General features: G+C 72.5%; 49 protein-coding genes and 1 riboswitch. Of the genes, 29 read left to right on the plus strand and 20 right to left on the minus strand.

The annotated features are described in order from the left end of the window. Positions 1-92: 92 nt before the first annotated feature. Complete coding sequence (locus ACFRAV_RS14175) at positions 93-743, minus strand: peptidoglycan DD-metalloendopeptidase family protein (RefSeq protein WP_382554988.1); 651 nt, start codon at positions 741-743, stop codon at positions 93-95. A 281-nt stretch (positions 744-1,024) separates the two neighbouring features. Here ACFRAV_RS14175 and rpsB point away from each other — a divergent pair, with 281 nt between their 5' ends. The 5 genes from rpsB to ACFRAV_RS14200 all read left to right on the plus strand — a co-directional run bounded on the left by rpsB (position 1,025) and on the right by ACFRAV_RS14200 (position 5,933). Beyond that, positions 1,025-1,936 carry a 30S ribosomal protein S2 gene (gene rpsB / locus ACFRAV_RS14180; RefSeq protein ID WP_382554989.1) on the plus strand — a complete coding sequence of 304 codons (912 nt, stop codon included), beginning with the start codon at positions 1,025-1,027 and terminating at the stop codon, positions 1,934-1,936. A gap of 224 nt (positions 1,937-2,160) precedes the next feature. After that, complete coding sequence (gene tsf, locus ACFRAV_RS14185) at positions 2,161-2,997, plus strand: translation elongation factor Ts (RefSeq protein ID WP_351112143.1); 837 nt, start codon at positions 2,161-2,163, stop codon at positions 2,995-2,997. A 191-nt stretch (positions 2,998-3,188) separates the two neighbouring features. Further along, positions 3,189-3,947, plus strand: coding sequence for a UMP kinase (gene pyrH / locus ACFRAV_RS14190; RefSeq protein ID WP_351112145.1), 759 nt, complete (start codon positions 3,189-3,191; stop codon positions 3,945-3,947). 178 nt (positions 3,948-4,125) lie between these two features. Next, on the plus strand, positions 4,126-4,683 hold the full coding sequence (frr, locus tag ACFRAV_RS14195) for a ribosome recycling factor (protein WP_166020979.1): 558 nt from the start codon (positions 4,126-4,128) through the stop codon (positions 4,681-4,683). Beyond that, positions 4,683-5,933: a phosphatidate cytidylyltransferase gene (locus ACFRAV_RS14200; RefSeq protein WP_382554993.1), complete on the plus strand. Its 1,251-nt coding sequence runs from the start codon at positions 4,683-4,685 to the stop codon at positions 5,931-5,933. The genes frr and ACFRAV_RS14200 overlap by 1 nt, the downstream gene beginning before the upstream one ends. A 415-nt stretch (positions 5,934-6,348) precedes the next feature. Here the strand turns inward: ACFRAV_RS14200 and ACFRAV_RS14205 are convergent, their stop codons facing one another. Continuing rightward, positions 6,349-7,188: an SAM-dependent methyltransferase gene (locus tag ACFRAV_RS14205; RefSeq protein ID WP_382554996.1), complete on the minus strand. Its 840-nt coding sequence runs from the start codon at positions 7,186-7,188 to the stop codon at positions 6,349-6,351. A 351-nt stretch (positions 7,189-7,539) separates the two neighbouring features. Beyond that, positions 7,540-8,169: a hypothetical protein gene (locus ACFRAV_RS14210; protein WP_382554998.1), complete on the minus strand. Its 630-nt coding sequence runs from the start codon at positions 8,167-8,169 to the stop codon at positions 7,540-7,542. Positions 8,170-8,552: 383 nt separating this feature from the next. Here ACFRAV_RS14210 and rlmN point away from each other — a divergent pair, with 383 nt between their 5' ends. From rlmN to ACFRAV_RS14235, 5 genes are all read left to right on the plus strand, one after another. Then, positions 8,553-9,659, plus strand: a complete 1,107-nt coding sequence (gene rlmN / locus ACFRAV_RS14215) for a 23S rRNA (adenine(2503)-C(2))-methyltransferase RlmN (protein ID WP_351117206.1) — start codon at positions 8,553-8,555, stop codon at positions 9,657-9,659. A 28-nt stretch (positions 9,660-9,687) separates the two neighbouring features. Beyond that, a riboswitch (TPP riboswitch) is annotated at positions 9,688-9,793 on the plus strand. Between the two features lie 93 nt (positions 9,794-9,886). Further along, a complete protein-coding gene (locus tag ACFRAV_RS14220; protein WP_382555126.1) occupies positions 9,887-10,978 on the plus strand; it encodes a thiamine ABC transporter substrate binding subunit in 1,092 nt (363 codons plus the stop codon). A gap of 56 nt (positions 10,979-11,034) precedes the next feature. Beyond that, on the plus strand, positions 11,035-12,636 hold the full coding sequence (locus ACFRAV_RS14225) for an ABC transporter permease (RefSeq protein WP_382555128.1): 1,602 nt from the start codon (positions 11,035-11,037) through the stop codon (positions 12,634-12,636). A 2-nt stretch (positions 12,637-12,638) separates the two neighbouring features. Next, the gene (locus tag ACFRAV_RS14230; RefSeq protein ID WP_382555000.1) at positions 12,639-13,661 is read left to right on the plus strand and encodes an ABC transporter ATP-binding protein; all 1,023 of its coding nucleotides are present in this window, start codon (positions 12,639-12,641) and stop codon (positions 13,659-13,661) included. Positions 13,662-13,684: 23 nt separating this feature from the next. Then, a complete protein-coding gene (locus ACFRAV_RS14235; protein WP_382555003.1) occupies positions 13,685-14,482 on the plus strand; it encodes a maleylpyruvate isomerase family mycothiol-dependent enzyme in 798 nt (265 codons plus the stop codon). A 25-nt stretch (positions 14,483-14,507) separates the two neighbouring features. On the opposite strand, the gene ACFRAV_RS14240 is transcribed toward ACFRAV_RS14235, so the two are convergent. From ACFRAV_RS14240 to ACFRAV_RS14265, 6 genes are all read right to left on the minus strand, one after another. After that, the gene (locus ACFRAV_RS14240) at positions 14,508-14,915 is read right to left on the minus strand and encodes a VOC family protein (protein ID WP_382555005.1); all 408 of its coding nucleotides are present in this window, start codon (positions 14,913-14,915) and stop codon (positions 14,508-14,510) included. Between the two features lie 119 nt (positions 14,916-15,034). Next, complete coding sequence (locus ACFRAV_RS14245) at positions 15,035-16,384, minus strand: hypothetical protein (RefSeq protein ID WP_382555008.1); 1,350 nt, start codon at positions 16,382-16,384, stop codon at positions 15,035-15,037. Further along, complete coding sequence (locus ACFRAV_RS14250; RefSeq protein WP_382555010.1) at positions 16,366-17,106, minus strand: ABC transporter ATP-binding protein; 741 nt, start codon at positions 17,104-17,106, stop codon at positions 16,366-16,368. Before ACFRAV_RS14250 ends, ACFRAV_RS14245 begins: the two co-directional genes overlap by 19 nt. A gap of 222 nt (positions 17,107-17,328) precedes the next feature. Continuing rightward, on the minus strand, positions 17,329-18,012 hold the full coding sequence (locus ACFRAV_RS14255) for a hypothetical protein (RefSeq protein ID WP_382555015.1): 684 nt from the start codon (positions 18,010-18,012) through the stop codon (positions 17,329-17,331). Positions 18,013-18,103: 91 nt separating this feature from the next. Further along, entirely contained in the window at positions 18,104-19,504 is a 1,401-nt protein-coding gene (locus ACFRAV_RS14260) for an aspartate aminotransferase family protein (RefSeq protein WP_382555016.1), read from the minus strand. A gap of 2 nt (positions 19,505-19,506) precedes the next feature. Continuing rightward, a complete protein-coding gene (locus ACFRAV_RS14265) occupies positions 19,507-20,004 on the minus strand; it encodes an Lrp/AsnC family transcriptional regulator (RefSeq protein WP_351117214.1) in 498 nt (165 codons plus the stop codon). A gap of 187 nt (positions 20,005-20,191) precedes the next feature. Between ACFRAV_RS14265 and ACFRAV_RS14270 the strand changes: the two genes are divergently transcribed. After that, entirely contained in the window at positions 20,192-21,631 is a 1,440-nt protein-coding gene (locus tag ACFRAV_RS14270; protein ID WP_382555019.1) for a gamma-aminobutyraldehyde dehydrogenase, read from the plus strand. Between the two features lie 150 nt (positions 21,632-21,781). Further along, entirely contained in the window at positions 21,782-22,369 is a 588-nt protein-coding gene (locus ACFRAV_RS14275; protein WP_382555022.1) for a hypothetical protein, read from the plus strand. Here the strand turns inward: ACFRAV_RS14275 and ACFRAV_RS14280 are convergent. The 3 genes from ACFRAV_RS14280 to ACFRAV_RS14290 all read right to left on the minus strand — a co-directional run bounded on the left by ACFRAV_RS14280 (position 22,359) and on the right by ACFRAV_RS14290 (position 25,595). Beyond that, positions 22,359-23,618 carry a serine hydrolase domain-containing protein gene (locus tag ACFRAV_RS14280; RefSeq protein ID WP_382555024.1) on the minus strand — a complete coding sequence of 420 codons (1,260 nt, stop codon included), beginning with the start codon at positions 23,616-23,618 and terminating at the stop codon, positions 22,359-22,361. The genes ACFRAV_RS14275 and ACFRAV_RS14280 overlap by 11 nt on opposite strands. 151 nt (positions 23,619-23,769) lie before the next feature. Continuing rightward, positions 23,770-24,534 (minus strand): glycerophosphodiester phosphodiesterase, encoded by a 765-nt coding sequence (locus ACFRAV_RS14285; protein ID WP_382555026.1) that lies wholly within the window; start codon positions 24,532-24,534, stop codon positions 23,770-23,772. Continuing rightward, positions 24,519-25,595 (minus strand): adenosine deaminase, encoded by a 1,077-nt coding sequence (locus ACFRAV_RS14290; RefSeq protein ID WP_382555028.1) that lies wholly within the window; start codon positions 25,593-25,595, stop codon positions 24,519-24,521. The genes ACFRAV_RS14285 and ACFRAV_RS14290 overlap by 16 nt, the downstream gene beginning before the upstream one ends. A 166-nt stretch (positions 25,596-25,761) precedes the next feature. On the opposite strand from ACFRAV_RS14290, the gene ACFRAV_RS14295 reads away from it, so the two are divergent. Further along, positions 25,762-27,390 (plus strand): IS200/IS605 family accessory protein TnpB-related protein, encoded by a 1,629-nt coding sequence (locus tag ACFRAV_RS14295; RefSeq protein ID WP_382555030.1) that lies wholly within the window; start codon positions 25,762-25,764, stop codon positions 27,388-27,390. Between the two features lie 104 nt (positions 27,391-27,494). Here ACFRAV_RS14295 and ACFRAV_RS14300 read toward each other — a convergent pair whose 3' ends face one another. Further along, entirely contained in the window at positions 27,495-28,055 is a 561-nt protein-coding gene (locus tag ACFRAV_RS14300; RefSeq protein ID WP_382555130.1) for an NADAR family protein, read from the minus strand. Positions 28,056-28,362: 307 nt separating this feature from the next. Here ACFRAV_RS14300 and ACFRAV_RS14305 point away from each other — a divergent pair, with 307 nt between their 5' ends. The 6 genes from ACFRAV_RS14305 to ACFRAV_RS14330 all read left to right on the plus strand — a co-directional run bounded on the left by ACFRAV_RS14305 (position 28,363) and on the right by ACFRAV_RS14330 (position 34,598). Further along, positions 28,363-29,577 carry a spermidine/putrescine ABC transporter substrate-binding protein gene (locus ACFRAV_RS14305; RefSeq protein WP_382555031.1) on the plus strand — a complete coding sequence of 405 codons (1,215 nt, stop codon included), beginning with the start codon at positions 28,363-28,365 and terminating at the stop codon, positions 29,575-29,577. A 5-nt stretch (positions 29,578-29,582) separates the two neighbouring features. Then, the gene (locus ACFRAV_RS14310; RefSeq protein ID WP_382555034.1) at positions 29,583-30,788 is read left to right on the plus strand and encodes an ABC transporter ATP-binding protein; all 1,206 of its coding nucleotides are present in this window, start codon (positions 29,583-29,585) and stop codon (positions 30,786-30,788) included. Continuing rightward, positions 30,785-31,726: an ABC transporter permease gene (locus ACFRAV_RS14315; RefSeq protein WP_382555036.1), complete on the plus strand. Its 942-nt coding sequence runs from the start codon at positions 30,785-30,787 to the stop codon at positions 31,724-31,726. The genes ACFRAV_RS14310 and ACFRAV_RS14315 overlap by 4 nt, the downstream gene beginning before the upstream one ends. Then, on the plus strand, positions 31,726-32,547 hold the full coding sequence (locus tag ACFRAV_RS14320; protein WP_351117223.1) for an ABC transporter permease: 822 nt from the start codon (positions 31,726-31,728) through the stop codon (positions 32,545-32,547). The genes ACFRAV_RS14315 and ACFRAV_RS14320 overlap by 1 nt, the downstream gene beginning before the upstream one ends. Before the next feature lie 30 nt (positions 32,548-32,577). Continuing rightward, on the plus strand, positions 32,578-33,996 hold the full coding sequence (locus tag ACFRAV_RS14325) for an NAD(P)/FAD-dependent oxidoreductase (RefSeq protein ID WP_382555039.1): 1,419 nt from the start codon (positions 32,578-32,580) through the stop codon (positions 33,994-33,996). Between the two features lie 137 nt (positions 33,997-34,133). After that, positions 34,134-34,598 carry a hypothetical protein gene (locus ACFRAV_RS14330; protein ID WP_382555041.1) on the plus strand — a complete coding sequence of 155 codons (465 nt, stop codon included), beginning with the start codon at positions 34,134-34,136 and terminating at the stop codon, positions 34,596-34,598. 92 nt (positions 34,599-34,690) lie between these two features. Here ACFRAV_RS14330 and ACFRAV_RS14335 read toward each other — a convergent pair whose 3' ends face one another. The 3 genes from ACFRAV_RS14335 to ACFRAV_RS14345 all read right to left on the minus strand — a co-directional run bounded on the left by ACFRAV_RS14335 (position 34,691) and on the right by ACFRAV_RS14345 (position 39,014). Next, positions 34,691-35,359 (minus strand): phosphatase PAP2 family protein, encoded by a 669-nt coding sequence (locus tag ACFRAV_RS14335; protein WP_382555044.1) that lies wholly within the window; start codon positions 35,357-35,359, stop codon positions 34,691-34,693. 415 nt (positions 35,360-35,774) lie between these two features. Beyond that, a complete protein-coding gene (gene gabT, locus ACFRAV_RS14340; RefSeq protein WP_382555046.1) occupies positions 35,775-37,115 on the minus strand; it encodes a 4-aminobutyrate--2-oxoglutarate transaminase in 1,341 nt (446 codons plus the stop codon). Positions 37,116-37,292: 177 nt separating this feature from the next. Further along, positions 37,293-39,014, minus strand: a complete 1,722-nt coding sequence (locus ACFRAV_RS14345; protein WP_382555049.1) for a PucR family transcriptional regulator — start codon at positions 39,012-39,014, stop codon at positions 37,293-37,295. Between the two features lie 343 nt (positions 39,015-39,357). On the opposite strand from ACFRAV_RS14345, the gene ACFRAV_RS14350 reads away from it, so the two are divergent. Further along, positions 39,358-40,908 (plus strand): MFS transporter, encoded by a 1,551-nt coding sequence (locus ACFRAV_RS14350; protein ID WP_382555132.1) that lies wholly within the window; start codon positions 39,358-39,360, stop codon positions 40,906-40,908. Between the two features lie 84 nt (positions 40,909-40,992). Here the strand turns inward: ACFRAV_RS14350 and ACFRAV_RS14355 are convergent, their stop codons facing one another. Further along, the gene (locus ACFRAV_RS14355; protein ID WP_382555050.1) at positions 40,993-43,086 is read right to left on the minus strand and encodes an ATP-binding protein; all 2,094 of its coding nucleotides are present in this window, start codon (positions 43,084-43,086) and stop codon (positions 40,993-40,995) included. 224 nt (positions 43,087-43,310) lie between these two features. On the opposite strand from ACFRAV_RS14355, the gene ACFRAV_RS14360 reads away from it, so the two are divergent. The 7 genes from ACFRAV_RS14360 to ACFRAV_RS14390 all read left to right on the plus strand — a co-directional run bounded on the left by ACFRAV_RS14360 (position 43,311) and on the right by ACFRAV_RS14390 (position 52,192). Beyond that, a complete protein-coding gene (locus ACFRAV_RS14360) occupies positions 43,311-44,753 on the plus strand; it encodes an aldehyde dehydrogenase family protein (protein WP_382555053.1) in 1,443 nt (480 codons plus the stop codon). Between the two features lie 80 nt (positions 44,754-44,833). After that, positions 44,834-46,075: a 1-deoxy-D-xylulose-5-phosphate reductoisomerase gene (gene dxr / locus ACFRAV_RS14365; protein ID WP_382555056.1), complete on the plus strand. Its 1,242-nt coding sequence runs from the start codon at positions 44,834-44,836 to the stop codon at positions 46,073-46,075. An 11-nt stretch (positions 46,076-46,086) separates the two neighbouring features. Next, on the plus strand, positions 46,087-47,382 hold the full coding sequence (locus ACFRAV_RS14370) for a M50 family metallopeptidase (protein WP_382555135.1): 1,296 nt from the start codon (positions 46,087-46,089) through the stop codon (positions 47,380-47,382). Positions 47,383-47,580: 198 nt separating this feature from the next. After that, positions 47,581-48,738, plus strand: a complete 1,158-nt coding sequence (ispG, locus tag ACFRAV_RS14375; protein ID WP_351117232.1) for a flavodoxin-dependent (E)-4-hydroxy-3-methylbut-2-enyl-diphosphate synthase — start codon at positions 47,581-47,583, stop codon at positions 48,736-48,738. A gap of 122 nt (positions 48,739-48,860) precedes the next feature. Next, entirely contained in the window at positions 48,861-49,709 is an 849-nt protein-coding gene (locus tag ACFRAV_RS14380; protein WP_382555059.1) for a GNAT family N-acetyltransferase, read from the plus strand. Between the two features lie 79 nt (positions 49,710-49,788). Next, positions 49,789-50,340 carry a GNAT family N-acetyltransferase gene (locus ACFRAV_RS14385; protein WP_382555060.1) on the plus strand — a complete coding sequence of 184 codons (552 nt, stop codon included), beginning with the start codon at positions 49,789-49,791 and terminating at the stop codon, positions 50,338-50,340. A 157-nt stretch (positions 50,341-50,497) separates the two neighbouring features. Beyond that, the gene (locus ACFRAV_RS14390) at positions 50,498-52,192 is read left to right on the plus strand and encodes a proline--tRNA ligase (protein WP_351117235.1); all 1,695 of its coding nucleotides are present in this window, start codon (positions 50,498-50,500) and stop codon (positions 52,190-52,192) included. Between the two features lie 483 nt (positions 52,193-52,675). Here the strand turns inward: ACFRAV_RS14390 and ACFRAV_RS14395 are convergent, their stop codons facing one another. From ACFRAV_RS14395 to ACFRAV_RS14405, 3 genes are read right to left on the minus strand one after another with little or no spacing between them, the layout of a single operon-like run. Beyond that, positions 52,676-53,581 (minus strand): aminoglycoside phosphotransferase family protein, encoded by a 906-nt coding sequence (locus ACFRAV_RS14395; RefSeq protein ID WP_382555064.1) that lies wholly within the window; start codon positions 53,579-53,581, stop codon positions 52,676-52,678. A gap of 38 nt (positions 53,582-53,619) precedes the next feature. Continuing rightward, complete coding sequence (locus ACFRAV_RS14400; RefSeq protein ID WP_382555066.1) at positions 53,620-54,033, minus strand: DUF4439 domain-containing protein; 414 nt, start codon at positions 54,031-54,033, stop codon at positions 53,620-53,622. Between the two features lie 18 nt (positions 54,034-54,051). Continuing rightward, positions 54,052-54,627 (minus strand): hypothetical protein, encoded by a 576-nt coding sequence (locus ACFRAV_RS14405; protein ID WP_382555069.1) that lies wholly within the window; start codon positions 54,625-54,627, stop codon positions 54,052-54,054. Between the two features lie 320 nt (positions 54,628-54,947). On the opposite strand from ACFRAV_RS14405, the gene rimP reads away from it, so the two are divergent. Beyond that, positions 54,948-55,445, plus strand: a complete 498-nt coding sequence (gene rimP / locus ACFRAV_RS14410; protein WP_382555071.1) for a ribosome maturation factor RimP — start codon at positions 54,948-54,950, stop codon at positions 55,443-55,445. Between the two features lie 2 nt (positions 55,446-55,447). After that, positions 55,448-56,440, plus strand: a complete 993-nt coding sequence (nusA, locus tag ACFRAV_RS14415; RefSeq protein ID WP_351117240.1) for a transcription termination factor NusA — start codon at positions 55,448-55,450, stop codon at positions 56,438-56,440. The last annotated feature ends 45 nt before the right edge of the window (positions 56,441-56,485 follow it).

Genomic DNA, 56,485 nt, shown 5'->3' on the forward strand with positions numbered 1-56,485 from the left:
CCAACTCACCCCGGAGCCGTTCCACTTCCCCCAGCTTCACTCCGGAAGGCTGCCCACCACCAGCCGAGATCACTCAACGTAACGAAGCACTACTATGGCCACCGCGGCGGCAGCGGCAGACCTGGCGGTACCGGGAGGAGCCGGGGTGGCAGGGGCGCGAGGAGGTGGAGCGGGAGCAGGGTGAGGGGGTCGAGGTAGGCGGGGCCGCGGCGCAGGCCCCAGTGGAGGCAGGCCGCGCCCCCGCAGTGGTCGCCCGCGGTCAGGCCCCCCAGCACGGCACCGGCCCCCACCCCGTCGCCCCGGCGGACCCCCGGGCTCACCGGCTGGAACGTGGTCCGCAACGGCGGATCCCCCGTACCGGCGAGTTCCACGGACACCACCCCCCGCCCCGCCACCCGTCCCGCGAACGACACCCGTCCCGCTGCCACCGACCGGATCTCCGCCCCCACCCCGGCCGCCAGGTCCACGCCCCGGTGCCCGCGCCCGTACGTCGAGGCCGGCGGCTCCCACCCCCGTAGCACCGAGGGCCGCACTCCCGTCGGCCAGTTCCGGGCGATCCGCGGCACCTCCGCAGAAGGCGCCGAGGGCACAGAGGAAGCGGGCCCGGGCACGGGCGGCTCGGGCGCGGCCGCCGCCCCCAGTACCGCCCCGGCCAGCACCGCGAGGGTCCAGCCGCTCCTCCGCCGCCGGTTCCGGGCCGGGTGGTTCCGGGGATCCCGCGCTTCACGTCGCATCTCTCGCATGCCGGAACCGTCCCGGAAAACGGCCGGTGTCCGCCCCGGCCTGTGGACTACCCGCCGGTTGTGGACGGCGGCGTCACTCGGCGCCCCGGCAGTCCCGTACACTTTCTGAGGCGATCCGGGTCACCGGGTCGACTTCGCACGCCTCGATGAGGGCCCCGGCGCAAGCCGGTGGCCTGGGTCGGCGCCCCTCGGTCCTTTGTGGCAGGGCGTCGTACGCGGGCGTCAGGCGCGGATGCCGTCCGGTGTCCGCGGCACAACCGAGAATCTCAAGGAGAACGGCCATGGCCGTCGTCACGATGCGGGAGCTGCTGGAGAGCGGCGTCCACTTCGGTCACCAGACCCGTCGCTGGAACCCGAAGATGAAGCGCTTCATCTTCACCGAGCGCAACGGCATCTACATCATCGACCTGCTCCAGTCGCTGTCGTACATCGACCGCGCCTACGAGTTCGTCAAGGAGACCGTCGCCCACGGCGGCACGGTCATGTTCGTCGGCACGAAGAAGCAGGCGCAGGAGGCCATCGCCGAGCAGGCGACCCGCGTCGGCATGCCTTACGTCAACCAGCGCTGGCTGGGCGGCATGCTCACCAACTTCTCGACCGTCTACAAGCGTCTGCAGCGCCTCAAGGAGCTCGAGCAGATCGACTTCGAGGACGTCGCCGCGTCGGGTCTGACCAAGAAGGAGCTCCTGGTCCTCTCCCGCGAGAAGGCCAAGCTGGAGAAGACCCTCGGCGGTATCCGCGAGATGCAGAAGGTGCCCAGCGCCGTCTGGATCGTGGACACCAAGAAGGAGCACATCGCGGTCGGCGAGGCCCGGAAGCTCAACATCCCGGTCGTCGCCATCCTCGACACCAACTGCGACCCCGACGAGGTCGACTACAAGATCCCGGGCAACGACGACGCGATCCGCTCCGTCACCCTGCTCACCCGCGTGATCGCCGACGCCGTGGCGGAGGGCCTGATGTCCCGCTCCGGCGCCGCCGAGAACAAGGGCGAGAAGGCCGCCGGCGAGCCGCTGGCCGAGTGGGAGCGCGACCTGCTCGAGGGCGACAAGAAGACCGACGCCGAGGCCGAGAAGCCGGCTGACGCCGAGAAGCCGGCCGAGGCCACCGAGGCCCCCGTCGCCGAGGCCCCCGCGGCCGAGGAGGCGCCCGCCGCCGAGGCCGAGAAGCCCGCCGAGGGCGAGCAGGCCTGACACCCGGTCCCCGGACCGTGAGGTCCGGGGCGGCGATGCCCGTACGGCTGATCGTGTGACCACACGGCGGGCGGCGCCCTCCGCGCCGCCCGCCGTGTCGGTCGGTCCGCACCGCGTCGGAACCCCGGCCCCGCCGGATCCACGACCGTGTCGGATCCACGACCGTGCCGTCCGGACCGTAGATCTTCCATTCGCACTCGTACTCCGAGAAGAGAAGCACAGACATGGCGAACTACACCGCCGCCGACGTCAAGAAGCTGCGTGAGCTCACCGGCGCCGGCATGATGGACTGCAAGAAGGCCCTCGACGAGGCCAGCGGCGACGTGGACGCGGCCGTCGAGGCGCTCCGCATCAAGGGCCAGAAGGGCGTCGCCAAGCGCGAGGGCCGTTCCGCCGAGAACGGCGCCGTCGTCGAGATCATCGCCGACGACAACTCCGCCGGCGTCATCGTCGAGCTGAAGTGCGAGACGGACTTCGTCGCCAAGGGCGAGAAGTTCCAGGCCGTGGCCAACGCCATCGCCGAGCACATCGTGAAGACCTCCCCGGCGGACATCGACGCCCTGCTCGCCTCCGAGATCGAGGCCGGCAAGACCGTCCAGGCGTTCGTGGACGAGGCCAACGCGAACCTGGGCGAGAAGATCGTCCTGGACCGCTTCGCCCAGTTCAAGGACGGCTACGTCCTGGCGTACATGCACCGCACCATGCCGGACCTGCCCCCGCAGATCGGTGTCCTCGTCGAGCTCGACAAGGAGAACGCCGAGGTCGCGAAGGGCATCGCCCAGCACATCGCCGCGTTCGCGCCGCAGTGGCTCTCCAAGGAGGACGTCCCGGCCGACGTCGTCGACAAGGAGCGCCGCATCGCCGAGGAGACCACCCGCGCCGAGGGCAAGCCCGAGGCCGCGATCGCCAAGATCGTCGAGGGTCGTGTCAACGGCTTCTTCAAGGACGCCACCCTGCTGGGCCAGCCGTACGCGCTGGACAACAAGAAGTCCGTCCAGAAGGTCCTGGACGAGGCCGGTGTCACCCTGAAGCGCTTCGCGCGCATCAAGGTCGGCATCTGAGTCAGTACCGTGATCGGCGCATCCGACCGCTAAGGTCGGAAGCAGTCGTCCGGGTACGCCGCCACGCACTCGCGCGCGGCGGGCGACAACAGATCTGACGAGGGAGGCCATTGCCGCATGGGATGCGAACCACACCCCACCGGCAATGGCCTTCTTCGTGTGTGTGCACTGCAAACGAAGTGAGAGTCCCCATGACCACGAAGGCCGAGAAGAGCGACGACGGCAATGTACGCGGCCGGTATCTGCTGAAGCTGTCCGGCGAGGCGTTCGCCGGCGGTGGCGGACTCGGCGTCGACCCGGACGTGGTGCACGCCATCGCGCGCGAGATCGCCGCCGTGGTCCGGGACGGTGCGGAGATCGCCGTCGTCATCGGTGGCGGCAACTTCTTCCGCGGCGCGGAGCTGCAGCAGCGCGGCATGGACCGCGCCCGATCCGACTACATGGGCATGCTCGGCACGGTGATGAACTGCCTCGCCCTCCAGGACTTCCTGGAGAAGGAGGGCATCGACTCGCGTGTCCAGACGGCGATCACCATGGGCCAGGTCGCCGAGCCCTACATCCCCCTGCGCGCCGTGCGGCACCTGGAGAAGGGCCGTGTGGTCATCTTCGGCGCCGGTATGGGCATGCCCTACTTCTCCACCGACACCACCGCGGCCCAGCGTGCCCTGGAGATCGACGCCGAGGCCCTGCTGATGGGCAAGAACGGCGTCGACGGGGTCTACGACTCCGACCCCCGCACCAACCCGTCCGCGGTCAAGTACGACGCGCTGAGCTACGGCGAGGTCATCACCCGCGACCTCAAGGTCGCCGACATGACCGCCATCACGCTGTGCCGTGACAACGACCTGCCGATCCTCGTCTTCGAACTGCTGTCGGCGGGCAATATCGCCAGGGCCGTCAATGGTGAGAAGATCGGCACGCTCGTGGGCGACGCGGGCGGCCGGGACTGACCGGCGAACCTCACCCGGCCGTGCCGGGTGAGGTCCCTGGTCCGGGCGACGTCCTGGCCCGGGGATGGACAATGTCCTGCCGGTCCGGAACCGTGCAGGAAGAAGACGCGACGCAACCGTCCGCCGGCGCGCACAGGAGCGGCGGACGGGCCTACTTCAAGACACGCAGGAGCAAGTGGTGATCGAAGAGACCCTCCTCGAGGCCGAGGAGAAGATGGAGAAGGCCGTCGTGGTCGCCAAGGAGGACTTCGCCGCGATCCGCACCGGCCGTGCGCACCCGGCGATGTTCAACAAGATCGTGGCCGACTACTACGGCGCGCTGACGCCGATCAACCAGCTGGCCTCGTTCTCCGTGCCGGAGCCGCGCATGGCCGTGGTGACCCCGTTCGACAAGAGCGCGCTGCGCAACATCGAGCAGGCGATCCGGGACTCCGACCTCGGCGTGAACCCGAGCAACGACGGCAACATCATCCGCGTGACGTTCCCCGAGCTGACCGAGGAGCGCCGTCGCGACTACATCAAGGTCGCGAAGACCAAGGGTGAGGACGCCAAGGTCTCGATCCGTTCCGTGCGCCGCAAGGCCAAGGACGCCATCGACAAGCTGGTGAAGGACGGCGAGGTCGGCGAGGACGAGGGCCGTCGCGCCGAGAAGGAGCTGGACGACACCACCGCCAAGTACGTCGCCCAGGTCGACGAGCTGCTCAAGCACAAGGAAGCGGAGCTGCTCGAAGTCTGATGAACGACTCTTCCTGGGGGGCGCCGCCGCAGGCAGGACACGGGTGGCCGTCCGAGCACGAGCAGAGGTATGGACCGCCCGGCGGCCCCGTCCAGGGAGCTGTTCCGACGGGTCCGGCGTACGATGCGCATGCGGCGCCGGTTGCGCAGGACGTCCCCGTGGCGTCCGGGCCGTACGGCGCCTACGGGCAGCCGTACGGCGCGCCCGCGCAGGAGGGTGTCGTCCCCGCACAGCACGGGGCCGCGCGTCAGAGCACCGTGGGCACCGTGGGGCATGTGATCGCGGAGCACGGGGCATTCGTGCCGCAGGGCGACGCCGTCCAGCACACCCGCCCCATGCCCGTCGTCAGCGAGAAGCCGCAGGAGCCCATGTCCGACGCCTCCCAGCCGCCCCCGGCCGCCCCGCACGGGCCCGAGGAACCGCGGCAGCGGAAGAAGAAGAGCGCGGGACGCGACCTCGGTGCGGCGATAGGGGTCGGCGTCGGACTCGGCGCCGTCGTCCTGGTCGCGCTCTTCGTGGTGAAGGCCGTCTTCGTCGGGGTCGTGGTGGCCGCGGTGGCCGTCGGCCTGTGGGAGCTCACCTCGCGGCTCGCCGAGCGCAAGGGGATCAAGGCGCCGCAGGTGCCGCTGATCGCCGGCGGCGCGGCGATGGTGATCGCCGGGTACGCGGCGGGCCCCGAGGGCGCCTGGGTGGCCACGGCGTTCACCGCGCTGGCGGTGATGGTGTGGCGGATGACCTCGCCGCCGCAGGACTACCTGCGCGACGTCACGGCCGGCCTGTTCGCCACGTTCTACGTGCCGTTCCTGGCGACCTTCGTCTCCCTCATGCTGACCGCCGACGACGGTCCGCAGCGGGTGCTCACCTTCGTCCTGCTGACCATCGTCAGCGACACCGGCGCCTACGCGGTGGGCTGGAGGTTCGGCACCCACAAGCTGGCGCCGAGGATCAGCCCCGGCAAGACCCGCGAGGGCCTGCTCGGCGCGATCGGCTTCTCCATGGTCGCCGGCGTGCTCTGCATGATGCTGCTGGTGGACGGCGGCGCCTGGTGGCAGGGCATGCTGATGGGCGCGGCCGTCGCGGTCAGCGCGACGCTGGGCGACCTCGGCGAGTCGATGATCAAGCGGGACCTGGGCATCAAGGACATGGGCGCGCTGCTGCCGGGTCACGGCGGCATCATGGACCGCCTGGACTCCCTCCTCCCCACGGCCCCCGTGGTATGGCTCCTCCTGGAGATCTTCGTCGGCAGCTGACAGCCGTTGCGCCGAAGCCCCGCTTCCCCGCCCTGACCGGGCGCGGAGCGGGGCTTCGGTGTTCCTCGCGCCCCGCCGGCCCGTGCCGCGTGACCTCTAGCGGGGCGAGACCGGCGTCGCCATGCCTGGCCCCGGTGGGCCGACGGGTCACCCTTTTCGATCTGCCGGACTGGTAAGGCCGTGCCTAAGACCGTGTCCTACGTGGGCACGCATACGGAGTAGGTGCACAGCACGCACTCTTCGGCTGCTCGGCCCTGCCCTGCCCGGCTTGGAGCCGGGCAGGGCAGAGCGGTCACCGATGTTGCGAGGACCGGGTGCCGACGGTGTCCGTCGACGACGGACGGCTAGACAGCGGCATGCGAGCCGGCCTACGGCCGCTGCGCCAGCTGTTGCCCTGCCTGTGCCACGGCGTCCATCAGCGGTTGAGCGCGATGGCGGCGAACTGCGGTGCCTCGGTGCTGTAGGGGGAGCCGGTGAGATCGCCGAGGATCTCGACGTCGGTGAAGCCGGCGTCGAGCAGGTCACCGGTCAGTTCATCCGGGGTGAAATAGCGCACCCAGTTGAAGTAGGCCCTCGTCCGGTCGGCCTCGAAGATCTCGAACTTGTCCAGTGACACCCGCTCGCTCTCGTAACGGTAGGTGTTGTGGAAGCCGAAGTAGGGCCGGCCGGACCAGAATCCGTCCATGAGCGACGGAGCGTACGTTGCCTGCTCACGCACGTCGGCCAACGCGGACGTCGAGTCGACGTCGAAGACGAAGGAACCACCGCTGTCGAGATGCCCGCGGACTGTACGCAGGAGGGCGCGTCGCCCGTCCGGGGTCAGCGCGCAGTAGTCGCGCATCACCATGATGATCAGGTCGTACCGTGCGTCGTCCCGATAGGAGAGGTAGTCCTGCTGCAGGTAGCGGACGGACAGCCCGTCCACATGAGCGAGCGACTTGGCGTGGTCGAGTGAGCGCGAGGACAGATCCAGCCCGGTGACGTCCGCCCCGGTGCGGGCGAGGCGGGTGGTGTAGAGACCCGGACCGCACCCGAAATCGGCGACGCGCAGGCCCGGCCGGACGTCGAAGCGGCTGACGATCCAGGCGACGACCTTTTCGAGGTACTCGGCCCGGTAGGAGGAGAGGTCGACGTGCGGGTCCAGGTGCGCGGCGAGCATGCGCGCGGAGATGTGGGGGTCGGTCCACAGGTCCGGGGTCGTGACCCGCGAGTAGACGGCGGGACGGGCGTTGAGGGCCGAGAGCTCTTCGAACATGGGTGTACTTCCACAGTTCTCTCGAAGTGAGGGGAGACCGGCATCCCGAGTGCACGGCAGCGACGAAGCCCGTACCGGTTCGGCCGGGTCGAGAACAATCACTGAAGGGGGCTCATCACCAAGGAATAGGGAGAGCGCACCTGCCTGGCACCAGACATACCCGTTCAGGCCGTTCGGGCCCGAAGACGCCCGGTGTCGGACATCGCGAAGGGGCCGTCGAACGGCTGTGGCATGGGGGACTTCAGGTTTACTGGCGCATGGTGGTAACGGTAGACACACAACCCTGCCGCCGCGCAAACCATATTCGTCACACGCACCAAACGCTTGCATGCGTCGGCCGACGGCTCCGAGTCACCCTCTGGTGGGCAATGGCTCGTGACGGTGCCAGATCAGGTACCGGTCCTCACGGCGCAGCTCCGCAGAACCCCACTCGACACGCATGACGCCCTTCTCCATTGAGCAGGCGTAGGCGACGAGGACGAGCTGCACGTCGTCGGGGAGCAGCTCCAGGTCTGGGTGCACCTCGGAGTCGTCAAGCTCCCCCCAGTCCAGGTCGAAGGCCTGCTGCCTGGGAGGCGGGCCGTGGCGGCGGATCAGGTCTGCTCGGAAGCCTGTGGCGCGACGGAGACGTGCCGCGGTGACCGGCACGTCTTTCTTGGCGTAGCGGAGGGGGTAGATCAGGTGGCCGCGGACGAGCATCAGCGTGCGACCTTGTAGGCGCACGGCTTCCCCATATCCGGAGATGCCGGCGGCCAGTTCCTCGTATTGCACCGCATAGAGGCCGTGTCCGTAGGCTTCGAGCGTCTGAGTGTGGACGCCCTCGTGCCCTGTCCGAGCGCGATCATGAGCCCGGAGGAGACAAGCGGGGATGATGTCCGCCAGCTCACCGGCAATGTCCCCGAAGGTGTCACGTGCCCATTGACTGGCTGAACCCACCCTGACCGCCCCTCCCCGATGGTCGTGCAGCAGACCGAGCAGCATCCACCTGAACCGTGCTGTGCCCAGAGGAGTCACACAAGGTGGCAACCCAGCGCACAAGGGGGCGCACACCACCGGAGAGGGTTCAACGCACGGTTCGCTCGACTGACGGAGCAACGAACGGTCTCCCGGCGCCGTCGGTCGCAGTGACGGCAATCTCATGGCAACGACGGCGGACGGCAGCGACATCCAGCGGCCCGGCACGGTGCCGCAGTGGGCCCATCAGGTTTCTCTGTGGGGCCTGCCCGCGTCGTCGAAGCGCCGGGCCTGGGCCGTCTCTGGGCCGTGCGGGGACGACCAACAGTGACAGGCGGCACCCACGGGTGACCGCCCCCACCCCGCTGTGGCCCGGGCCACCGGAATCGATCTGCCACACTGGTAAGGCCATGCCTAAGCCCGGAGAACTCACTTTCGTCGCCCCGCGCGGAGCCAAGAAGCCGCCGCGGCACCTCGCCGACCTCACGCCCGCCGAGCGCAAGGAAGCGGTGGCCGCGATCGGCGAGAAGCCGTTTCGCGCCAAGCAGCTCTCGACGCACTACTTCGCGCGGTACGCGCACGACCCGGAGCAGTGGACGGACATTCCCGCCGGCTCGCGGGCGAAGCTCCAGGAAGCGCTGCTTCCCGAGCTGATGACCCCGCTGCGGCACCTGTCCACGGACGAGGGCACCACCCGCAAGACGCTGTGGAAGATGTTCGACGGCACGCTCGTCGAGTCGGTGCTGATGCGGTACCCGGACCGGGTGACCATGTGCATCAGCTCCCAGGCCGGCTGCGGGATGAACTGCCCGTTCTGCGCCACCGGCCAGGCCGGGCTGGACCGGAACCTGTCCACCGCGGAGATCGTCCACCAGATCGTGGACGGCATGCGGGCGCTGCGTGACGGGGAGATCCCCGGCGGCCCGGCGCGGCTGAGCAACATCGTGTTCATGGGCATGGGTGAGCCGCTCGCCAACTACAACCGGGTGACCGGGGCGATCCGCCGGCTCACCGACCCGGAGCCCGACGGTCTCGGGCTGTCGCAGCGCGGCATCACCGTGTCGACGGTCGGCCTGGTGCCCGCTATCAACCGGTTCTCCGACGAGGGCTTCAAGTGCCGCCTGGCGATCTCGCTGCACGCCCCGGACGACGACCTGCGTGACACGCTGGTCCCGGTGAACACGCGCTGGAAGGTGCGTGAGGTGCTGGACGCGGGCTGGGAGTACGCCGCGAAGTCGGGGCGCCGCCTGTCCATCGAGTACGCGCTGATCCGCGACATCAACGACCAGGCCTGGCGCGGCGACCGGCTGGGCCGGCTGCTCAAGGGCAAGCCCGCGCACGTCAACCTCATCCCGCTGAACCCGACGCCGGGCTCCAAGTGGACCGCCTCGCGGCCCGAGGACGAGAAGGCGTTCGTCGAGGCGATCGCCGCGCACGGCGTGCCGGTGACGGTCCGCGACACCCGCGGGCAGGAGATCGACGGGGCCTGTGGTCAGCTTGCGGCCACCGAGCGGTAATCTGGCCACGTCACACATCCGAATAGCGATTATCCGACAGGGGAGCGCTGCAGCGCTGAGAGTGCGGTACCGACCGCAGACCCTCTGAACCTCGCCCAGGTCATTCTGGGTAGGGAGTTCGGTCGACTCGAGCTGTTGCGCCCTGCCCGGGGACCCGCGTGGTCTCCGGGCAGGGCGGCGTCTCTTCCTGGTCAGCCAGGAGGAAATCCGTGCACGTCACGAAGTACATCAAGAGGCACGTCAAGAAGGAGTCGGCCGCCGCGACGGTGGCCGTGCTCGCGCTCGCGCTTTCCGCGTGCGGCTCCGGGGGTTCCGGGGACGGCGACGCGCAGGAGTCCGGCGGGAAGAAGACCGTCACGCTGGTCAGCCACGACTCGTGGGCCGCGTCGAAGGACGTGATCGCCGCCTTCGAGAAGGAGAGCGGCTTCAAGGTCAAGGTCCTGGAGGACGGCGACGCCGGGCAGGCCCTGAACAAGGCCGTGCTGACCAAGGACCACCCGCAGGGCGACGTCCTGTTCGGCGTGGACAACACGCTCCTCTCCCGCGCCCTCGGCAACGAGATCTTCGACCCCTACGAGGTGAAGGAGTCGGCGAAGCTCGGCGAGGAGTTCCGCGTCGAGGGGAACAAGGCCACCCCGGTCACCACCGGCGACGTCTGCGTCAACTACGACAAGGCCTACTTCGAGAAGAAGGGCCTGAAGCCGCCGAAGAGCTTCGACGACCTGGTGAAGCCGGCGTACAAGAACCTGCTGGTCACCGAGGACGCGAGCACCTCCTCGCCCGGTCTCGGCTTCCTGCTGGGCACCGCCGCCGAGTACGGCGACAAGGGCTGGCAGGACTACTGGAAGAAGCTGAAGGCCAACGGTCTGAAGGTGGTCAGCGGCTGGGAGCAGGCGTACAACGAGGAGTTCTCCGGCTCGGCCGGCGGCAAGCAGGCGGGCGGGGAACGTCCGCTGGTCGTCTCCTACGCCTCGTCCCCGCCGGTCGAGGTCGTCTACGCGGACCCGCAGCCGAAGGACGCCCCCACCGGGGTGGCCACCGGGACCTGCTTCCGGCAGGTGGAGTACGCGGGCCTGCTGAAGAACGCGGCGAACCCCGAGGGCGGCAAGGCGCTGCTGGACTTCCTGGCCTCCAAGCGGTTCCAGGAGGACCTGCCGCTGAACATGTTCGTCAACCCGGTCCGTGAGGACGTCGCGCTGCCGGAGGTCTTCACCGAGCACGGCGTGACGATCGAGGACCCGAGGACGATGGAGCCCGGCAAGATCGCCGCAAACCGTGACCAGTGGGTCGACCAGTGGTCGTCGCTCGTCCTGCGGTGACCACCCGCACCGGTGCCCCGGGAAGACTGCGGAGCGACGCGGTGCGGCTCGGCCTGATGGCCGTGCCGATCGCGTTCTTCGCGGTCTTCTTCGCCTACCCCGTCGTCGCCATCGTCCTGCGCGGACTGCGCGGCGAGGACGGGGGCTGGCAGCTCGGGGAGGCCGCGGGCGTGCTGGGGCGGCCGGAGGTCCGGGAGGTCCTCTGGTTCACGCTCTGGCAGGCCCTGGCCTCCACGGCGCTCACCCTGGTGGTGGCGCTGCCCGCCGCCTACGTGTTCGCCCGGCTGCGGTTCCCCGGGCGGGAGGTGCTGCGGGCCGTCGTCACCGTGCCGTTCGTGCTGCCGACCGTGGTGGCCGGCGCCGCGTTCCTCGCGGTCGTCGGGCGCGGCGGGCTGTTCGACACCTGGTGGGGCGTCCGGCTCGACGGCACGGTGTGGGCCATCCTGCTCGCGCACGTGTTCGTGAACTTCGCGGTGGTGGTGCGCACGGTCGGCGGGCTGTGGGCGCAGCTCGACCCGGGGCAGGAGGAGGCCGCCCGGATGCTGGGGGCCTCGCGCTTCGCGGCCTGGCGGACGGTGACCCTGCCGGCGCTGGGGCCGGCCGTCGCCGCGGCGGCACTGATGATCTTCCTGTTCACCTTCACCTCCTTCGGCATCGTGCAGGTCCTCGGCGGCCCCGGAGTCTCCACGCTGGAGACGGAGATCTACCGCAGGACCGCCGCCCTGCTCGACCTGTCCACGGCCGCGGTGCTCAGCCTGGTGCAGTTCGCCGCGGTGGGCGGGGTCCTCGCCGTGCACGCCTGGACGGTGCGGCGGCGGGAGGCCACCCTGCGGCTGGTCGACCCCTCCACGACCGCCCGCCCGCCGCGCGGCGCCGGTCAACGGCTGCTGCTGGCCGGGGTGCTGGTGGTGACCGCGGTGCTGATCGTGCTGCCGCCGGCGGTGCTGGTGCAGCGGTCCTTCGCGGCCGGGCTCGGCTACTACCGGCGGCTCACCGAGGAGGACGGCGGCGCGTTCCTCGTCCCGCCGATCGAGGCGGTGGGGAACTCGCTCGAGTACGCGGTGGCCGCCACGGCGATCGCGGTGGTCATCGGCGGACTCGCGGCCGCCGCCCTCGCCCGGCGGGACGCCGGCCGGTGGGTGCGCGGGTTCGACGCGCTGCTGATGCTGCCGCTGGGCGTCTCCGCGGTGACCGTGGGCTTCGGTTTCCTGATCGCCCTGGACGAGCCGCCGCTGGACCTGCGCGCCACCTGGATCCTGGTCCCGCTGGCGCAGGCGCTGGTCGGCGTGCCGTTCGTGGTGCGGACCATGCTGCCGGTGCTGCGCGCCGTCGACCACCGCCTGCGGGAGGCCGCGGCGGTGCTCGGCGCCTCGCCGTGGCGGGTGTGGCGCGAGGTGGACCTGCCGATGGTGCGCCGGGCGCTGCTGATCGCCGCCGGGTTCGCCTTCGCGGTCTCCCTCGGCGAGTTCGGGGCGACGGTGTTCATCGCCCGGCCCGACAACCCGACCCTGCCGGTCGCCGTCGCCAAGCTCGTCGGGCGGCCCGGCGACCTCAACTACGGCCAGGCCATGGCCCTTTCGGTGATCTTGATGGTGGTGTGCGCGGCGGCCCTGCTGGTGCTGGAGCGGCTGCGGGGCGACCGGACGGGAGAGTTCTGACGATGCTGCTCAGCCTGGAGGGCACGACGGTCCGGTTCGGCGGACACGCCGCCCTGGACGCGGTGGACCTGGCGGTCGCCGAGCACGAGATCGTCTGCGTGCTCGGCCCCAGCGGCAGCGGCAAGTCGACGCTGCTGCGGGCCGTCGCGGGCCTGCAGCAGGTGGACGCCGGACGGGTGCTGCTGGACGGCCGCGACCAGGTGCGGGTGCCCGCGCACCGGCGGGGGGTGGGCCTGATGTTCCAGGACCACCAGCTCTTCCCGCAGCGCGACGTGGCCGGCAACGTCGCCTTCGGTCTGCGCATGCGCGGTGCGGGGCGCGAGGAACAGGACCGGCGGGTACGGGAGTTGCTGGAGCTGGTCGGGCTCCCCGGGGCGGGCGCGCGCGCCGTCGGTACGCTCTCCGGCGGCGAGCAGCAGCGCGTCGCTCTCGCCCGCGCGCTGGCTCCCAGCCCCCGGCTGCTGATGCTCGACGAGCCGCTGGGCCAGCTCGACCGCTCCCTGCGCGAGCGTCTGGTGGTCGAACTCCGTGAGCTGTTCGGCCGGTTGGGCACGACCGTGCTCGCCGTCACGCACGACCAGGGCGAGGCCTTCGCGCTCGCGGACCGGGTCGTGGTGATGCGGGACGGGCGCGTCGCCCAGTCCGGCACGCCGCTGGAGGTCTGGCAGCGTCCCGCGGACGCCTTCGTGGCCCGCTTCCTCGGATTCGAGAACGTCACCGGGGCGAGCGTCTCCGGGACCGTCGCCGAGACTCCCTGGGGCCGGGTGCCCGTCCCTGCGGGCTCGGCGCAGGGCGAACGGACCGTGCTGGTGCGTCCGTTGGGCGTCCGGGTGACGCCGGTGGGCGCGGAGCCCGGGTACACGGTGACCGCCCGCACCTTCCAGGGCGCGCAGGTCGCGCTGCGGCTGCGTCCGGACGGGGACGCGCCGGAACTGGAGGCGGTGTGCCCGCTGCGGGACGCCCCCGCGCAGGGGGAGAGGGTCTCGGTCTCCTTCGACACCCGCGAAACCGTGGTGCTCGGCTGAGCCGTGGAGCCTAGGGTGCGGGGATGATCACTCTCTCGCACGAGGACCACATCGCGAACGTCCGCCGTCAGACCAGGCAGTTGCGGTCGGTGGTGACCTCGGGCGCCGACCTGGCCGCCGGGGTGCCGACCTGCCCGGACTGGACGCTGGAGGACCTGGTCCGGCACGTCGGCGGGGCGCTGCGGTGGGCCGCGCTGCTCGTCGCGCGGAGGGCCACCGCCGACCTCCCCGACGAGGAGGTCCCCGGGTTCGACGGGCCCGAGGCGCGCGGCGACGCGGCCGCCCTCGACGCGTGGCTGGAGGAGTCCGGGCGGCTGCTCGTCGAGGCGCTGTCCGGTGCGGCCCCGGACACGCCGGTCTGGTCCTGGTACGAGGAGCGGACGGCCGGCTTCTGGGCCCGCCGGATGAGCAACGAACTGGCCGTCCACCGGGCCGACGCCGCGTTCGCCGCCCGGCAGCCCTACGAGGTGGCGCCCGAGGTGGCCGCCGACACGATCGAGGAGTGGCTGGGGCTCGTCCGGTTCTCCCAGCGGGACCCGGACGACGAGGACGGGGCCGCCCTGCGCCTCGGCGGCCGCACCCTCCACCTGCACGCCACCGACGCCCCCGCCGGGCTCGACGCCGAATGGCTGGTCGAGCTCGCCGACGAGGGCGTCCGCTGGAGTCGGCGGCACGGCAGGGCCGACGTGGCGCTGCGCGGACCGCTGACCGAGGTGCTGCTGGCCTTCCAGCGGCGGACGGCGCCCGACGCCGGGTCGCTCGAGGTGCTCGGCGACCGCGCGCTGCTGGACCTGTGGCTGTCCCGCACGCGGTGGGACTGACCGCTCCGGGCCGGAGCCGGACGGCTCAGCCCTCGACGGCCGCCGGGTCCATCCAGACGACCTCGAAGGTGTGACCGTCCAGGTCGTCGAAGGCCCGGCCGTACATGAAACCCAGGTCCTGCGGGGCGCGCGGCTCGGTGGCGCCCAGCGAGAGCGCCCGCTCCACCAGCTCGTCGACCTTCTGGCGGCTCTCCGCGCTCAGGGCGATCATCACCTCGCTGGTCTTCCTGGCGTCGGCGATCTCCTTGTCGGTGAACTGCTGGTACTTCTCGTGCGCCAGCAGCATCACGACGATGCTGTCGGCGACGACCACGGAGGCGGTCGTCTCGTCGGAGAACTGCGGGTTGATGGAGTAGCCGAGCTGGGAGAAGAACGTCTTCGAGGCCTCGATGTCGCCGACGGGCAGGTTCACGAAGATCATCTGCTGGTACATGGGAACGCCTTCCTCGACACGGTGTGCGGTTGTAGGGGAGACCGTGGAAGGGCGCCGAACTCATCGCGAGTGCGGCGCCCTTCCGGACCGGTTTCCGGCGGATCGGTTCCGCTGCCGGGTCAGCTCCCCGGAGTGAGCGAGGCCAGTTCGGCCACCGCCACGGTGAGCGGACCGAAGACGGCGAGCAGGACGCCCGCGCGCAGCGCGGCACAGGCCCGCAGCGTGCCGGCCGGGGCGCCCACCCTCAGCAGCGCGAGCATGGTGTCCGCCCGGATCTGACGGACCTCGATCGCGGCCGCGGCCAGCGTCGCCGCCGTGCAGCCCGTCACCAGCACCGCGCCCAGCGCCCCCAGCGGGCCGAGGACCGCACCGCCGAGGCCGTAGCGCAGGATCAGCGCGTAGGCCAGGGCGGCGACCGCCGCGACCACACCCAGCGGACGCCCCACCCGGGAGGCTTCGGCCATCAGCACCCGCCCCGCGAGGAGGCGGACCGCGCCCGGGCGGACGGCCTGCAGCAGCCGTCCGCACAGGTGGGTGAGGCCGGGCCCGATCAGTGCCAGACCCAGGGCGGCCAGCGCCCAGCCGGCCAGCAGGCCCCCGGGCACCGTGGCCAGGTCGGGGGAGAGGGCGACGCCGGTGCGGTTGGCATAGGTGGAGACGCCGAGGCCGGCCACCAGGATCGCCACGCCCCAGGGCAGCCCGTCGGGAGCGGCGGTCAGCGGAGCCGGTACGTCGGCCACCGGAGCGGGGACCGGTGCGTCCTCGTCCTGGTCCGCGGCCACGGCGACCGCCGTGACTCCGCCCGTCGCCGCGGCCTCCCCGTCGAGGACCGAGGCAGGGGACGGCGACGCCGCCGGCTCCGGGGCTGCCGGGGAACCGGAGGAGGACGAGTCCGCACGCGGCTTCCCCCGCCGGGCGTCGGGCATCCGGCGGCGGGCCGAGGCGCGCAGCCCGCCCGCCTCCCGCGGCCGCAGCGCCGACGCGGTCGCCACGGAGGCGATCAGCGGGACCAGGGCGAGCAGCGTGAGCGTGGCCGGCAGCGGGAGCGGGGGGCCGGCCGAGAGGAGGGCGGCCGCCCCGCCGTCGAACGGCATCCCGGTGAGGTCGCCGCGCAGATGCAGGAAGAACAGCAGCCCGAGCGCCGAGCCGAGCAGACAGCTCAGCGCCGTCGTCACCACGGAGACGGCCATCAGGCGGCCCGGCCCCAGACCGATGGCCGACAGCCCCGGTCGCGGCCGGGTCCCCGGGTCGGTGCGGGCCACCGCCACCGCCAGGTACACGGTGGCGGCCAGCGGCGCGGCGCACCAGGCCAGCCGGACGGAGGCGTCGCCCGGGGCCTCCGGATGGGCCAGGGCATGGGCGAGGGAGGACAGCAGCAGGAACGCGGTGCCGCCGGACGCCGCCGCGACCATCAGCCGGCGGAGCTGGACGGCGGAGCCGGAACGGCGGCCTAGACGGAGAGCGAGCACGAGGCGCGCCCCTCCGTGCCGGCAGCCGGGGGCAGCTGCGCGTTGCTGACACGGCGTCCGTCGAGGAGGTGGACGACACGGTCGGCCAGGGCGGCCGCCTCGAGGTCGCCGGTGGCCAGGACGACGGTGATGTCGTGCGAGCGGGCCGCGGTCATCAGGGTGCGCAGCACGTGCACCCGGTCGGCGCGGTGCAGCGGTGCGGTCGGCTCGTCCGCGAACAGCACGGTGGGGGAGGGGGCGAGGGCACGGGCGATGGCCACCCGCTGACGCTGTGCCTGGTTGAGCTCCAGGGGGTTCCTGCGGGCGAACGCCCCGACGTCCAGGCGCTCCAGCCAGTCGACGGCGCGTTCCCGGGCCTTGCGGCGGCCCATGCCGCGCAGCATCAGGGGCAGGGCGGCGTTCTCCCAGACGTTCAGCTCCGGGACGAGTCCGGGCTCCGGGTCGACCCAGGCGAACCGCTCCCGGCGCAGCCGTTCGCGGCTCAGCGGGCCCATCGTGTGCACGGGGGTGCTGTTGAACCAGACCTCCCCCTTGGTGGGCGCCAGCATGCCCGACAGGCAGCGCAGCAGAGTCGTCTTGCCGCTGCCGCGCGGGCCTCCCACGGCGAGGATCTCGCCGTCCCGGACGCCCAGCGATACGCCGTTCAGCCCGGGCGTGCGGTCGCGATGCGTGAAGTGCAGGGCTCTGGCCCAGAGCACGTCGTTGTCCGGCGGGGCCTCCACGGGCGTCACCTCGGTTCAGATCGCGTGCGATTGCTGTCCGTTCCCCCGTCCGGGGGAACGAAGACAGCCCCGATCGGTCACTGGGCACGCTAGGTAGAACCGGGCGGCGGCGGTGCGAGGCCGGGGCTCCTGGGCGCCGTGTCTCACCCGTCCGGCCCCGCACCCCCGCCGTCTTGTCACACGGTCAGCTCATGTGCCGGGAAGGGCGGCGAGGTCGGGCGGTCAGCGGCACTTGCTGCTCCGCTCGAACATCTCCGCCGACATGTCGTCCCGGCCTTCCAGCTGCAGGTACTCCGTCGCCGGCCCCGAGCTCCGGTCGACCTCGACGGTCACTCTCCCGGAGGTGGCACCCCCCGAGCCCTCAGGCTGGGAGTCGGGCACGTGCACGGCGTACACGGTGCGGCGGCCGTCCGAGAGCGTCTCTCCGCCGCCGACGGGCAGGTCGCGGGAGCCGCAGGAGAGGGACGTGACCTTCTCATGGTCGGCCACGAAGAGGATGAGGTCGCCGTAGGTGTTCCAGATGCGGAACATCTCCCGTACGCGGGGCTCGTGGCCGAGGGGCATCGGGTCCTTGGTGCAGGAGAGGCTGGAACCGAGGCTTTCCTTCAGGGCCCAGCAGAAGCGCCCGTCGGCGGTCTCCCAGGCGAACGAGACGTTGTCGCCGAGGGGATGACGGACCCGGGCGGGGCCGTCCGCGGGGCGGGTCTCGTCGTCCAGGCCCGCCACCACGTCGGCCCAGTACGCCTCGGGGTCGACGGCGGACGGCGTGGGCGAGGCCGATTCCGCCGTCCTCGGAGGCCGTGGGGTCCGCGGCGCCTCCGCGCCCTTCTCGGCCGCTCCGCCCCCGCAGCCCGCCAGTACCGCCCACGCCGTCACGACCGCCACCGCGGTGACCGCACGCCCCATGTCCGCCCCCTGTCGCTCCCGGCGGGAAGGCCCCGTCGGGAGCGACAGAGTGGCGCGCGGCGCCTGGGGGCGACAAGCGATCTGATCAAGATCAGAGCTTGGTCCACGCCTCCGTCAGGGTGGCGCGCAGGATCTGCTCGATCTCGTCGAAGGTGCCCTGGTCGGAGATGAGCGGCGGGGCCAGCTGGATCACCGGGTCGCCGCGGTCGTCGGCCCGGCAGTACAGCCCGTTCTCGAAGAGCTTCTTCGAGACGAACCCGTAGAGCACCCGCTCCGTCTCCTCCGCGTCGAAGGTCTCCTTGGTGTCCTTGTCCTTGACCAGCTCGATGCCGTAGAAGAAGCCGTTGCCCCGCACGTCGCCCACGATCGGCAGGTCGCGCAGCTTCTCCAGGGTGCCGAGGAAGGCGCCCTCGTTGTCCAGCACGTGCTGGTTGAGCTTCTCCTGCTCGAAGATGTCGAGGTTGGCCATCGCGACGGCCGCGGAGACCGGGTGGCCGCCGAAGGTGTAGCCGTGCAGGAAGACGTTGTCGCCCCGGTAGAACGGCTCGGCGAGCCGGTCCGAGACGATGCAGGCCCCTATCGGGGAGTAGCCCGAGGTCATCCCCTTGGCGCAGGTGATCATGTCCGGCTGGTAGCCGAACTTCTCGCAGCCGAACATGGTGCCCAGGCGGCCGAACGCGCAGATGACCTCGTCGGAGACGAGCAGCACGTCGTAGGTGTCGCAGATCTCCCGGACCCGCTGGAAGTAGCCGGGCGGCGGCGGGAAGCAGCCGCCGGCGTTCTGCACCGGCTCGAGGAAGACCGCGGCGACCGTGTCGGGGCCCTCGAAGAGGATCTGCTGCTCGATCTGGTCGGCGGCCCAGCGGCCGAAGGCCTCCGGGTCGTCGCCGTGCAGCGGGGCCCGGTAGAGGTTGGTGTTGGGCACCTTGTGCGCGCCCGGCACCAGCGGCTCGAACGGGGCCTTCAGGGCGGGCAGGCCGGTGATCGAGAGGGCGCCCTGGGGGGTGCCGTGGTAGGCCGTGGCGCGCGAGATCACCTTGTGCTTGGTGGGCTTGCCGGTCAGCTTGAAGTACTGCTTGGCCAGCTTCCAGGCGGTCTCCACCGCCTCGCCGCCGCCGGTGGTGAAGAAGACCTTGTTCAGGTCGCCCGGGGCGTGGTGCGCGAGCCGCTCGGCGAGGTCGACGGCCTGGGGATGGGCGTAGGACCACACGGGGAAGAACGCCAGCTCACGCGCCTGCGCGGCGGCCGTCTCGGCGAGCACCGCCCGGCCGTGGCCCGCCTGGACCACGAAGAGGCCGGCCAGGCCGTCCAGGTACCGCTTGCCGGTGTCGTCGAAGATGTGGACGCCTTCGCCCCGCACGATCGTCGGGACGGGGGCGTTCTCGTACGACGACATGCGGGTGAAGTGCATCCACAGGTGGTCGTAGGCGGCCCTGCCGCGGTCCTTGCTGCTGCCGGGATCCTGGCTGTTCCGGCTGTCCTGGCTGTTCACGGCTATCGCGTTCCCCACATGTAGGTCTGCTTCTTCAGCTTGAGATAGACGAAACTCTCGGTGGAACGCACCCCGGGGACGGCGCGCACACGCCGGTTGATCACTTCCAGCATGTGATCGTCGTCCTCACAGACGACCTCGACGATCAGGTCGAACCGCCCCGCCGTCATCACCACGTACTCCGCCTCGTCCATGGCGGCGATGGCGTCGGCCACCGCCTCCACGTCGCCCTCGACGTGGACGCCGACCATGGCCTGCCTGCGGAAGCCCACGGTGAGCGGGTCGGTCACCGCGACGATCTGCATCACGCCCTGGTCCAGCAGTTTCTGCACGCGCTGGCGCACCGCCGCCTCGGACAGGCCGACCGCCTTGCCGATCGCCGCGTAGGGGCGCCGGCCGTCCTCCTGGAGCTGCTCGATGATCGCGAGGGAGACGGAATCCAGGTGCGGGGTGCCGCCGCTCGGGTCTGCGTTTCGACTGGCCACGGTGCCACTCTGCACGACGGATCGATCGTTCGGCAAGAGTCGACCGATGAAATTCGTCGTTCAGGAGTCGATTAACTGCGGATTTCGCAGATGTGGCGCGGTTGGGGGTGTCGGAAACGTGCGGTTCCGGACTAGGGTGGGCGTCTCAAGCAACGAGACGTTCCGCGTGAGCGGGACACCCGCATCGATCAGGAGGCCGGCAGTGACCACCGAACTGCGTCGTCTGCGCAACTACATCGACGGTGAGTTCCGGGACGCCGCCGACGGGCGCACCACCGAGGTGATCGACCCGACGACGGGCGAGCCCTACGCCACCGCCCCGCTGTCCGCGCAGTCCGACGTCGACGCGGCCATGACCGCGGCTGCCGCGGCCTTCCCGGCCTGGCGCGACACCACGCCCGCCGAGCGTCAGAGGGCCCTCCTGAAGATCGCCGACGCGGTGGAGGAGCGGGCCGAGGAGCTCATCGCGGCCGAGGTGAGGAACACCGGCAAGCCGGTCGGTCTCACCCGCAGCGAGGAGATCCCGCCCATGGTGGACCAGATCCGCTTCTTCGCGGGCGCCGCGCGGATGCTCGAGGGCCGTTCGGCCGGCGAGTACATGGAGGGCCTGACCTCCATCGTCCGCCGCGAGCCGGTCGGCGTCTGCGCGCAGGTCGCGCCGTGGAACTACCCGATGATGATGGCCGTCTGGAAGTTCGCCCCGGCGATCGCTGCGGGCAACACCGTGGTCCTCAAGCCGTCGGACACCACGCCGGAGTCGACCGTGCTGCTCGCCGAGATCCTCGGCGGCATCCTGCCCAAGGGCGTCTTCAACGTCGTCTGCGGCGACCGCGAGACCGGCCGCATGATGGTCGAGCACAAGGTTCCGGCGATGGCCTCCATCACCGGCTCGGTGCGCGCCGGCATGCAGGTCGCGGGCTCCGCCGCCAAGGACCTCAAGCGGGTCCACCTCGAGCTCGGCGGCAAGGCGCCGGTCGTGGTCTTCGAGGACGTGGACATCGACAAGGCCGTCTCCGCCATCGCCGAGGCCGGCTACTTCAACGCCGGCCAGGACTGCACCGCCGCCACCCGCGTGCTGGTCCACGAGTCGGTGCACGACGAGTTCGTCTCCGCCCTCGCCAAGACGGCGGCCGGCACGAAGACCGGGCAGCCGGACGACGAGGACGTGCTCTACGGGCCGCTGAACAACGCCAACCAGCTCGCCCAGGTCGCCGGTTTCATCGACCGCCTCCCGGCGCACGCCAAGGTGGAGGCCGGCGGCCACCGCGTCGGCGACAAGGGCTACTTCTACGCCCCGACCGTCGTCTCCGGTCTCCGGCAGGACGACGAGATCATCCAGAACGAGGTCTTCGGCCCGGTCATCACCGTCCAGTCCTTCGCCGACGAGGCGCAGGCCCTGGAGTACGCCAACGGCGTCGACTACGCCCTGGCCTCCTCGGTGTGGACCCGCGACCACGCCCGCGCGATGCGGATGTCCCGGTCGATGGACTTCGGCTGCGTCTGGATCAACACCCACATCCCGCTGGTCGCCGAGATGCCGCACGGCGGATTCAAGAAGTCCGGCTACGGCAAGGACCTCTCCGGCTACGGCTTCGAGGACTACACGCGCATCAAGCACGTGATGACCTCGCTGGAGGGCTGACGGCAGCGGCGCACCCCGCGACGACGACGGGGCCCCGGGCGGTGACCGAACCGCCCGGGGCCCCGTTCGCGTGTGCGCGCACGGCATGTGCGCACACGGACGGCCGGAACTGTATTTGAACACGTTCAAAGATGGCGTACGCTGCTCGGTGTGGATGACGGAGCCGCCCTGCTGAGGGGCATTCGGTGCTGGTTGCTGTTCTTCGTGGTGTGCCTGGTGCTCAGCGGGGCCACCGCCTTCCCGCTGGTGCACGAACTGCGCTGGGCGCAGGAGGTGCTGGAGGCGCTGCCGACGCCCGACGGGCTGATGGAGTGGATCACCAGGGTGCGCCGGGGACTGGACGAGGCGGACGCCGCGTACCCGTTCCTGCTGTACGGGACGGACTGGCTGGCGTTCGCCCATCTGGTGATCGCGGTGGCCTTCTGGGGGCCCTACCGGGACCCGGTGCGCAACATCTGGGTGATCGAGTTCGGGATGATCGCCTGCGCCGGCGTCGTCCCGCTGGCGCTGATCTGCGGGCCGATCCGCGGCATCCCGGTCTTCTGGACGCTGATCGACATCTCCTTCGGCGTCTTCGGGGTGATCCCCCTGCTCGTCCTGCGTCGGCGGATCAAGCGACTCGAGGCCCTGACCTCCGAGGCCGTCGAGGCCGTCAAGAGTGCCGAGGCCGCCCCGGCCGCCCCGGCCGACGGCGCGGCTGCGGGGCCGGCGGCCGGGGCGGGCGCGGTCAGCGGTTGAAGGCGGGGAAGGCGAACCGCTGGGCGATGGCGTTGCCGTCGCCCCGGGCGTCGGTGGAGTTGACCGAGTAGACAACGGTGCGGGACAGGTCCCGGGTGGCCGCGATCACCGTGTGGTAGCCGGGGCGGGAGCCCGTCTTGCCCCAGATCTCCAGGCCGGCGGGGTTCACGAATCGCTCCAGGCCCAGGCCGATGGTCGCGTCCTCGCCCGTGTCGTAGTCCTTGACCTCCGGGACCTCGAACATCTGGTCCAGGTAGGGCCCGGGGACGACCTTGCCGCGGAAGAGGGAGACCAGCAGGGTCTCCAGGTCGGCGGTGGAGGAGATCAGATCGCCGGCCGCGAAACGGTCCGTCATGTTCCAGTCGGTGACGTCCGTGAGGCGGCCGCCGATCCGCTCGTAGCCGCGGTTGTGCGGTCCGTGGATCCGCGGGTCGCCGTTCACCGGGAAGTAGCTGTCGCGCATGCCCAGCGGACGGAAGACGCGGACCTGGGCCTGGTGGGCGAGCGTGTCGCCGGTGACCTTCTCGATCATCAGGCCGAGGACGACGTAGTGGATGTTCGAGTAGCGCTGCACCGTGCCGGGGGTGGCGCCGGGGCCCGCCGCGACCGACCCGGCGACCACCTCCTGCGGGGTCATGGTCTCGAAGCGGTGCTCCCACATGTCCTCGGTGGTGTCGCCGAAGGAGGCGCCGGGCTTCAGACCGCTGGTGTGGTTGAGCAACTGGCGCACGGTCATCGGCGCGAAGCTGTCGGGGAAGAGGCCCGGCAGGTAGCGCTGCACCGGCCGGTCGAGGCCGATCCGGCCCTCGGCGGCGAGCTGGAGCACCATCGACGCGGTGACGATCTTGGTGGTGGAGCCGGCCCGGAAGCGTGCGTGCCGCAGGGCGGGGGCGCCGGTGTCGAGGTCGCGCACGCCGGCCGTGCCGAGCCAGGCGCCGTGGCCGCCGACGCGGATCTGGGCGGCGGTCGCCTCGTCGTCGGGGAGCCCGGAGATCGCCTCGCAGAGGGCCTCGGCATCGGGCCCGGGCGCGAGGGTGACGCAGGAGACGGGCGGCCGCGGTGCGGCCGTCGCGGCGCCGGCCGGCAGCGCGAGGGCGCCGAGCCCCAGGGCCAGCGCGGCGGCGACGGCGGTGACGGCCGTGCCGCGGGTGCGGCGCGCGGTACGCGACGTTCCCGCGGCGGGAGGGGCCGGGCGGGCGGTGCGGGCGGTGCCGTTGGTGCGTGCGGAGCGGGCGGTGCTGCGGGGCATGCGGTCTCCTCGGGATGACGGGGCGCCTTTCCGGCACGGTCATCCTGCGGGCGGCGGCCACCGGGGCGGATCATCGCCGAGGAGGGGCGCGACCCTGTAACTGCCCTCACCCCAGGGGCACTTCACGCCCGGGCGCAGCCGGGGACCACCCTTAGGGGGAGTCGCTCGCGTCACCCGCGTCACCCGCGCCGCGCGTGCCGTCCGCGTCGCCCGACGCCCGGACCCGGGCGTCGCGCAGCCGAGCCAGCACGTCGATCCGGTTGGTGGTGACCGCGTCCACGCCCGCCGCGATCAGCCGCCGCATGGTGCGGCCGGTGTCCGCGGTCCACGCCTGGACCAGGTGGCCGTCGGCGTGCGCTCGCCGCACCAGGTCCCCGGAGAGCAGACCGAACCGGTAGTTGAGCCACCGCGGCCGGACCGCCGCCAGCAGCCCCGGGCGCGGCGGGGCTGCCGTCGTCCAGGTCAGGGCCAGCTCGGCCGCCGGGTCGGCGGACCGCACCGCCAGCAGCGTCGCCGCCGCACCCGACCAGTACACGCGCTCCCGCGCCCCGCCCTCCGACACGGTCCCGAGCACGCGCCGCACGGCGTCCGGCGTCCCCACGGCGTCGTACGACAGGTCCAGCAGCAGCCGGTGGCCCGCCGTGGCCTCCAACGCCTCGGCCAGCGTGGGCACGCCGCCGCCGGTGAGGTCCCGGAGGTCCGCCGCGGTGAGCGAGGCCACGCGGAGGTCGTGCCCCCACAGCCGCTTCAGCGTGGCGTCGTGCAGCAGCACCGGCACGCCGTCACGGGTGAGGCGGACGTCCACCTCCACCGCGTCCGCCCCCTGCCGGACGGCGGAGCGCAGCGAGGGGACGGTGTTCTCGCGGTGCCGGTAGGGGTCGCCGCGGTGGGCGACCGCGGTCAGGGGGCGAGCCATGCCGCCGTGTACGCGTCGATCTCGGTGACGATCCGGGCCTTGCCGGCCGCGTCGAGGAAGGACGCCTCCACCGCGTTCTTCGCCAGGTCGGCCAGACCCCGCTCGTCGAGGTCCAGCAGCCGGGCGGCGACCGCGTACTCGTTGTTCAGGTCGGTGCCGAACATCGGCGGGTCGTCGGAGTTGACGGTGACCAGCACGCCGGCCTTCACGAACTCCCTTATCGGGTGCTCGTCCAGGGTGCGCACGGCACGGGTGGCGATGTTCGAGGTCGGGCAGACCTCCAGGGCGATCCGGTGCTCCGCCAGGTGCGCGAGGAGCCGCGGGTCCTGGGCGGAGCTGGTTCCGTGGCCGATGCGCTCGGCGCCCAGCTCGCGCAGCGCGTCCCACACCGTCCCGGGCCCGGTGGTCTCGCCGGCGTGCGGGACGGAGTGCAGCCCGGCCGCGCGGGCGCGGTCGAAGTACGGCTTGAACTGCGGGCGGGGGACTCCTATCTCCGGGCCGCCGAGGCCGAAGGAGATCAGGCCCTCGGGGCGGAGCGCGTCGTCGGTGGCGAGCCGCACGGTCTCCTCCGCGGACTCCAGGCCGGCCTCGCCCGGGATGTCGAAGCACCAGCGCAGCACGGTGCCGAAGTCGGCCTCCGCGGACCTGCGGGCGTCCTCGATGGCCTCCATGAAGGCCTTCTCGTCCATGCCGCGGCGGACCGAGGAGTACGGGGTGACGGTCAGCTCGGCGTAGCGGACCTGCTGGCGGGCCATGTCGCGGGCGACCTCGTAGGTCAGCAGCCGGACGTCCTCCGGGGTGCGGACCAGGTCGACCACCGACAGGTACACCTGGATGAAGTGGGCGAAGTCCGTGAACGTGAAGTAGTCGGCCAGCGCCTCGGGGTCGGTGGGGACCTTCGAGTCCGGGTGACGAGCGGCCAGCTCCGCGACGATCCGCGGGGAGGCCGAGCCCACGTGGTGCACGTGCAGCTCGGCCTTGGGCAGACCCGCGACGAAGGCGTGGAGGTCGCGGGGAACGCCGGCGTCGAGGGTGCGGGGGACGGCGGGCTGGTCGGTCATGCGGAGGTCCTTCCTGGGGGTTCGGAACAGTTGGCCGCTGAACCTGTTTCCGTGAGCGTAACTGTGTGCGAGTGCGTGTCGTTGTGAAGGTGTGGGAGCGGTCGAGGCGGTGGGGAACGGCGGCGGAGGCCGTCGCGCGCTGACCGCTGCCCGTGTGACTGGGCCGTTGCGGTCGTTGCGTGTGCCGTTCGTGGTGCGGGAGGCGACGGGGTGCGCGATCCGCACTCGGCTGAAGGCCCTCACCGCCCGGGACGTGGAGGTGTTGCGGCAGGTCGGCTCTTATCTGGGTTCGCTCGCCTCGCGTGACCTGCGGGTATACGGGCAGGCCGGGTTCGAGCGGAGTGCGGCGTCGTGGGCTGTGCGGAAGCAGGCGCTGACGGCCGCGTGTTCGTCGCGGTGGGCGGGTGCGGTCACCAAGGCCACGCACGACCAGTACGCGCTGGCCCGCCGCGCCCAGGCCGCCCACCTCCACCAACTCGAGACCACCATTAACGCTATCTGCCACCGGCTCGCCCAGCCGATCGGCGCGAAGGGCTCCAAGCGGTCTCCGGGCGGCTACCGGTCCGAGCGGGAGTGGCGGGCCAAGGCCCAGCGACTGCGAGCGCTGGAGGCCCGGCACGCGCAGGTGAGGGCGGACTGGGAGGCGGGCCGGGTCCATGTGGTGCGCGGCGGCAAACGCCTGGCCACCACGCGCCACCACCTGGCGGAGGCCGGCCTCACCGAGGACGAGTGGCGGGCGCGGTGGGAAGCCGCGCGGGCGTTCTTCTCCGCGGACGGCGAGTCGGGCAAGAGGTTCGGGAACGAGACCATCCGTGTCACCCCCGACGGCCAGGTCGGTATCAAGCTGCCCAGGCCACTGGGGCATCTGGCGAACGCCCCGCACGGGCGTTACGTCCTCACAGGCCGGGTGATGTTCGCGCACCGGGGAGAGGAATGGGCCGACCGTATCGAAGCCAACCGTGCTGTCGCCTACGAGATCCGCCACGATCCGGTCCGCGACCGCTGGTATGTCACGGCGTCGTGGAAGCGACCGGCCCTCCAGGCCGTCCCGCTGGAGACGGCGCGCGCCCACGGGGTGATCGGCGTGGACATGAACGCCGATCACCTGGCGGCGTACCGGCTGGACGAGCACGGGAACCCGGTCGGTGAGCCGCGCCGGTTCGCCTACGACCTCACCGGCAGCGCGCCCCACCGCGACGCCCAGTTGCGGCATGCGCTGACCCGGCTGATGAATTGGGCGGGGCGTGAGGGGGTGGGTGCGGTGGCGATCGAGGACCTCGACTTCACCGACAGCACCACCCGTGAGAAACACGGACGGCGTAAGAAGTTCCGGCAGACGGTCTCCGGGATCCCGACCGCCCGGTTGAAGGCACGGATCGTGAACATGGCCGCCGAACACGGTCTCACCATCGTCGCCGTCGACCCCGCCTACACCAGCCGGTGGGGCGCCCAGCACTGGAAGAAGCCCCTCACCACAGCGAATCGCGAGATGACCCGGCATGATGCCGCGGCCATCGCGATCGGACGACGCGCTCTCGGACACCCGGTCCGGCGTCGGACGGCAACGCCCCCGCACGACCGGAGTGATCGTGCGGGACATCGAGCCGCCCAGGCCGCACCGAGTGCACGAGGGCGTGAGGAAACCCGCCCCTCGATCCCCGGACAACGGACACGATCCGTTCCGCCGGAAGCCGAGGCGAAAGCGGGCGACCAGCATGCCCAACACCGTTCGGGGCATGCGGCTGAGCACCAGTCCTGGGTCTGGACCCAGGACTCACTCCCGCTCAGTCTTTAAGAACGGTCACGACATCGTAGGCCGACCGCTCCGGGCCCCGTGCCTGCCGCCCCCGGACCCAAGCACCGCAGTGCCGGCCGTCGCGCCCGCCGCCGGGCCGCCCCTCAGCCCGCCAGCCGCTCCCGGGCCTCCATCAGGGCGAAGCCCAGCAGGTTGAGACCTCGCCACCGGGCGGGGTCCGAGGCCCCGTCGTCCCGCGCCGCCAGGCCCGTGCCCCATACGCGGTCGAGCGGGCTGGACTCCACCAGGACGCGGTCGCCCGTGCCCAGCAGGAAGGCCCGCAGCTCCTCGTGCGCGGCGAACTTGTGCACGCTGCCCTCGACGACGACGCCGAAGCGCTCCCGCTCCCACACCGCCTCGTCGAAATCGCGGACCGTTCGTCCGATATTCTTCGCCTGTGCCGGGCCGTCGGCCTCGAGTATCCGGCTCTCGGCCTCCGCGTCACCGAACAGGCGGGCCTTGGCGGCCATCATCCAGTGCTCGGCCGTCCCGTACCGCCTGCCGTCCACGGTGAACGGGGACGGCCACCACTGGCTCAGGCAGCCGGCGCCCACGCTGCCGTCGCTCTGCGGCCGGTGGCCCCAGAAATGCAGGAACCTGACGCGGGTCCCCGAGTCCATCAGCCGGGCCAGGTCCTCACGACTGCGCACCTGGTTCGTTCGCATGTCCGTCACGCCCGCACTCTCGCACGTGGCACCGACAGCGCGCCCCCGGGTTTTCCGCACGACCCGCCCGTGGTCGACAGATTCCGTTGATTAATCAAATGGCAACAACGGAATCCCTTGTTGGAGCCCCGTCGCTCTGTCAGGATCGGCACCCAGCCTGGCCCCGCCGGTCCTCGCGGACCACGTCGCGGCGCCCTCGGCCGCCACCCCCCGGGCGGCCGGACGCCGCAAGGCCGTCGCCCTCCGGCGGCGGACCGCCTCCCGTCGACACCACCCGAAAGGGCATTCCCGAAAGGGCACCTCGCGCATGGAGCAGTACCAGCCCGACCGCCTCCCCCCGGCCCGCAGGGCCGCCCTCAGCCGCCGCTCCCTGCTGCGCGCGTCGGCGGGCGGCGTGCTCGCGGCCGGAGGCGCCGGCGCGCTGAGCGCGTGCGGCATCCCGCCGGCCGGGAGCACCCAGGGCGCGGCCGCCGCCGACGACCACTCGTCGAAGGAGAAGACCGTCAGCTTCTCCAACTGGACCGAGTACATGGACGTCGACGAGAGCGAGAAACGCCATCCCACCCTGGAGGCGTTCACCGCGCGGACCGGCGTCAAGGTCAGGTACAGCGAGGACATCAACGACAACAACGAGTTCTTCGCCAAGATCAAGCCGCAGCTGGCCGCCGGGCAGGACACCGGCCGCGACCTGATCTGTGTGACCGACTGGCTGGCCGCCCGCATGATCCGCCTCGGCTGGGTGCAGAAGCTCGACCCCTCCAACCTGCCGACCGCGTACGCCAACCTCTCCGCCCAGTTCCGCTCGCCGGACTGGGACCCGGGCCGCGCCTACTCGTATCCGTGGACCGGCATCTCCACCGTCATCGCCTACAACAAGAAGGCGCTGGACGGCGTCGAGGTGCGGTCGGTGTCGGACCTGCTGGACAACCCGAAGCTCAAGGGACGCGTCGGCCTGCTCACCGAGATGCGCGACACCATGGGCATGACGCTGCTGGACATGGGCAAGGACCCCGGCGACTTCACCGACGACGACTACGACGCGGCGGTGGCCCGTCTGCAGAAGGCCGTCGACAAGGGGCAGATCCGCCGCTTCACCGGCAACGACTACACCGCCGACCTCACCAGCGGGGACTTCGCCGCCTGCGTCGCCTGGGCCGGCGACGTCGTCCAGCTCAAGGCCGACAGCCCCGAGATCGACTTCGTCGTCCCGGACAGCGGCTACCTGACGTCCACCGACAACCTGCTGGTGCCGGCCAGGGCCCGCCACAAGACCAACGCCGAGCGACTGATCGACCACTTCTACCAGCCGCCCATGGCGGCGCGGCTCGCCGCGTACATCAACTACGTCTGCCCGGTCGACGGCGTCAAGGAGGAGCTCGCCAAGATCGACGCCGACGCCGCCGCGAACCCGCTGATCCTCCCCGACCGGGACATGGCCGCGAAGTCACGGGCGTTCCGCTCCCTGACCGACAAGGAAGAGACGGCCTACGAGGCCAAGTTCGCGAAGCTGACGGGCGCGTGAAAGGCATGACCGAGATGACCGGCACCACCTCCGGCGGCGACGTCCGCCTCAGCGGCATCAGCCGCGTCTACGGCGACTTCACCGCCGTCCACCCCCTCGACCTGACCGTCCCCGAGGGATCCTTCTTCGCCCTGCTCGGCGCCTCCGGCTGCGGCAAGACCACCACCCTGCGGATGATCGCCGGACTGGAGGAGCCCAGCTCCGGCACCGTCCACCTCGGCGACCAGGACGTCACCCGGCTGCCCCCGTACAAGCGGCCGGTCAACACCGTCTTCCAGTCCTACGCCCTCTTCCCGCACCTGGACGTCTTCGAGAACGTTGCCTTCGGGCTGCGCCGGCGCGGGGTGCGCTCGGTGAAGCAGCAGGTGGGGGAGATGCTCGACCTGGTGCAGCTCGGCGAGTTCGCCCGCCGCAGGCCGCACCAGCTCTCCGGCGGCCAGCAGCAGCGCGTCGCGGTGGCCCGCGCCCTGATCAACCACCCCAGGGTGCTGCTGCTCGACGAGCCGCTCGGCGCCCTCGACCTCAAGCTGCGACGGCAGATGCAGCTGGAGCTCAAGCGCATCCAGACCGAGGTCGGCATCACCTTCATCCACGTCACGCACGACCAGGAGGAGGCCATGACGATGGCCGACACCGTCGCCGTGATGAACGCCGGGCGGGTGGAACAGCTCGGCGCCCCCGCCGACCTCTACGAGAACCCGGCCACCACCTTCGTCGCCAACTTCCTCGGTACCTCCAACCTGATCGAGGCCGAGGTCCTCTCCACGGCCAAGGACGAGATCCTGGTCCGGGCGGGCGGCGACACCCTGGGCGTGCCCGCGGAACGCTGCCCGGCCCCCGCGGGCGCCGGAACGCGGCTGCTGGTGGGCGTGCGCCCCGAGAAGGCGGTGCTCACCCACGCCGACGAGGCCGACCGGATACCCGCCGGCCGCAACCAGGTCACCGGTGTCGTCACCGAGGCGAGCTTCCTCGGCGTCTCCACCCAGTACCTGGTGAACAGCCCGGCCGGCCTCGGCCTCGCGGTCTACGCGCAGAACGTCGACCGCGACCCCCGTCTGGCGCCCGGCGCCGAGGTGGTCCTGCACTGGAGCCGCGCCCACACCTTCGCGCTGGACGCCGCCCAGGACATCGAGGCCGGGACCGAGACCCTCGAGACGGCTGACATGGCCGGCACGGTCGCCGGGACGCCCGGGAAGGGGGACGCCGGATGACCTCCACCACGCTCACCGGGTCCGCCCCGCCCCCCGCTCCGGCCGGCGCCGGGCAGGCCGCCCGGCCGCCGCGCCGCCGCGGCCGGACCGTCCCCTACCTGCTGCTCCTGCCGGGCATGCTCTGGCTGCTGGTGTTCTTCGCCCTGCCGGTGGTCTACCAGGCGTCCACCTCGGTGCAGACCGGGTCGCTGGAGGCCGGCTACCAGGTGACCTGGCACTTCGCCACCTACGCCGACGCCCTCGCCGCGTACTGGCCGCAGTTCCTGCGCTCGGTCCTCTACGCGGGCACCGCCACCGTGCTGTGCCTGCTGCTCGGCTACCCGCTGGCCTACCTGATCGCCTTCCGGGCCGGACGGTGGCGCAACCTGGTCATGATCCTGGTGATCGCGCCGTTCTTCACCAGTTTCCTGATCCGCACCCTGGCCTGGAAGACGATCCTCGCCGACGGGGGAGTGGTCGTCGACGCGCTGAACACCCTGCACGTCCTCGACGTGACCAGCTGGCTCGGCCTGACCGCGGGCGACCGCGTGCTCGCGACACCCCTGGCGGTGGTCTGCGGCCTGACCTACAACTTCCTGCCCTTCATGGTCCTGCCGCTGTACACCTCGCTGGAGCGCATCGACCCGCGCCTGCACGAGGCGGCCGCCGACCTCTACGCCCGCCCCGCCACCGTCTTCCGCAAGGTCACCCTGCCGCTGTCCATGCCGGGCGTGGTGGCCGGGACGCTCCTGACCTTCATCCCGGCGGGCGGCGACTACGTCAACGCCGACCTGCTGGGCTCCACCGACACCCGCATGATCGGCAACGTCATCCAGACGCAGTTCCTGCGCGTCCTGGACTACCCGACGGCCGCGGCGCTCTCCTTCATCCTGATGGCCGTGATCCTGGTGGCCGTCAGCGTCCACATCCGCCGCTCCGGGACGGAGGATCTCGTCTGATGGCCCTTGTCACCTGGATCCGGCGGCGCCTTGTCGTCGTGTTCGGCCTGCTGACCCTCGCCTACCTGCTGCTGCCCAACGTCGTCGTGACCGTCTTCTCGTTCAACGACCCGGTCGGCCGCTTCAACTACTCCTGGCACACGTTCTCCACCGACGCCTGGAGCGACCCCTGCGGCGTCTCCGGCCTCTGCGGGTCGCTGGCGCTCAGCCTCCAGCTCGCCCTGTGGGCCACCCTGGCGGCCACCGTGCTGGGCACCATGATCGCCTTCGCGCTGGCCCGCTACCGGTTCCGCGGGCGCGGCGCGGTCAACTCGCTGATCTTCCTCCCGATGGCGATGCCCGAGGTCGTGATGGCCGCCTCGCTGCTCACCCTGTTCCTCAACATGGGCGCGCGGCTGGGTTTCTGGACGGTGCTGATCGCCCACATCATGTTCTGCCTCAGCTTCGTCGTCACCGCCGTCAAGGCGCGCGTGATGTCCATGGACCCCCGCCTCGAGCAGGCCGCGCAGGACCTCTACGCCGGACCGGCGCAGACCTTCCTGCGGGTCACCCTGCCCATCGCCTGGCCCGGCATCGCGGCCGGCGCGCTGCTCGCCTTCGCGCTCTCCTTCGACGACTTCATCATCACCAACTTCACCGCGGGCTCCACGGTCACCTTCCCCATGTACGTCTGGGGATCGGCGCAGCGCGGAACCCCGGTGCAGATCAACGTCGTCGGCACGGCCATGTTCCTGGTCGCCGTGCTGGTCGTCGTGATCTCCATGGCCGTGGGCAACGGCCGGCGGCGCATGGAGAAGAGAAACACTCGCAACAAGGCGTAATCCGACACATCCTGTGGGGAGTTGAGATTCATGGCCCCTGGAGCCATGAACCGTTGGACCAAGTCTCTCGCCGAGGCCCGGCCGGCCGCGTACTGGCTGGAGGACCCGGGCCGTCCCCGCCCCGAGCCCGCCCTCACCGCCGCCGCCACCTGCGACCTGCTGGTGGTCGGCGGCGGGTACAGCGGCCTGTGGACGGCCCTGCTCGCCAAGGAACGCGACCCTGGTCGCGACGTGCTGCTGCTCGAGGGCAAGGAGATCGGCTGGGCCGCCTCCGGGCGCAACGGCGGCTTCTGTGCCGCTTCCCTCACCCACGGACTCGCCAACGGACTCTCCCGGTGGCCCGGCGAGATCCGCACCCTGGAGGAGATGGGCGCCCGCAACCTCGACGCCATCGAGGACACCGTCGCCACGTACGGCATCGACTGCGAGTTCGAGCGCACCGGCGAGATCGACCTCGCCACCGAACCGCACCAGATCGGCGAACTGCGCGAGCTGTACCGGACGATGGAGGAGCACGGGCTCGCGGACCACGTCGAACTCCTCGACGCGGACGGGGTGCGCGCCCACGTCGACTCCCCGACCTTCCTCGGAGGTCTGTACGACCGCCGGGGCGTCGCCCTGGTCCACCCGGCCAAGCTGGCCTGGGGACTCAAACAGGCCTGCCTGCGGCTGGGCGTCAGGATCCACGAGCACAGCCCCGCGCTGTCCCTGCGGCAGCAGGGCGCCGGGGTGCACGTGCCCACGCCCTACGGGTCGGTCCGGGCCGGGAAGGTGGCGCTGGCCACCAACGTCTTCCCCAGCCTGTTGCGCCGGGTGCGGCCCTACACCGTGCCGGTGTACGACTACGCCCTGGTCACCGAACCGCTGCCGGAGGACCTGATGGCCTCGGTGGGATGGAGGGGGAGACAAGGGCTGGCGGACCTCGCCAACCAGTTCCACTACTTCCGCCTCACCGCCGACCACCGCGTCCTGTGGGGCGGTTACGACGCCGTGTACCGCTACGGCGGGCAGGTGCGGGCCGAGTACGACAACCGCCCCGAGACCTTCGCCGCGCTCGCCGAGCAGTTCTTCACCTGCTTCCCGCAGCTGGAGGGCGTGCGGTTCACCCACGCCTGGGGAGGCGCCATCGACACCTGTTCGCGGTTCGCGCCCTTCTTCGGCACCGCGCACCGCGGGCGGGTGGGCTACTCCGTCGGCTACACGGGGCTGGGTGTGGGAGCCACGCGGTTCGGCGCGCAGGTCGTGCTGGACCTGCTCGACGGGGAGGAGACCGAGCGGACCGCTCTGGAGATGGTGCGCTCCAAGCCCTTGCCGTTCCCGCCCGAGCCGTTCGCCTGGACCGGCATCGCGCTCACCCGCTGGTCGTTGGCCCGGGCCGACGTCAACGGCGGCCGGCGCAACGTGTGGCTGCGGGCGCTGGACCGGGTGGGTCTCGGGTTCGACAGCTGAGGGCCCCCTCAGGTTGCTCACCCGAACGGGTGAGTCCGTCGAAGTCGCGTAATGACCGGGACGGAACCTCCTCTCTCCCACGGGACAGTGCGCGCGGCCGGACGGCGGCCCGCCGGGAGCGAGGAGGTGGTCCGCGGATGAACGGGACGGCTGCGGTGAGGCGGGCGGTCGAGTGGCTGGCGTCGGTCGCCCCGGACCCGGCGGCCTGCCGCGCGGAATGGGGGCAACGGGCCGACGGCGTGGCCCTGCTGCCGGCCGGCAAGGCCTGGGACGTGCTGATACTGCCGGGCGAACTCGGTCACGCCACGCTGGCGGTGCTGCGGCGGTGCCTGGACCGGATGGGGCCGGTGCTCGCCGGGTTCGACGACCACCGCCTCGGGTTCTTCGTCCCGCCGGGCACCGCCGGTCGGTGGCTCGGCACGGGGGTGCGGGCGGCCGGGCGCGGCACCTGGGTGGTCGTGCCCCACCCCGGGCGCAGGTGGGGGAGGTCCGGGGGGCGCATGCGGTGGGTGGTCCCGCCCGACGGGACGGGACTGCTGACCGACCCCGTGCTGCTGGAGATCGCGATGCACGAGGCGGTGGCCGGCCTCAACGGCACCTGACGTCCCCGGGCGGCGAGGATTTCGCCTCGTGCGGGGCGGGCTTCGCCTCGTCAGGCGCGGGCTTCGCCTCGTCCGGGGCGGCGTCCGCGTCGTCAGGGGGCGGCCCGCGCGTCAGGCGGGGCGGCCGGGCCGCCGGTGCGCGCGGTGAGGACGGCGCCGCCGGCGGTGAGGCTGCCCATCACGTCCAGCGGCCAGTGGTAGCCGTGCCGCACGAGCCCCACGGCCGTGCCCGCGACCAGCGCCGCCCACAGCAGGACCACGGCGAGCCGCGCCGCCCGCCGCCGCAGCCAGGGCAGGAGCAGCAGCGCCGCGACGCCGTAGAGGACGACCGCCGTGGCCGTGTGACCCGAGGGGTAGAAACCCGTCTCCGGGGCCATCGGCGGCGGCCCCGGCCGGGCGATGAGCGCCTGCAGAGGCGTCACGACCAGCGGGACGGCCACCGCCGCTCCCGCCGCCACGGCCGGCGGCGTCCACCACCGTGCCCGCCCCGCCCGGCGGCCCCGCACCGCGGCCCAGCCCGCCGCGGCCGCCAGCACCGGCAGGGCCACCTCCGCGTTGCCCAGGTCCGCGAGGAACGCCGACAGCCCGTCCCGTTCGATCAGCGCCCGGCCCAGCCGCTCGTCGGCCCTGGCCAACGGACCCTCCGAGACGACCTGCCAGGTCAGCACGGCGAACAGCAGGCCCAGCAGCCAGGGCAGCGCACGCCGCGCCGACGGGCGCGGACGCGGCGGGGCGACGGGACGGGAGGAGGTGATCGGCACGCCCCCCAGGGTGCCTGACGCGACGCGGACGCCGGAACGCGCCCGGACATGCCGAAGGGCCGGCACAAGGGGGGGTGTGTGCCGGCCCTTCGGAGGACCGCCGTGAAGTGACGGTCCGGATCGGGTGCCGTACGCCCCGGGGGGTTTGGGGCGGACGGCCGTCCGATCGGTGAGGAGAACCCGGAGCGTCAGGTCTCCGGGTGTGCGCGAAGCACCGTCAGGCCGTGGCTGGGGAAACCTCGGCCCGGACCCCCGCGGCGGACCGCGGGTTCGGGATGTCTCTCATCTGTGACGAACTTACGGCAGACCAGCAGGCCGGGACAGTCGCCGCCCCGTCCCGCCATCCACCCCGCACACGTTCTTCACAGCGTCTCCCGGGACGGAGGCCCGGGCCCCATTTACCCCGCTGACCTTGTCAGACGGCGCCGAACGCCTGCTCCAGGACGTCCAGTCCCTCGTTCAGCAGTTCGTCACCGATGACCAGCGGCGGGAGGAAGCGGAGAACGTTGCCGTAGGTGCCGCAGGTGAGGACGAGCACGCCCTCGTTGTGGCAGGCCTTGGCGACGGCGGCGGCGAGCTGCGCGTCGGGCTCCTTGGTCGTGCGGTCCTTCACCAGCTCGATGGCGATCATGCCGCCGCGGCCGCGGATGTCGCCGATGGCGTCGAACTTCTCCGCCATCGCCGCGAGGCGGCCCTTCATGAGCTCCTCGATGTGCCGGGCGCGGGCGTTGAGGTCGAGCTCCTTCATGGTCTCGATGGCGCCCAGCGCGGCGGCGCAGGCGACCGGGTTGCCGCCGTAGGTGCCGCCGAGGCCGCCCGCGTGCGCGGCGTCCATGATCTCCGCGCGGCCGGTGACCGCGGCCAGCGGCAGACCGCCGGCGATGCCCTTGGCGGTGGTGATCAGGTCCGGGACGATGCCCTCGTCCTCACAGGCGAACCACTGGCCGGTGCGGCAGAAGCCGGACTGGATCTCGTCCGCCACGAACACGATGCCGTTCTCGGTGGCGAACTCGCGGATGGCCGGCAGGAAGCCCTTGGCCGGCTCGATGAAGCCGCCCTCGCCGAGCACCGGCTCGATGATGATCGCGGCGACGTTCTCGGCGCCGACCTGCTTGACGATCTGGTCGACCGCCTGGGCGGCGGCCTCCGGGCCGGCGTTCTCGGCGCCGGTCGGCCAGCGGTAGCCGTAGGCCACCGGCACCCGGTACACCTCGGGGGCGAACGGGCCGAAGCCCTGCTTGTACGGCATGTTCTTCGCCGTCAGCGCCATGGTGAGGTTGGTGCGGCCGTGGTAGCCGTGGTCGAAGACCACGACCGCCTGGCGCTTGGTGTACGCGCGGGCGATCTTGACCGCGTTCTCCACGGCCTCGGCGCCGGAGTTGAACAGCGCGGACTTCTTGGCGTGGTCGCCCGGGGTCAGCTCGGCCAGCGCCTCGGCGACGGCGACGTAGCCCTCGTACGGGGTGACCATGAAGCAGGTGTGCGTGAAGTCGGCCAGCTGGGCGGAGGCCCGGCGGACCACGGCCTCCGCGGAGGCGCCGACCGTGGTGACGGCGATGCCGGAGCCGAAGTCGATGAAGCGGTTGCCGTCGACGTCCTCGATGACGCCGCCGTCCGCGCGGGCGGCGAAGACCGGCAGGGTGGAGCCCACGCCCTGGGCGACCGCGGCGGCCCGGCGGGCCTGCAGCTCGATCGACTTCGGGCCGGGGACGGCGGTGACGAGCCGACGCTCCTGCGGCAGCGCGGATGCGGACATGGGGGGCTCCCTGGGGTCGAGCGGGCGGTCGGGGCGGGAGTCCTCGTCCGGCGCTCGCCGGGCGGACACTTCCCTCCTGTTCGCAGGCTAGGGCCCGGCGGGCGGGGCGAGCATGCTCCACGCAGGAGCGTTCGGCGCGTCGCGTTGTCCGGGATGGCGCAGTGCGGGCCGGTCCGGTCAGCTGTCCCCGGCGTCCGCGGGGCGCCGGCCGGCCCCCCGGGAGGGACCTGTGCCGTGGCCGTGGCCGTTCCCGTTTCCGTTGCCCGTGGCCTTGAGGGCGAGCCAGAGTTCCATGCGGACGTCCGGATCGTCGAGGGAGCGGCCCAGGATCTCCTCGACGCGGCGCATCCGGTACCGCAGGGTGTGCCGGTGGACGCCGAGGTCGGCGGCGGCCGCGTCCCACTGGCCGTGCCGGGACAGCCAGGCGCGCAGCGAGGCCACCAGGTCGCCGCGACCGGTGGCGTCGTGGTCCCGCAGCGCACGCAACTGGCCCTCGGCGAAGGCGCGGACGGCGTCGTCGGCGAGCAGCGGCAGCACCGAGCCGGCCGCCAGGTGCTCGTGCTCGACCAGGACCCGTCCCCGCCGGCGGGCCACCGCCAGCGCCTGGACGGCCTGCTTGTACGCCGAGGCCACACTGGTCGGCCCGGCCGGGGCGGACACGCCGACGGCCGCCGTGGGCCCGCCGCGCTCCGCCGCGCCCTCCAGGGCCGCCGCCTGTTCGGCGCAGGCTGCCAGCGCGGCGCCGCCGTCCGCGGCCAGCGCCACCAGCCGGCCCTGCTCCTCCTCCGGCACCACCAGCACCGGTTCGCCCGCCCAGGCGGCCGCCGCCTCCAGCGCGGTGGCCAGCTCCTCGCCCCGGTACTCCGCCACCACCACCCGGAACGGCGCGTCCAGCAGCCCGCCGTACAGGTCGCCCGCGACCGTCCGGGCGTGCTGCGCCTCGCCGGACAGCAGCATGTGCAGCACGGCGGCGCCGATGCGCTGCTCGGCCTCGTGCAGCGAGCGGGACCGCTCGGTGGTGAGGGTGAGCAGCGCGATCGCGGAGTGCACGGCGTACCGCTCGGCGGTCCCGAGGGGGGCGGCGGTGCCGACGGCGAGCGCGGACCTGGGGCGGCGGCCGGTGCCGAGGGTGTGCAGCTCGACCCGGTCCTCGCCGGTGTCGCGGGCCTGCTCGTGGTCCCCGTCCCGGGGCCGCTCCTCCTGCCCCGGTCCGTCGCCGGCGGCTCCGGGACGCTCGGCCCCCTCGTCCGGGTTCCGCTGCCCGGCGATCACCGCGGTGGCGGGCGACTGGCGGTCGCGCAGACGCTGCACGTCCGGGGTGAGACGCGCGGCGCGCCGCTCCGCCCAGTCGGGCGCCACCGCGACCACCGCTCCCGCGGCGTCGTACAGCGCGGCCCAGCCGTCCACCTGGGCGGCCAGCGCCGCCAGCACGCCCTCGGGCCCGTCGCCGAGCGCCCGCCGGGTCAGCTCGCGCTGCGCGGCGAAGCCCGCTGTCACCGCGCGGTACTGGTCCGCCGCGATGGCCGCGGAGACGGCCTTGCTGATCGCCAGGAAGGGCGTGCTGCGCGGCACCTCCAGGAGGGGGAGGCCGTGTTCGGCCGCGGCCGTCACCAGCGCCTCGGGCACCTTCTCGTAGTTGACGCCCACGCCGAAGCCGAGGCCGACGACCCCCGCGGCGGCGAGGCGGCGCACGTAGTCGCCGGCCTCCGCCGGGTCCTCGGCGTCGACCTTCAGCGCGGTGGTGAGCAGGAGCTCCCCGCCCTCCATGTAGGGGACGGGGTCCGGCAGTTCGCTGACGTGCGCCCAGCGGACGGGGACGTCCAGCGGGGTGCCCTCACCGGCCCGGAGGGTCAGGTGCAGCGCGGAGTGGTGCAGCAGCGAGGCGAGGGTGGGCGGCATCGGTGTTCCTGACAGGCGGGGGTCCTTGGCCGGACCGGAGTGAACCCACCGGTGATTGTGCCGCACTGGCAGGCCGCGGCGGACGCGTTCCGCGCGCGGCCGTGCCGCCCCGCGGGAGCCGGGCGTGGCGTCGGGTCGGGTCGGGCGTGGCGTCGAAGCCGGGCGGGCGTGGCGCCGAGGCCGGGCGGGCGTCGGACGGGTGTCCCCCGGACGGTCCGCAGCGGTCGCCCGGGCACCGGGCCGACCGTACTGTCGACCCGTATGGAGGGCCCGCCTTCGTCGTCGACGACAAGGCCGCCGACCTGCGCGGACCGGCCCCGGGCCGGTGCGGCAGCGGAGGGAGCTGACAGTGTCACCGAGCTTGCGACGGCACGGGCCGGACGCCGGCGGGACGACTCCGGAGAACGGCAGCAAGCAGGTCGCGCTCCTGGTGCTCGCCTCGCTCCAGCTGATGGTGGTGCTGGACATCACCATCGTCAACATCGCGCTGCCGCACATCCAGACGGCACTCGACTTCACCACGGCGAACCTCGCGTGGGTGATCAACGCCTACACGCTCACCTTCGGCGGTCTGCTCCTGCTGGGCGGCCGGTCCGGTGACATCCTCGGCCGCCGCAGGATGTTCCTGTTCGGCGTGTCGCTCTTCACCCTCGCGTCGCTGCTGTGCGGCGTCTCGCAGGCGCCCTGGCAGCTCCTGGCCGCCCGCGCCCTTCAGGGCATCGGCGGCGCCGTCGCCTCACCGACCGCGCTGGCGCTCATCGCCACCATTTTCGAGGAGGGACGCGAACGCAACCGGGCGTTCGCCGTGTTCGCGGGGGTGTCCGCGGGGGGCGGCGCGATCGGGCTCCTCGGCGGAGGCATCCTCGTCGAGTGGCTGACCTGGCGCTGGATCTTCTTCGTCAACGTCCCGATCGGCCTGCTCATCGTGCTCGCCACGCTCCGGTTCATCCGCGAGTCGGAGCGCCGGCCGGGACGGTTCGACGCGGCGGGGGCCTTCACCTCGACGCTCGGCATGGTCGCCCTGGTGTACGGGTTCATCCGCGCGGGGGAGAAGCGGTGGTCCGACTCCCTCACCGTCGTCGCCTTCGCCGTCGCGGTCGTGCTGCTGGGGGCCTTCCTCCTCGTCGAGCGCACCTCACGGCAGCCGATCACGCCGCTGAAGCTGTTCCGCGACCGGAACCGGGCCGGCACCTACGCGATCATGCTCTGTCTCGCGGCGGCGATGTTCGGCATGTTCTTCTTCCTGACCCTCTTCGTGCAGGACGTCATGGGCTTCAGCCCGCTGCGGGCGGGCCTGGCCTTCCTGCCGGTGAGCGCCGTCATCGCGGTCAGTGCCGGAATCGCCTCCCAGCTGCTGCCGAGGACCGGCCCCAAGATCGTGATGGTGACCGGAGCCGTCCTCGCCGCGGCCGGCCTGGGATGGCTGTCGCGCCTGGACGTCACCAGCAGCTACGTCGGCGGCATCCTCGGGCCGATGCTCGTGTTCGGCTTCGGCATGGGCTTCGAGTTCGTCTCCCTCACGCTGATGGCCGTCTCCAACGTGGCCGAGAAGGAGTCGGGCGCCGCGTCCGGGGTGCTCAACGCGACCCAGCAGGTCGGAGGCTCCCTCGGCCTGTCCATCCTGGTGACCATCTTCAGCACCGGCAGCCGGAACAAGGCGGAGGACCTGGTCCGCTCGTTCCTCACCACCGCCACGCCGGAGGAACGGCGGCGGTTCCGGCAGACCGGCGCGCTGCCGCCCGAACTGCGGGAACAGACGCTCGCCGCGGGCATCACCTCGGCGTTCGTCGCCGCCGCCCTGATGGCGGCGCTGGCGGCCCTGGTCGCCGTGCTGGTGATCCAGACGCGCGCCGCGGACCTGCAGAGGTTCCAGGGCAAGGCGCCGGCCGCGTAACCGGACGCCCGCCGCACGGCCGGGGCGCGCGTTCCCCCGCGAGGGCGCGGGCGCCCTGCCGCCGAGGGCCGCGCGCCCCGGCCGTCAGGCGCGCAGGTCGGTCAGCAGGGGCGGCGCGTGCTCGCCCGCGGCGGTGGTCAGGGAGACGACCGCGTGACCGGGCGGGACCCCGTGGGCCAGGTCGGACGCCGACCAGCGCTCACGCTCCACCTGCCGCACCGTCACCGCCCGCGCCGTCGGCGCCCGCCCGGTGATCACCCGCCGCAGCGCGTGCACCGCCTTGCCGGCCGGCGTCTCGGCGACGATCTGCCGGTCGGTGACGTCGCGCGCCTCGGTCCACTCCTTGCCCCAGACCTCGGCGAAGTCCTGCCCGTCCCACGGGGTGAGCCCGGACAGCGCGACCCTGCACCCCACCGACCCCAGCAGCGGCCCCCGCAGCGCCCGCGGCAGGTCGTCCAGCGTGCGCAGCGTCAGCACCACGCCGGCGTTCACCGACCGCAGCCGCTGCACCGCCCGCACCGCCTCCGGCGTGACCACCCCGGCGGCCTCGTCCAGGACCAGGCAGGCGAACAGCGACCGGTCCCGGCGCACCGCCACGCTCGCCGCGAACTGCGCGAGCACGAGCCGCGCCAGGATCCGCGCGGCCTCCGCGTGCCCGTGACGCGGCAGGTCGATGCGGACCCGCACCGGGTGGTCCAGCGCCCGCAGCGAGAACGGCCGGGTGCGCCCCGTGGTGTCGAAGAAGGTCGCGAAGGCCGGCCGGTCCAGCAGCGCGATCCGGTCGGCGAGCAGCGGCGCCGCGTCTCCGTGCCGCCCCGCCTGCCGCTGCCGGGCGTCGAGTTCGCGCACCAGCGCGGCGTGCGCGGGGTCCCGCGCCAGTGCCTCGCGCAGCGCCGCCAGCTGCTCGGGGTCGCCGTCCAGCAGCGCCCGCAGCTCCGGCACGGAAGGGAACCGGTCGTGGACGGCACGGAACGGTCCGAGCAGCTGGGCCAGGACGGTGGCCGGCCGCCGCCCGCCCTCGCCGGAGCCCTGCGGATCGGCGACGTCCCCGGCCAGCGCCTCGGCCAGCACCGCCGCCGCCTCGTCCGGATCGGTGGTCCCGCCGTACAGGTCGAGGTCGTGCGGGGAGTCGGGGTCGCCGATCCGCACGACGACGTCGTAGGCGTCGCTCGCGCCCAGCCCGGCCCCGTCGGCTCCGACCACCACCACCGCGGCGCGGCCGGCCAGGGCGTGCAGGGTGAGCGACTCGGCCAGCGGGCGGACCAGGGCCGAGGTCTTGCCGGCCCCGGCCGGACCCACCGCCACCAGGGAGGTCGCCAGCAGGTCGGGGGCGAGCGCCACCCCGGCGTCACGGTAGGCGTACGGGTTGCGCGGGTCGTCGGCGGCGGCGCCCAGCCGCACCTGTCCGGTCAGCAGGTCGTGGCGGGCGGTGCGCACCGGCAGGTCGCGGGCGCCGGACGGATGCGGGCAGGCCGCCGCGCCGTCCTTCAGCACCGCGTCGGCGAAGGCGGTCAGCGGCAGCCGGCCGGCGCGCACGCTCTGCCAGGCGCGGGTGAGGCGGGCGTGGTCGATGTCCCGCATCAGCCCGGCCCGCGCGTCCGCCGCGAGCCGGTCCGCGGCGGCCAGGGCCTCGGGCGAGCCGGCGGCCCGCAGCTCCGGGAACCGCGCGGGGTCCTCGTCGGGGGAGCGGGGGACGACCGCTTCAGCGGGCCGACGGGAGAGCCAGGCCGGCGGCCCGAACCGCCGCCACAGCTCCGCCCAGCGGCCCAGCCGGGCCACCGCCACCAGGATGACGCCGCCCACCAGCGCGTAGTAGGCGTAGACGACGACCACCGCGGCGACCGAGTGCGGCTCGGCCCAGGACTCGGGCACCATCGCCCACAGCGGCAGCAGCCACCAGCCGCCCAGGTAGCCGTTCCACAGCAGCGACCAGACCAGCCAGCCCACCAGGAACGAGATCACCGCCCCGGTCACCAGCTGCCGGGCCGGGGTCACCTCCGGCTCCTCGTCCGGCCGCGGCCGGTGCCCGAACCGCCAGATGCCGGGAGCCGCCTGCGGACGCGGGGTGCGCAGCCAGTCCAGGAACGCCGCGCCGGCCGGCGCCGCCTCGACGGAGGGGGCGTGGCGAGGGCGTGGCGGGTGGACGGAGTGGGTGTCCGGCTTGCCGTCGGTGTCCATCGGGCCCCCAGGTGCGCTGCGTGACGTCACATGTACCGGGCCTCAATGTAGTGCGCCGAGGCCCGCGGCAGGGCTCCCGCGCGCGAGCCGCAGGGCTCCCGCGCGCGCAGCGGTGAGCACCGGCCGGCCGCCGCCGGACCGTGCGCCGCTTCGGAGCAAACGGGCCCCTGGCCGCTCCACGGTGGCCAGGTCGGGACGGCCGCGGGCCCGCCTACCGTGGACGCATGACCTCCCATGCCTTCTGGATCGCCGGCCGCGAGGCCACCGGCGACGAGACGTTCGACGTCACCAACCCGTACGACGGCCGGACCGTCGGGACCGTCAGCGTCCCCACCGAGGCCCAGGTGGAGGAGGCCGTCGCCGCCGCCCACGCCGTGCGGGACGAGTTCGCCGCCACCCCGGCGCACGTCCGCGCCGCCGCCCTCGACCACGTGGCGCGCCGCCTCACCGAGCGCACCGAGGAGATCGCGCGGCTGATCTCCGCCGAGAACGGCAAGCCGGTCAAGTGGGCCCGCGGCGAGGTCGGCCGCGCGATCTCCGTGTTCCGGCTCGCCGCCGAGGAGGCCCGCCGCTGGAACGCCGGCGAGGCGCAGCGGCTGGACACCGACCAGGGCGGCACCGGCCGGCTCGCCCTGACCCGCCGCGTCCCGCGCGGTGTGGTGCTGGGCATCGCGCCGTTCAACTTCCCGCTCAACCTGAGCGCCCACAAGGTGGCCCCGGCCATCGCCGTCGGCGCGCCCATCATCCTCAAGCCCGCCCCGGCCACCCCGATCTCCTCCCTGGTCCTCGGCGAGATCCTGGCCGAGACCGACCTGCCGGCCGGCTCCTGGTCCGTGCTGACCGTGCCCAACGACCGGATGCCCGCCCTGGTCCAGGACGAGCGCCTGCCGGTCATCTCCTTCACCGGCTCCGGCCCGGTCGGCTGGTCCATCCGCGACAGCGTGCCGCGCAAGCACTGCACCCTCGAGCTCGGCGGCAACGCCGCCGCCGTGGTCCTGGCGGACTGGGCGAGCGAGCAGGACCTGGAGTGGGCGGCCACCCGGATCGCCACCTTCTCCAACTACCAGGGCGGCCAGTCCTGCATCTCGGTGCAGCGGGTGATCGCCGACGCCGCCGTGTACGACCGCCTGGTCCCCCTGATCGTCGAGAAGGTCGAGGCCCAGGTCACCGGCGACCCGGCCGACGACGCCACCGACGTCGGCCCGCTGGTCAGCGAGGACGCCGCCAAGCGCGTCGAGGCCTGGGTCGACGAGGCCGTGAAGGCCGGCGCCGAGCTGCTCACCGGCGGCGCCCGCGACGGAGCCACCTACGCGCCGACCGTGCTGACCGGCGTGCCCGAGGGCGTCACCCTCTCCTGCGAGGAGGTCTTCGGCCCGGTGCTCACCGTGCAGCGGACCGAAGGCGAGAAGGAGGCCTTCGCCGCGGTCAACGACTCGCCGTACGGCCTCCAGGCGGGCGTCTTCACCCACGACCTGCAGACCGCCTTCCGCGCCCACCGCGCCCTGGAGGTCGGCGGCGTGATCATCGGCGACGTGCCGTCCTACCGGGCCGACCAGATGCCGTACGGCGGCGCCAAGCAGTCCGGCGTGGGCCGCGAGGGCGTGCGCTACGCGATGGACGACTACACCTACGAGCGCGTCCTGGTGATGACCGGGCTTGCGCTGTAGGGACCCATTCGCCCGGGAGTCCGCCCCGAATCACACGAGGGCGGACTCCCGGGCGGCCGGGCGGGGGCCACAATGGGGGGATGACTGACAGCCCTGCCCCGCTCGCCGACCCGCATCTGGTCTTCGATCCGTCCGACGGACCGAAGGACGTGGTGATCCTCGGGTCCACCGGGTCGATCGGCACCCAGGCCATCGACCTCGTGCTCCGCAACCCGGACCGCTTCCGGGTGACCGCGCTGTCCGCCGCCGGCGGACGGGTGGACCTGCTCGCCGAGCAGGCGCACCGGCTGCGGGTGCGGACCGTCGCGGTGGCCAGGGCCGACAAGGCCGCCGAGCTGCGCGAGGCGCTGACCGCGCGCTACGGCGCCGAGCCGCTGCCCGAGATCCTCGCGGGCCCGGAGGCCGCCGCCGAGGTCGCCGCCTCCGCCTGTCACACGGTGCTCAACGGCATCACCGGCTCGATCGGCCTGGCCCCCACCCTGGCCGCCCTCGAAGCCGGGCGGACGCTGGCGCTGGCCAACAAGGAATCGCTGATCGTGGGCGGCCCGCTGGTGAAGGCGGTCGCCAAGCCCGGCCAGATCATCCCGGTCGACTCCGAGCACGCCGCGCTCTTCCAGGCGCTGGCCGCCGGTACCCGCGCCGACGTCCGCAAGCTGGTGGTCACCGCCTCCGGCGGGCCGTTCCGCGGCCGCACCAAGGCGGAACTCGCGGACGTCACGGTCGAGGACGCGCTGGCGCACCCCACCTGGGCCATGGGCCCCGTCATCACCGTGAACTCCGCCACCCTGGTCAACAAGGGGCTGGAGGTCATCGAGGCGCACCTGCTCTACGACATCCCCTTCGACCGCATCGAGGTCGTGGTCCACCCCCAGTCCTACGTGCACTCCATGGTCGAGTTCATCGACGGTTCGACGCTGGCCCAGGCGACCCCGCCGGACATGGGCGGGCCGATCGCCATCGGCCTCGGCTGGCCCGAGCGCATCCCGGACGCCGCCCCCGCCTTCGACTGGTCGACGGCGTCCACCTGGGAGTTCTTCCCCCTCGACAACGACGCCTTCCCCTCGGTGAACCTCGCCCGGCACGTCGGCGAGCTCGCGGGGACGGCCCCGGCCGTGTTCAATGCGGCCAACGAGGAGTGCGTCGAGGCGTTCCTGGCCGGCCGGCTGCCGTTCACCGCCGTCATGGAGACGGTCGTCCGGGTGGTCGAGGAGCACGGCACGCCGAGTGCGGGAACTTCCCTGACCCTCCCCGACGTCCTCGAGGCGGAGACCTGGGCGCGGGCCCGGGCGCGTGAACTGACGAGCGCGGAGGCGCGTGGATGACCACCATCTTGTTGTTCGGGCTCGGCATGGTCATCTTCTTCGTGGGCCTGCTGATCTCGATCGCCTGGCACGAGCTGGGCCACCTGTCGACGGCGAAGCTGTTCGGCATCCGCGTGCCGCAGTACATGGTCGGGTTCGGCCCGACGATCTGGTCGCGGAAGAAGGGCGAGACCGAGTACGGCGTCAAGGCCGTCCCGCTCGGCGGCTACATCCGCATGATCGGCATGTTCCCGCCCGGCCAGGACGGCCGCATCGAGGCCCGTTCCACCTCGCCGTGGCGCGGCATGATCGAGGACGCCCGCTCGGCCGCCTACGAGGAGATCCGGCCGGGCGACGAGACCCGGATGTTCTACACGCGCAAGCCGTGGAAGCGCGTGATCGTGATGTTCGCCGGGCCCTTCATGAACCTGATCCTGGCGGTCGTGCTGTTCTTCGTCTACCTCATGGGCTTCGGCATCCGTGAGGAGACCAACGTGGTCAGCTCGGTGCAGAAGTGCGTGATCGCGGCCAGCGAGAAGCGCGACACCTGCGAGAAGAAGGACCCGGAGGCCCCCGCGGCCGCCGCCGGCCTGCGGGCCGGCGACAAGATCCTCTCGGTCGGCGGGGTGAACACCACCGAGTGGAACGACCTCTCCGACGCCATCCGCACCCGGGCGGGCGAACAGGACGTCCCGATCGTGGTGGACCGCAAGGGCGAGCGGCTCACGCTCGAGGCGGACATCACCACCAACAGGGTGGCCAAGAAGGACGACCGCGGCATGCCGGTGCGCGGCGAGTTCGTGAACGCCGGCTTCCTCGGCTTCAGCCCCGCCAGCGGCGTGTTCCGGCAGGACTTCGGCGACTCGATCGTCTGGATGGGCGACCGGGTCGAGGACGCCGTCGACGGCCTGATCGCCCTCCCGTCGAAGATCCCCGCCCTGTGGGACGCCGCCTTCGGCGACGGCCCCCGCGAGGACGACTCGCCGATGGGCGTGATCGGCGCGGCCCGGGTCGGCGGCGAGATCGTCACCCTCGACATCCCGGCCAGCCAGCAGGTGGCGGGCTTCGTCTTCGTGGTGGCCGGGTTCAACCTGTCGCTGTTCCTCTTCAACATGCTGCCGCTGCTCCCGCTGGACGGCGGGCACATCGCGGGAGCGCTCTGGGAGTCCCTGCGGCGCGCCATCGCCCGCGTCTTCCGGCGGCCCGACCCCGGCCCGTTCGACGTGGCCAAGCTGATGCCGGCCGCGTACGTGGTGGCCGCCCTGTTCGTCTGCTTCACCGTGCTGGTGGGCATCGCGGACGTGGTGAACCCGGTCCGCATCTCCTGACCGCCGCCCGCGACCCGGCCGCCCGTATTGCTCCTTCGCGTCCGCCGTTGTGCGGATTTGTTCGGAGCGGGCGTGCCGGGTCGGCGGGCGGTGCCGTAATCTCGGATCCCGGAGCCCAACCGGGGCCTGGAGCTTGTTGACCGCTTCGAGCGTGTTCGACCGCCTCGAGCTTGATCACACCATGGGGTTGCACAGCAGATGACTGCGATTTCACTCGGCATGCCGTCCGTTCCGACCAAGGTCGCCGAGCGCCGGAAGAGCCGGCAGATCCAGGTCGGAACGGTGGCGGTGGGCGGTGACGCTCCCGTCTCGGTGCAGTCCATGACCACCACCCGGACCTCCGACATCGGCTCCACGCTCCAGCAGATCGCCGAGCTGACGGCCTCCGGCTGCCAGATCGTGCGCGTGGCGTGCCCCACCCAGGACGACGCCGACGCGCTGTCGGTGATCGCGCGCAAGTCGCAGATCCCCGTCATCGCGGACATCCACTTCCAGCCGAAGTACGTCTTCGCCGCCATCGAGGCGGGCTGCGCCGCGGTGCGCGTCAACCCGGGCAACATCAAGCAGTTCGACGACAAGGTCAAGGAGATCGCGCAGGCCGCCAAGGACCACGGCACGCCGATCCGCATCGGCGTCAACGCCGGTTCCCTCGACCAGCGTCTGCTGAAGAAGTACGGCAAGGCGACGCCCGAGGCCCTGGTCGAGTCCGCGCTGTGGGAGGCGTCCCTCTTCGAGGAGCACGGCTTCCGCGACATCAAGATCTCGGTCAAGCACAACGACCCGGTCGTGATGATCGAGGCCTACCGCCAGCTGGCCGCGCAGTGCGACTACCCCCTGCACCTCGGCGTCACCGAGGCCGGTCCTGCCTTCCAGGGCACCATCAAGTCCGCGGTGGCCTTCGGCGCCCTGCTCTCCCAGGGCATCGGCGACACCATCCGCGTCTCGCTGTCCGCGCCTCCGGTCGAGGAGGTCAAGGTCGGCATCAAGATCCTCGAGTCCCTCAACCTGCGCCAGCGCACCCTGGAGATCGTCTCCTGCCCGTCCTGCGGGCGCGCCCAGGTCGACGTCTACAAGCTGGCCGAGGAGGTCACCGCCGGCCTCACCGGCATGGAGGTCCCGCTCCGGGTGGCCGTCATGGGCTGCGTCGTGAACGGTCCGGGCGAGGCCCGGGAGGCCGACCTCGGCGTCGCCTCCGGCAACGGCAAGGGCCAGATCTTCGTCAAGGGCGAGGTCATCAAGACCGTGCCCGAGTCCAAGATCGTGGAGACCCTGATCGAGGAGGCCATGAAGCTGGCCGCGCAGATGGAGGCCGACGGCATCGGCTCCGGCGAGCCCTCCGTCTCCGTCGCCGGCTGACCGCTTCACCGCCCCGCGAGGGGCGCCAGGGAGGGATCCGCGGCCCGCCGACCCGGCGGCACGTCCGCCGGGCGGCAAGTACAGTGGCGGAAACCAGCAGATCGCATGACAAGGCCCTCCCCGTGTTGACGCAGACGACCACCAGGGTTCTGGAACCCGGTGACCTGGACGCGGCGCTCGCGGTTCTCGACCGCGAGCCGGTCGCGAACGCCTTCGTGGCGGCGCGCGTCCGGATCGCCGGACTGGACCCCTGGCGTCTGGGCGGTGAGATGTGGGGCTGGTACGAGGACGGGATCCTCACCTCGCTCTGCTACGCGGGCGCCAACCTGGTCCCGATCTGCGCCACCACCCGCGCGGTGCGGGCCTTCGCCGACCGCGCCCGGCGCGCCGGGCGCCGCTGCTCCTCCATCGTGGGCCCGGCCGGGCCCACCGCCGAGCTCTGGCGTCTCCTGGAACCCCACTGGGGACCTGCCAGGGACGTCCGCGCCCGCCAGCCGCTGATGGTCGCCGACCGCATGCCGGACGACGTGGCGCCCGACCCGAAGGTGCGGCGGATCCGCAAGGACGAGATGGAGACCATCCTCCCGGCCTGCGTCGCCATGTTCACCGAGGAGGTCGGCGTCTCCCCGCTGGCCGGCGACGGCGGGCTCCTCTACCAGGCCCGGGTCGCCGAACTCGTCGCCGCCGGGCGGTCGTTCGCGCGCGTCGACGACGCGGGCAAGGTCGTCTTCAAGGCCGAGATCGGCGCCGCCACCCCGCAGGCCTGCCAGATCCAGGGCGTCTGGGTCGCCCCCGAGTACCGCGGCAAGGGGCACGCGGCGCCCGGCATGGCCGCCGTCCTGCGCTACGCGCTGCGCGACGTCGCCCCGGTGGTCAGCCTCTACGTCAACGACTTCAACGCCCCCGCCCGCGCGACCTACCGCCGCGTCGGCTTCCGCGAGACCGGCACCTTCATGAGCGTGCTCTTCTGACCGCCCTCCGCCCGCCGCCGGGGCGGGCGGACCGGAACCGGGCGGATGCCACCCGGCGGTCAGCGGGTACCCTCCCGGCATGCCGAACTCCTCCTCCGGCCCCGTGATGGTCGCCCCCCTGGATCTGTCGGCCCGGGTCGACGAGGCGCTCGCCGTGCAGGCCGAGGCGTTCGGGCTGGGCGAGGACGAGATCATGGTGCGCCGTCAGATCGTCCAGCGGCACATGACCATGCCCGGCGCCCGCGCGCTCGGCGCCACCACCCCGGACGGACGGCTCGCCGGCTTCGTCTACGGCATGCCCAACCACCGCGCCCACTGGTGGTCCACCGTGGTCGAGCCCTACCTGCGGGCCCTGGGCAACGACGAGTGGCTGGACGACTCCTTCGTGATCACCGAACTGCACGTCCACCCGCTCCACCAGAAGCAGGGCATCGGCCGCACGCTGATCACCGCCATCACCGACACCGCCGCCGAGCCGCGCTCGATCCTCTCCGCCATCGACCAGGAGAGCCCCGCCCGCCGCCTGTACCGCACCCTCGGCTACACCGACCTGGCCCGCCGCGTGCACTTCCCCAGCGCCGCTGTGCCCTACGCCGTGATGGGCGCGCCGCTCCCGCTGCCCCGGGGCTGACGGGGACGGCCGGGGCGCCCGGCGGCGCGGAGGACCGGCGCCCGGCGGCGCGGAGGAAGGGGCCGAACGCCCGTCGGGGGGCAAACCGATTTCCGCCGTCGCGGGCCGCCCGGCTAACCTCGTGGCCATCATCCTTACGCAGCAGGAGTTGTAGAACATGGCCCAGGTCCAGCGCATGTCCCGGTTGATGGCGAAGACCCTGCGCGACGACCCGGCCGACGCCGAGGTGCTCAGCCACAAGCTGCTCGTCCGCGCCGGTTACGTCCGCCGCACCGCCGCCGGCGTCTGGTCCTGGCTGCCGCTCGGCAGGAAGGTCCTGGCCAACGTCGAGCGGATCGTCCGCGAGGAGATGGACGCCATCGGCGGCCAGGAAGTGCTGCTGCCCGCCCTGCTGCCGCGTGAGCCCTACGACGCCACCGGCCGCTGGGACGAGTACGGCCAGGAGCTGTTCCGCCTCAAGGACCGCAAGGGCGCCGACTACCTGCTCGGCCCCACCCACGAGGAGATCTTCACCCTCCTGGTGAAGGACCAGGCGTCCTCCTACAAGGACCTGCCGGTCATCCTCTACCAGATCCAGAACAAGTTCCGCGACGAGGCCCGCCCCCGGGCCGGCGTGCTGCGCGGGCGCGAGTTCTGCATGAAGGACTCCTACTCCTTCGACACCGAGGACGAGGGCCTGGCCCAGTCCTACGCCCTGCACCGCGAGGCCTACCGGAAGATCTTCGCCCGGCTCGGCCTCGACTACCGCATCTGCGCCGCCACGGCCGGCGCGATGGGCGGCTCGAAGTCGGAGGAGTTCCTGGCCCCGGCCGAGGCCGGCGAGGACACCTTCGCCGACTGCCCGAACTGCGACTTCGCCGCCAACACCGAGGCGGTCTCCTACGAGCTGAAGCCGGTGGACGGTTCCGCCGTGCCCGCCCTCGAGGAGATCCCCACTCCGAACACCCCGACCATCGAGACGCTGGCCGCCTCGCTGGGCGTGTCCGCCTCCGCCACGCTGAAGAACCTGCTGGTCAAGGTCGACGGCGAGATCGTCGCGGTGGGCGTGCCGGGCGACCGCGAGGTCGACCTCGGAAAGGTCGAGGCGCACTTCGCTCCGGCCGCGGTCGAGCTGGTCACCGCCGAGGACTTCACCGGCCGCGAGGACCTGGTCCGCGGCTACGTCGGCCCGCAGGGTCTGGAGAAGGTCACCTACATCGCCGACCCGCGGGTCGCGCCCGGCACCTCGTGGATCACCGGCGCCAACAAGGACCAGACCCACGCGAAGAACGTCGTCGCCGGACGTGACTTCGAGGTCGACGCGTACGTGGACGTCGTGGTGGTCCAGGAGGGCGACCCCTGCCCCAACTGCGGCACCGGCCTCAAGCTGGACCGCGCCATCGAGATCGGTCACATCTTCCAGCTGGGCCGCAAGTACACCGACGCGCTGAAGCTGGACGTGCTCGGCCAGAACGGCAAGCCGGTCCGCGTCACCATGGGCTCCTACGGCGTCGGCGTGACGCGTGCGGTGGCCGCGCTGGCGGAGCAGACCGCCGACGACAAGGGCCTGTGCTGGCCGGCCGAGGTCGCCCCGGCGGACGTCCACGTGGTCGCCGCCGGCAAGGCCGCGCAGACCGAGCTGGCGCTGGAGGTCTCCGAGCAGCTGGCCGCGAAGGGCGTCCGGGTGCTGGTGGACGACCGGGCGGGCGTCTCGCCGGGCGTGAAGTTCACGGACGCGGAGCTGATCGGCGTGCCGAAGATCCTGGTCGCGGGCCGTCGCACCGCCGAGGGCGTCGTGGAGCTCAAGGACCGCCGCACCGGCGAGCGCGAGGAACTCCCCGTGGCCGAAGCGATCGCCCGCCTCACGGCCTGATCCGACCTCTCCCGGCTCAGCTCCCGCGGTACCACTCTGCCGCGGGGGCCGGGGCCCGCGTGGCGCGGACCCGTAGCTCCCTCGCCCCCTGCGGGCAATCGTGCCGCTGGGCGATGGGGGTCCCCCGGGTCGGAGTCCGGGGGGGCGCACGGCCTCACGTCCTCGGGAGACGCTTCGCTCCCCGGAGCCTCAGGTCCCTCCTGGGAAGAGGGCGGGTCGGGGGAACACAACAGTGCCGCCCACCGGGGCTCAGCCCTGCGCCCCGCCGCGGTGCGGGTCCCGTGCGGTCAGCTTGTGGGGTGGGGCGAGCCGCTCCCTGCGGAGGGGCCCCCTGCGCCCGCCTCCCCCAAGAGGGGGTACCCCCATCGCCCCCTGGGCGGCCCAGCCGCCCGCAGGAAGGGTGATCTGCTTCGCTGCCTCAAGGACCGCCACACGGCGGAGGGAGGGGAAGGCGCACGGCCCCTGTGCCGCAGAAGGCCGGGGTCAGAGCCAGGCGGCGAATTCGAGGAGCCAGTCGGCGTCGCGGGGGCGGCCGACGCGGCGGGCGCGCAGGCCGGACTCGACGGCGCGGAACACCGTCCACCCCCGCAACCGCTCCCGGTCCACCTCCAGCGACTCCGCGAGCCGCTTGACCCGGCGCCGGGTCGTCGCCGCGCCCGACGGCATGGCGATCAGGTCCTCCACCCGGTCCCGCACCAGCCGCGCCAGGTCGAAGGCGCACTCGCCGACCACCGGGTCCGGGCCCACCGCCAGCCACGGCATCCGCTCCCCGCCCAGCACCTTGCTCTGCCGGAACGTCCCGTGCAGCAGCAGCCGTTCGGGCGGATCCGCGAGCAGCTCCGTCCGCAGCCCCAGCGCGGTGTCGACCAGGGCGGCCGCCTCGTCGTCGGGGCCCACCAGCGCCGCCCGCATGGCGTCCGCCTGCCGTCCCGTCCGCTCCTCCACCGTCTCGAAGACGTGGCCGGTCGGCGGCTCGACCCACAACCGCCGCAGCGTCGCCGCGCCCTCCAACAGGGCCTTGGCCTCCGGCAGCGTGCGGACCGACACGTCGGGGTTCAGCCGCTCCAGCAGCAGCACGCCGTCGTCCTCCGAAGACGGGGACTCCAGCAGTTGCGCCGCGCCCAGTCCGTGCCAGTGCGCCAGCGCCGCCTGCTCACTCGCCGGCCGGGACCGCGTCGGGATCAGCTTCAGCACGGCCGGGGAGCCGTCGGACCGCCGCACCAGGACCACCAGCGAGCTCCGCCCGCCCGGCACCTGCACCCGCTCCACGGACAGCGCGAGCGTCTCCACGGCGCGGTCCAGGGCCTGGGGCAGCCCGCGCAGCCAGTCCTCGCCGCCGGTGGTCTCCGCCAGTGCCCTGACCAGGCGTGGCGGCGGTTGGAAAGCCATGCGTGCGTCGTTCCCCTTCTGCTGTGCCCGGTCGTCCCTCACGCCATTTCGGCGAGACCTGGGAAGGCTACGCCGCCGCCGCGCCAGCGGGCCGCCCGGATCGCCGCGTCCCGCAGCGCGTCGGCGGCCGCCCGGCGCCGATCGCCCCGCCCGGCGCGCACCAGGTCGGCGTAGACCCCGGCCAGCCGGTCCTCCAGCTCGGCGGCCAGCCGGACCGCCGCCTCGCCGTCCGGCACCTCGAACGGCAGCGCGTAGGCCGCCTCCGCCGCCACCGGCTCGCCGCCCAGGTCGCGCACGGCGCGGACCAGGCCGTCCCGGCGGGCGCGGTGCGCCTCGAACGCCTCACGGGCCTCGGACCGCCGGTCGTCGCCGACCCGTCCACCGACCACGCCGTAGCCGTAGACGGCGGCGTGCTCCGCCCGCAGGGCAGCCTGCGTGGCCTCCAGACTCATCCCGGACCTCTCCATCGGCTAGTCGTCGCTCAGCAGGTAGACGTGGACGGCGCCGGCCGCCGCGACGGAGGCCAGCAGCCGGGCCGGTTCGCCGCCGAGCCCGGACAGCTCCCGGGTGCGGCGCCCCGCCAGGTCCCGCTCGGCGTCCGCGACCATGCGCAGCGCCTGCTTCTCCTCGCGCGGCACCGCCGGCCCGGACACGGACGGCGCGGCGGCGCCGGAAGCCGACACGGAGGGAGCCGGCGCGGAAGGGGAGGGTGAGGGCGCCGAGCGCGAGGGCGACGCCTTCGCCCCCGCGCGTTCGGCGAGGACCTCCGCGTGCCGCAGCGCGGTGTCCCTCAGCGGCGTCAGCCGTGCCGCGAGACCGGGGTGGGCGGCCAGCACCGCGTCGTGGAGCGCCGCGAGCCCGGTGCTGTCCGCCGCGGCCCGGGTCAGCGCGAGCTCGTCGGCCGACGGGGTCGGGCGGGCGGCGGGGCGCCCGGGGGAGGAGCCGGTGGAGCAGGCGGCGAGCAGCGCGGCCGCCGTTCCCGCCGCCGAGGCGAGCAGGGTTCTGCGGCGCGGTCCGGAGCGCGGGCGCGAAGGGGGCAACGGCACGGCGGGCGTCCTCGGCTGGGTGGCGGGGCCTGTGGCGGCGGGCGGGCGGTTCGCACTTCTCCCTGTTCCGGCCGGGGGCGTCGGCGGGCGGACGGGTTCGCGCGGATCCGCGCCCGGCGCGTGACGGCCCGTCACGCCGTCAACTCCGGTCGGCACAGGTGTGATCACCGTACCCGTGTCCGAGTCCCGCACGGGCGACCGGTGCCGCGCCACGGCGGACGGGACACCCGGTGGACGGCAACACCCTCCGCGACCGGATACCCTTTGACCTGACACGCGATCCATCCCACAACAGCACACGCGGCCGAGGAGTCACCCGGATGAGCACCACCCAGAGCGAGAGGCTGCGAGAGCTGCTGGAACCGCTCGTCACCTCCCAGGGGCTCGACCTCGAGGAGATCGAGGTGGAGTCCGTCGGCCGCCGGCGGGTGCTGCGCGTGACCGTCGACTCGGACGAGGGCGCCGACCTCGACCAGATCGCCGATGTGAGCCGCGCGCTCTCGGCGAAGCTCGACGAGAGCGACGCGATGGGCAGCGGCGAGTACAACCTCGAGGTCGGCACGCCGGGCGCCGAGCGCGCCCTCACGGAGCACCGGCACTACGTCCGCGCCACGGGCCGGCTGGTCAGGTTCCAGCTCGCCGACGGCGAGGAGCTGGTCGCGCGGATCCTGGGCGTCGACGACGAGGGCCTCGACCTCGAGGTCCCGGGGGTCAAGGGCCGCAAGGCCACCACACGCAGGCTCGCCTTCCAGGACGTCGCCAAGGCGCGCGTCCAGGTCGAGTTCGGCCGCAAGAACAAGAATGACGAGGAGGCGTAGCCGTGGACATCGACATGAGCGCCCTGCGGGGCTTGGTGCGGGAGAAGGAGATCTCCTTCGACCTGCTGGTCGAGGCGATCGAGTCGGCCCTCCTCATCGCCTACCACCGGACCGAGGGAAGCCGCCGTCGCGCGCGCGTCGTGCTCGACCGGGAGACCGGTCACGTGACCGTGTGGGCGAAGGAGGACCCGGACGAGCTCGAGGAGGGGCAGGAGCCCCGCGAGTTCGACCACACCCCGTCCGACTTCGGCCGGATCGCCGCGACCACCGCCAAGCAGGTCATCCTGCAGCGGCTGCGCGACGCCGAGGACGACGCGACGCTCGGCGAGTACGCCGGCCGTGAGGGCGACATCGTCACCGGTGTCGTCCAGCAGGGCCGCGACCCGAAGAACGTCCTGGTGGACATCGGCAAGCTCGAGGCCATCCTGCCGGTGCAGGAGCAGGTGCCCGGCGAGGACTACAAGCACGGCACGCGGCTGCGGTCGTACGTCGTCCGGGTCGCCCGCGGCGTCCGCGGTCCCTCGGTCACGCTCTCGCGCACCCACCCGAACCTGGTGAAGAAGCTGTTCGCCCTGGAGGTCCCGGAGATCGCCGACGGCAGCGTCGAGATCACCGCGATCGCCCGTGAGGCCGGCCACCGCAGCAAGATCGCCGTGCGTTCGATGCGCAGCGGCCTGAACGCCAAGGGCGCCTGCATCGGCCCGATGGGCGCCCGGGTGCGCAACGTGATGAACGAGCTCAACGGCGAGAAGATCGACATCGTCGACTGGTCGGACGACCCGGCGGAGATGGTGGCGAACGCGCTGTCCCCCGCCCGGGTGAACAAGGTGGAGGTCGTCGACCTCGCCGCCCGCTCCGCCCGGGTGACGGTGCCCGACTACCAGCTGTCGCTGGCGATCGGCAAGGAGGGGCAGAACGCCCGTCTCGCCGCCCGCCTCACCGGCTGGCGGATCGACATCCGCCCGGACACCGAGCAGGACGGCCAGGAGGCCTGACGGCGGGCCTCGCCCCACCCCCGATCCGCGGTGTGACCTGCGGCA

Origin of the sequence: Streptomyces sp. NPDC056600 (assembly GCF_042792855.1) — a bacterium.
GTDB lineage: Bacteria > Actinomycetota > Actinomycetes > Streptomycetales > Streptomycetaceae > Streptomyces.

What these genes read in the sequence shown, in the direction of transcription:
- ACFRAV_RS14175 (WP_382554988.1), bottom strand. Translation starts at nt 743, where the DNA reads ATGCGAGAGATGCGACGTGAAGCGCGGGATCCCCGGAACCACCCGGCC.
- rpsB (WP_382554989.1), top strand. Translation starts at nt 1,025, where the DNA reads ATGGCCGTCGTCACGATGCGGGAGCTGCTGGAGAGCGGCGTCCACTTC.
- tsf (WP_351112143.1), top strand. Translation starts at nt 2,161, where the DNA reads ATGGCGAACTACACCGCCGCCGACGTCAAGAAGCTGCGTGAGCTCACC.
- pyrH (WP_351112145.1), top strand. Translation starts at nt 3,189, where the DNA reads ATGACCACGAAGGCCGAGAAGAGCGACGACGGCAATGTACGCGGCCGG.
- ACFRAV_RS14200 (WP_382554993.1), top strand. Translation starts at nt 4,683, where the DNA reads ATGAACGACTCTTCCTGGGGGGCGCCGCCGCAGGCAGGACACGGGTGG.
- ACFRAV_RS14205 (WP_382554996.1), bottom strand. Translation starts at nt 7,188, where the DNA reads ATGTTCGAAGAGCTCTCGGCCCTCAACGCCCGTCCCGCCGTCTACTCG.
- ACFRAV_RS14210 (WP_382554998.1), bottom strand. Translation starts at nt 8,169, where the DNA reads ATGCTGCTCGGTCTGCTGCACGACCATCGGGGAGGGGCGGTCAGGGTG.
- rlmN (WP_351117206.1), top strand. Translation starts at nt 8,553, where the DNA reads ATGCCTAAGCCCGGAGAACTCACTTTCGTCGCCCCGCGCGGAGCCAAG.
- ACFRAV_RS14225 (WP_382555128.1), top strand. Translation starts at nt 11,035, where the DNA reads ATGGCCGTGCCGATCGCGTTCTTCGCGGTCTTCTTCGCCTACCCCGTC.
- ACFRAV_RS14230 (WP_382555000.1), top strand. Translation starts at nt 12,639, where the DNA reads ATGCTGCTCAGCCTGGAGGGCACGACGGTCCGGTTCGGCGGACACGCC.
- ACFRAV_RS14235 (WP_382555003.1), top strand. Translation starts at nt 13,685, where the DNA reads ATGATCACTCTCTCGCACGAGGACCACATCGCGAACGTCCGCCGTCAG.
- ACFRAV_RS14240 (WP_382555005.1), bottom strand. Translation starts at nt 14,915, where the DNA reads ATGTACCAGCAGATGATCTTCGTGAACCTGCCCGTCGGCGACATCGAG.
- ACFRAV_RS14255 (WP_382555015.1), bottom strand. Translation starts at nt 18,012, where the DNA reads ATGGGGCGTGCGGTCACCGCGGTGGCGGTCGTGACGGCGTGGGCGGTA.
- ACFRAV_RS14280 (WP_382555024.1), bottom strand. Translation starts at nt 23,618, where the DNA reads ATGCCCCGCAGCACCGCCCGCTCCGCACGCACCAACGGCACCGCCCGC.
- ACFRAV_RS14285 (WP_382555026.1), bottom strand. Translation starts at nt 24,534, where the DNA reads ATGGCTCGCCCCCTGACCGCGGTCGCCCACCGCGGCGACCCCTACCGG.
- ACFRAV_RS14290 (WP_382555028.1), bottom strand. Translation starts at nt 25,595, where the DNA reads ATGACCGACCAGCCCGCCGTCCCCCGCACCCTCGACGCCGGCGTTCCC.
- ACFRAV_RS14300 (WP_382555130.1), bottom strand. Translation starts at nt 28,055, where the DNA reads ATGCGAACGAACCAGGTGCGCAGTCGTGAGGACCTGGCCCGGCTGATG.
- ACFRAV_RS14305 (WP_382555031.1), top strand. Translation starts at nt 28,363, where the DNA reads ATGGAGCAGTACCAGCCCGACCGCCTCCCCCCGGCCCGCAGGGCCGCC.
- ACFRAV_RS14310 (WP_382555034.1), top strand. Translation starts at nt 29,583, where the DNA reads ATGACCGAGATGACCGGCACCACCTCCGGCGGCGACGTCCGCCTCAGC.
- ACFRAV_RS14315 (WP_382555036.1), top strand. Translation starts at nt 30,785, where the DNA reads ATGACCTCCACCACGCTCACCGGGTCCGCCCCGCCCCCCGCTCCGGCC.
- ACFRAV_RS14320 (WP_351117223.1), top strand. Translation starts at nt 31,726, where the DNA reads ATGGCCCTTGTCACCTGGATCCGGCGGCGCCTTGTCGTCGTGTTCGGC.
- ACFRAV_RS14325 (WP_382555039.1), top strand. Translation starts at nt 32,578, where the DNA reads ATGGCCCCTGGAGCCATGAACCGTTGGACCAAGTCTCTCGCCGAGGCC.
- ACFRAV_RS14330 (WP_382555041.1), top strand. Translation starts at nt 34,134, where the DNA reads ATGAACGGGACGGCTGCGGTGAGGCGGGCGGTCGAGTGGCTGGCGTCG.
- gabT (WP_382555046.1), bottom strand. Translation starts at nt 37,115, where the DNA reads ATGTCCGCATCCGCGCTGCCGCAGGAGCGTCGGCTCGTCACCGCCGTC.
- ACFRAV_RS14345 (WP_382555049.1), bottom strand. Translation starts at nt 39,014, where the DNA reads ATGCCGCCCACCCTCGCCTCGCTGCTGCACCACTCCGCGCTGCACCTG.
- ACFRAV_RS14355 (WP_382555050.1), bottom strand. Translation starts at nt 43,086, where the DNA reads ATGGACACCGACGGCAAGCCGGACACCCACTCCGTCCACCCGCCACGC.
- ACFRAV_RS14360 (WP_382555053.1), top strand. Translation starts at nt 43,311, where the DNA reads ATGACCTCCCATGCCTTCTGGATCGCCGGCCGCGAGGCCACCGGCGAC.
- dxr (WP_382555056.1), top strand. Translation starts at nt 44,834, where the DNA reads ATGACTGACAGCCCTGCCCCGCTCGCCGACCCGCATCTGGTCTTCGAT.
- ispG (WP_351117232.1), top strand. Translation starts at nt 47,581, where the DNA reads ATGACTGCGATTTCACTCGGCATGCCGTCCGTTCCGACCAAGGTCGCC.
- ACFRAV_RS14385 (WP_382555060.1), top strand. Translation starts at nt 49,789, where the DNA reads ATGCCGAACTCCTCCTCCGGCCCCGTGATGGTCGCCCCCCTGGATCTG.
- ACFRAV_RS14390 (WP_351117235.1), top strand. Translation starts at nt 50,498, where the DNA reads ATGGCCCAGGTCCAGCGCATGTCCCGGTTGATGGCGAAGACCCTGCGC.
- ACFRAV_RS14395 (WP_382555064.1), bottom strand. Translation starts at nt 53,581, where the DNA reads ATGGCTTTCCAACCGCCGCCACGCCTGGTCAGGGCACTGGCGGAGACC.
- ACFRAV_RS14400 (WP_382555066.1), bottom strand. Translation starts at nt 54,033, where the DNA reads ATGAGTCTGGAGGCCACGCAGGCTGCCCTGCGGGCGGAGCACGCCGCC.
- rimP (WP_382555071.1), top strand. Translation starts at nt 54,948, where the DNA reads ATGAGCACCACCCAGAGCGAGAGGCTGCGAGAGCTGCTGGAACCGCTC.